General features: G+C 59.3%; 44 protein-coding genes, 1 pseudogene and 1 riboswitch. Of the genes and pseudogenes, 25 read left to right on the top strand and 20 right to left on the bottom strand.

The window, feature by feature from the left end; all coding sequences use genetic code 11:
* Nucleotides 1–118 precede the first annotated feature (118 nt).
* Nucleotides 119–220: riboswitch (TPP riboswitch) on the top strand.
* 5 nt (nucleotides 221–225) lie between these two features.
* Both thiC and NW858_RS05880 read left to right on the top strand, forming a co-directional pair.
* Complete coding sequence (thiC, locus tag NW858_RS05885; protein WP_414520103.1) at nucleotides 226–1,593, top strand: phosphomethylpyrimidine synthase ThiC; 1,368 nt, start codon at nucleotides 226–228, stop codon at nucleotides 1,591–1,593.
* Nucleotides 1,594–1,741: 148 nt separating this feature from the next.
* Complete coding sequence (locus NW858_RS05880) at nucleotides 1,742–2,128, top strand: VOC family protein (RefSeq protein WP_414520102.1); 387 nt, start codon at nucleotides 1,742–1,744, stop codon at nucleotides 2,126–2,128.
* A gap of 136 nt (nucleotides 2,129–2,264) precedes the next feature.
* On the opposite strand, the gene psbM is transcribed toward NW858_RS05880, so the two are convergent.
* Both psbM and NW858_RS05870 read right to left on the bottom strand, forming a co-directional pair.
* Nucleotides 2,265–2,372, bottom strand: a complete 108-nt coding sequence (gene psbM / locus NW858_RS05875) for a photosystem II reaction center protein PsbM (RefSeq protein WP_414335083.1) — start codon at nucleotides 2,370–2,372, stop codon at nucleotides 2,265–2,267.
* A gap of 78 nt (nucleotides 2,373–2,450) precedes the next feature.
* The gene (locus NW858_RS05870; RefSeq protein WP_414335084.1) at nucleotides 2,451–2,747 is read right to left on the bottom strand and encodes a 2Fe-2S iron-sulfur cluster-binding protein; all 297 of its coding nucleotides are present in this window, start codon (nucleotides 2,745–2,747) and stop codon (nucleotides 2,451–2,453) included.
* A 361-nt stretch (nucleotides 2,748–3,108) separates the two neighbouring features.
* Here NW858_RS05870 and psbB point away from each other — a divergent pair, with 361 nt between their 5' ends.
* From psbB to NW858_RS05855, 3 genes are all read left to right on the top strand, one after another.
* Nucleotides 3,109–4,641: a photosystem II chlorophyll-binding protein CP47 gene (gene psbB, locus NW858_RS05865; protein WP_414520101.1), complete on the top strand. Its 1,533-nt coding sequence runs from the start codon at nucleotides 3,109–3,111 to the stop codon at nucleotides 4,639–4,641.
* A gap of 113 nt (nucleotides 4,642–4,754) precedes the next feature.
* Nucleotides 4,755–4,853 carry a photosystem II reaction center protein T gene (locus NW858_RS05860; RefSeq protein ID WP_011429542.1) on the top strand — a complete coding sequence of 33 codons (99 nt, stop codon included), beginning with the start codon at nucleotides 4,755–4,757 and terminating at the stop codon, nucleotides 4,851–4,853.
* 379 nt (nucleotides 4,854–5,232) lie between these two features.
* The gene (locus NW858_RS05855) at nucleotides 5,233–5,640 is read left to right on the top strand and encodes a response regulator (RefSeq protein ID WP_414349025.1); all 408 of its coding nucleotides are present in this window, start codon (nucleotides 5,233–5,235) and stop codon (nucleotides 5,638–5,640) included.
* On the opposite strand, the gene purQ is transcribed toward NW858_RS05855, so the two are convergent.
* Complete coding sequence (gene purQ, locus NW858_RS05850) at nucleotides 5,641–6,318, bottom strand: phosphoribosylformylglycinamidine synthase subunit PurQ (RefSeq protein WP_414349026.1); 678 nt, start codon at nucleotides 6,316–6,318, stop codon at nucleotides 5,641–5,643.
* 98 nt (nucleotides 6,319–6,416) lie between these two features.
* On the opposite strand from purQ, the gene murD reads away from it, so the two are divergent.
* Both murD and NW858_RS05840 read left to right on the top strand, forming a co-directional pair.
* A complete protein-coding gene (gene murD, locus NW858_RS05845) occupies nucleotides 6,417–7,841 on the top strand; it encodes a UDP-N-acetylmuramoyl-L-alanine--D-glutamate ligase (RefSeq protein WP_414520100.1) in 1,425 nt (474 codons plus the stop codon).
* A complete protein-coding gene (locus NW858_RS05840) occupies nucleotides 7,786–8,910 on the top strand; it encodes an FtsW/RodA/SpoVE family cell cycle protein (protein ID WP_414335089.1) in 1,125 nt (374 codons plus the stop codon). The genes murD and NW858_RS05840 overlap by 56 nt, the downstream gene beginning before the upstream one ends.
* Before the next feature lie 128 nt (nucleotides 8,911–9,038).
* Here NW858_RS05840 and NW858_RS05835 read toward each other — a convergent pair whose 3' ends face one another.
* Complete coding sequence (locus NW858_RS05835; RefSeq protein WP_414335090.1) at nucleotides 9,039–9,278, bottom strand: hypothetical protein; 240 nt, start codon at nucleotides 9,276–9,278, stop codon at nucleotides 9,039–9,041.
* A 69-nt stretch (nucleotides 9,279–9,347) separates the two neighbouring features.
* On the bottom strand, nucleotides 9,348–9,971 hold the full coding sequence (locus tag NW858_RS05830) for a hypothetical protein (protein ID WP_414335091.1): 624 nt from the start codon (nucleotides 9,969–9,971) through the stop codon (nucleotides 9,348–9,350).
* Between the two features lie 342 nt (nucleotides 9,972–10,313).
* Between NW858_RS05830 and NW858_RS05825 the strand changes: the two genes are divergently transcribed.
* Nucleotides 10,314–10,493: a hypothetical protein gene (locus NW858_RS05825; RefSeq protein ID WP_414335092.1), complete on the top strand. Its 180-nt coding sequence runs from the start codon at nucleotides 10,314–10,316 to the stop codon at nucleotides 10,491–10,493.
* Between the two features lie 197 nt (nucleotides 10,494–10,690).
* On the opposite strand, the gene NW858_RS05820 is transcribed toward NW858_RS05825, so the two are convergent.
* Complete coding sequence (locus NW858_RS05820) at nucleotides 10,691–12,271, bottom strand: NAD(P)H-quinone oxidoreductase subunit 4 (protein ID WP_414335093.1); 1,581 nt, start codon at nucleotides 12,269–12,271, stop codon at nucleotides 10,691–10,693.
* Between the two features lie 295 nt (nucleotides 12,272–12,566).
* A complete protein-coding gene (gene pdhA / locus NW858_RS05815) occupies nucleotides 12,567–13,568 on the bottom strand; it encodes a pyruvate dehydrogenase (acetyl-transferring) E1 component subunit alpha (protein WP_414335094.1) in 1,002 nt (333 codons plus the stop codon).
* A gap of 349 nt (nucleotides 13,569–13,917) precedes the next feature.
* Between pdhA and NW858_RS05810 the strand changes: the two genes are divergently transcribed.
* Entirely contained in the window at nucleotides 13,918–14,739 is an 822-nt protein-coding gene (locus NW858_RS05810) for a phosphatidate cytidylyltransferase (protein ID WP_414337001.1), read from the top strand.
* A gap of 142 nt (nucleotides 14,740–14,881) precedes the next feature.
* On the opposite strand, the gene NW858_RS05805 is transcribed toward NW858_RS05810, so the two are convergent.
* Nucleotides 14,882–15,367: a putative iron-sulfur cluster-binding metallochaperone gene (locus NW858_RS05805; RefSeq protein ID WP_414520099.1), complete on the bottom strand. Its 486-nt coding sequence runs from the start codon at nucleotides 15,365–15,367 to the stop codon at nucleotides 14,882–14,884.
* 244 nt (nucleotides 15,368–15,611) lie between these two features.
* Nucleotides 15,612–15,866 (bottom strand): hypothetical protein, encoded by a 255-nt coding sequence (locus tag NW858_RS05800; protein ID WP_414335398.1) that lies wholly within the window; start codon nucleotides 15,864–15,866, stop codon nucleotides 15,612–15,614.
* A 466-nt stretch (nucleotides 15,867–16,332) separates the two neighbouring features.
* Between NW858_RS05800 and NW858_RS05795 the strand changes: the two genes are divergently transcribed.
* Nucleotides 16,333–19,071 (top strand): valine--tRNA ligase, encoded by a 2,739-nt coding sequence (locus NW858_RS05795; protein ID WP_414520098.1) that lies wholly within the window; start codon nucleotides 16,333–16,335, stop codon nucleotides 19,069–19,071.
* A 265-nt stretch (nucleotides 19,072–19,336) separates the two neighbouring features.
* On the top strand, nucleotides 19,337–19,657 hold the full coding sequence (locus NW858_RS05790) for an RNA recognition motif domain-containing protein (protein ID WP_414335402.1): 321 nt from the start codon (nucleotides 19,337–19,339) through the stop codon (nucleotides 19,655–19,657).
* Between the two features lie 148 nt (nucleotides 19,658–19,805).
* Here NW858_RS05790 and cobN read toward each other — a convergent pair whose 3' ends face one another.
* From cobN to NW858_RS05775, 3 genes are all read right to left on the bottom strand, one after another.
* Nucleotides 19,806–22,016: a cobaltochelatase subunit CobN gene (cobN, locus tag NW858_RS05785; protein WP_414520097.1), complete on the bottom strand. Its 2,211-nt coding sequence runs from the start codon at nucleotides 22,014–22,016 to the stop codon at nucleotides 19,806–19,808.
* 311 nt (nucleotides 22,017–22,327) lie between these two features.
* Complete coding sequence (locus NW858_RS05780; protein ID WP_414520096.1) at nucleotides 22,328–23,515, bottom strand: SBBP repeat-containing protein; 1,188 nt, start codon at nucleotides 23,513–23,515, stop codon at nucleotides 22,328–22,330.
* A 101-nt stretch (nucleotides 23,516–23,616) separates the two neighbouring features.
* Nucleotides 23,617–24,381, bottom strand: coding sequence for a gamma-glutamyl-gamma-aminobutyrate hydrolase family protein (locus NW858_RS05775; protein WP_414510032.1), 765 nt, complete (start codon nucleotides 24,379–24,381; stop codon nucleotides 23,617–23,619).
* Nucleotides 24,382–24,580: 199 nt separating this feature from the next.
* Between NW858_RS05775 and NW858_RS05770 the strand changes: the two genes are divergently transcribed.
* Nucleotides 24,581–26,041, top strand: a complete 1,461-nt coding sequence (locus NW858_RS05770; protein ID WP_414335409.1) for a circularly permuted type 2 ATP-grasp protein — start codon at nucleotides 24,581–24,583, stop codon at nucleotides 26,039–26,041.
* Nucleotides 26,042–26,050: 9 nt separating this feature from the next.
* On the opposite strand, the gene NW858_RS05765 is transcribed toward NW858_RS05770, so the two are convergent.
* The 5 genes from NW858_RS05765 to NW858_RS05745 all read right to left on the bottom strand — a co-directional run bounded on the left by NW858_RS05765 (nucleotide 26,051) and on the right by NW858_RS05745 (nucleotide 30,652).
* Entirely contained in the window at nucleotides 26,051–26,602 is a 552-nt protein-coding gene (locus NW858_RS05765) for a gamma carbonic anhydrase family protein (RefSeq protein WP_414368612.1), read from the bottom strand.
* 183 nt (nucleotides 26,603–26,785) lie between these two features.
* Nucleotides 26,786–27,781: an alpha-E domain-containing protein gene (locus NW858_RS05760; protein ID WP_414520095.1), complete on the bottom strand. Its 996-nt coding sequence runs from the start codon at nucleotides 27,779–27,781 to the stop codon at nucleotides 26,786–26,788.
* Nucleotides 27,775–29,613: a hypothetical protein gene (locus NW858_RS05755; protein ID WP_414520094.1), complete on the bottom strand. Its 1,839-nt coding sequence runs from the start codon at nucleotides 29,611–29,613 to the stop codon at nucleotides 27,775–27,777. The genes NW858_RS05760 and NW858_RS05755 overlap by 7 nt, the downstream gene beginning before the upstream one ends.
* A gap of 1 nt (nucleotide 29,614) precedes the next feature.
* A complete protein-coding gene (locus NW858_RS05750; RefSeq protein ID WP_414520093.1) occupies nucleotides 29,615–30,067 on the bottom strand; it encodes a cyclic pyranopterin monophosphate synthase in 453 nt (150 codons plus the stop codon).
* A 93-nt stretch (nucleotides 30,068–30,160) separates the two neighbouring features.
* Entirely contained in the window at nucleotides 30,161–30,652 is a 492-nt protein-coding gene (locus NW858_RS05745; protein WP_414335419.1) for a Tic20 family protein, read from the bottom strand.
* A gap of 304 nt (nucleotides 30,653–30,956) precedes the next feature.
* Between NW858_RS05745 and NW858_RS05740 the strand changes: the two genes are divergently transcribed.
* From NW858_RS05740 to NW858_RS05725, 4 genes and pseudogenes are all read left to right on the top strand, one after another.
* The gene (locus NW858_RS05740) at nucleotides 30,957–31,424 is read left to right on the top strand and encodes a hypothetical protein (protein ID WP_414520092.1); all 468 of its coding nucleotides are present in this window, start codon (nucleotides 30,957–30,959) and stop codon (nucleotides 31,422–31,424) included.
* A 234-nt stretch (nucleotides 31,425–31,658) separates the two neighbouring features.
* On the top strand, nucleotides 31,659–32,093 hold the full coding sequence (locus NW858_RS05735; protein ID WP_414520091.1) for a hypothetical protein: 435 nt from the start codon (nucleotides 31,659–31,661) through the stop codon (nucleotides 32,091–32,093).
* A 4-nt stretch (nucleotides 32,094–32,097) separates the two neighbouring features.
* A pseudogene (locus NW858_RS05730) lies at nucleotides 32,098–32,256 on the top strand (ABC transporter permease subunit); the annotation flags it as partial.
* 148 nt (nucleotides 32,257–32,404) lie between these two features.
* Nucleotides 32,405–32,869, top strand: a complete 465-nt coding sequence (locus NW858_RS05725) for an ABC transporter permease subunit (protein ID WP_414520090.1) — start codon at nucleotides 32,405–32,407, stop codon at nucleotides 32,867–32,869.
* Nucleotides 32,870–32,931: 62 nt separating this feature from the next.
* Here NW858_RS05725 and NW858_RS05720 read toward each other — a convergent pair whose 3' ends face one another.
* Nucleotides 32,932–33,450, bottom strand: a complete 519-nt coding sequence (locus NW858_RS05720) for a MarR family winged helix-turn-helix transcriptional regulator (protein WP_414335425.1) — start codon at nucleotides 33,448–33,450, stop codon at nucleotides 32,932–32,934.
* 556 nt (nucleotides 33,451–34,006) lie between these two features.
* Here NW858_RS05720 and NW858_RS05715 point away from each other — a divergent pair.
* The 7 genes from NW858_RS05715 to NW858_RS05685 are packed head-to-tail and all read left to right on the top strand — an operon-like array spanning nucleotide 34,007 to nucleotide 37,946.
* Entirely contained in the window at nucleotides 34,007–34,369 is a 363-nt protein-coding gene (locus NW858_RS05715) for a cation:proton antiporter subunit C (protein WP_414335437.1), read from the top strand.
* Nucleotides 34,362–35,819: a cation:proton antiporter gene (locus tag NW858_RS05710; RefSeq protein ID WP_414335427.1), complete on the top strand. Its 1,458-nt coding sequence runs from the start codon at nucleotides 34,362–34,364 to the stop codon at nucleotides 35,817–35,819. Before NW858_RS05715 ends, NW858_RS05710 begins: the two co-directional genes overlap by 8 nt.
* Entirely contained in the window at nucleotides 35,803–36,207 is a 405-nt protein-coding gene (locus tag NW858_RS05705) for a Na+/H+ antiporter subunit E (protein WP_414335429.1), read from the top strand. Before NW858_RS05710 ends, NW858_RS05705 begins: the two co-directional genes overlap by 17 nt.
* Complete coding sequence (locus NW858_RS05700) at nucleotides 36,204–36,455, top strand: hypothetical protein (RefSeq protein ID WP_011430584.1); 252 nt, start codon at nucleotides 36,204–36,206, stop codon at nucleotides 36,453–36,455. Before NW858_RS05705 ends, NW858_RS05700 begins: the two co-directional genes overlap by 4 nt.
* Before the next feature lie 22 nt (nucleotides 36,456–36,477).
* A complete protein-coding gene (locus tag NW858_RS05695; RefSeq protein WP_414335431.1) occupies nucleotides 36,478–36,759 on the top strand; it encodes a monovalent cation/H(+) antiporter subunit G in 282 nt (93 codons plus the stop codon).
* 9 nt (nucleotides 36,760–36,768) lie between these two features.
* Nucleotides 36,769–37,290, top strand: coding sequence for a DUF4040 domain-containing protein (locus NW858_RS05690; protein WP_414335433.1), 522 nt, complete (start codon nucleotides 36,769–36,771; stop codon nucleotides 37,288–37,290).
* Nucleotides 37,287–37,946, top strand: a complete 660-nt coding sequence (locus NW858_RS05685; protein WP_414336986.1) for a Na(+)/H(+) antiporter subunit B — start codon at nucleotides 37,287–37,289, stop codon at nucleotides 37,944–37,946. The genes NW858_RS05690 and NW858_RS05685 overlap by 4 nt, the downstream gene beginning before the upstream one ends.
* Nucleotides 37,947–38,892: 946 nt before the next feature.
* Here NW858_RS05685 and psaB read toward each other — a convergent pair.
* Together psaB and psaA are read right to left on the bottom strand one after the other, a co-directional pair.
* Nucleotides 38,893–41,127 carry a photosystem I core protein PsaB gene (gene psaB, locus NW858_RS05680; RefSeq protein WP_414520089.1) on the bottom strand — a complete coding sequence of 745 codons (2,235 nt, stop codon included), beginning with the start codon at nucleotides 41,125–41,127 and terminating at the stop codon, nucleotides 38,893–38,895.
* Nucleotides 41,128–41,148: 21 nt separating this feature from the next.
* Complete coding sequence (gene psaA / locus NW858_RS05675) at nucleotides 41,149–43,416, bottom strand: photosystem I core protein PsaA (RefSeq protein ID WP_414510041.1); 2,268 nt, start codon at nucleotides 43,414–43,416, stop codon at nucleotides 41,149–41,151.
* Nucleotides 43,417–43,747: 331 nt separating this feature from the next.
* On the opposite strand from psaA, the gene ureC reads away from it, so the two are divergent.
* Entirely contained in the window at nucleotides 43,748–45,466 is a 1,719-nt protein-coding gene (gene ureC / locus NW858_RS05670; protein ID WP_414335744.1) for an urease subunit alpha, read from the top strand.
* Nucleotides 45,467–45,549: 83 nt separating this feature from the next.
* Nucleotides 45,550–46,722 (top strand): ABC transporter ATP-binding protein (locus tag NW858_RS05665; protein WP_414520088.1); only part of this gene is annotated, 1,173 nt, incomplete at its 3' end.

Genomic DNA, 46,722 nt, shown 5'->3' with positions numbered 1-46,722 from the left:
GGTCGCTGTAAACCGGCCCAGAGGCCCGTGGTTGGCTTGCCAACTGCAGGGCTACGGAAAGCCCGCTCCGTACCGCTTAGCGGTCGGAGTCAGGTAGTTTACTTTCGGTGATAGAATCACAGCACGCTAGGAGTGTCTGGGGGTTTTGCCCCAGGCTGAGATTACATCCTCAGAACCTGATCTGGGTCATACCAGCGTAGGAAAGCGAGCACTGGAGTTGACAACATGCGCAGCGAATGGGTTGCCCGCCGGCGTGGGCAAGCAAATGTAACGCAAATGCACTTTGCCCGGCAGGGCGTGATTACAGAAGAGATGGACTACGTGGCTCGGCGGGAAAACCTGCCACCGGAGCTGATCCGCTCAGAGGTGGCGCGGGGCCGCATGATCATCCCTGCCAATATTCATCACACCAACCTAGAGCCGATGTGCATCGGGATCGCCTCCCGCTGCAAAGTCAATGCCAACATCGGCGCTTCCCCCACTTCCTCTGGGTTGGCCGAGGAGCTGGAAAAGCTGAAATTGGCCATCAAATACGGCGCCGATACCGTTATGGATCTGTCCACCGGCGGCGGCGACTTGGACGAAATTCGCACGGCCATTATCCAAGCTTCTCCGGTGCCCATTGGCACGGTGCCGATCTACCAGGCCCTGGAAAGTGTGCATGGCCATGTCGAAAAACTCTCGGCAGAGGATATCTTGCACATCATCGAAAAGCAGGCCCGGCAGGGGGTGGACTACATGACCATCCATGCCGGGATCCTGATCCAACACTTGCCGTTGGTGCGCAACCGTCTAACCGGAATTGTCTCTCGCGGAGGCGGGATCCTGGCCCGTTGGATGTTGGCCCACCACAAGCAAAACCCGCTCTACACCCACTTCCGCGACATCATCGAGATTTTCAAGAAATACGATGTCTCTTTTAGTCTGGGAGATTCCTTGCGGCCCGGATGTCTGCACGATGCTTCTGACGAGGCCCAGATGGCGGAGTTGAAAACCCTGGGCCAGTTGACCCGCCTGGCCTGGGAACACGATGTGCAGGTGATGGTGGAAGGGCCTGGGCACGTGCCGATGGATCAAATTGAGTTTAACGTGCGCAAGCAAATGGAGGAGTGCGACGAGGCTCCTTTCTACGTTTTGGGGCCGCTGGTAACCGATATTGCCGCCGGCTATGACCACATCAGCTCTGCCATTGGGGCGGCCTTGGCCGGCTGGTACGGGGCAGCGATGCTCTGCTACGTAACCCCCAAAGAACACCTGGGCTTGCCCAATGCCGAGGATGTGCGCAACGGCCTCATTGCCTACAAAATTGCCGCCCACGCTGCCGATATTGCCCGCCACCGTCCTGGGGCCAGGGATCGCGATGACGAAATGTCCAGAGCCCGCTACAACTTCGACTGGAACCGACAATTTGAGTTGTCTTTGGATCCAGAGCGGGCGCGCGAATATCACGACGAAACCTTGCCGGCAGATATCTACAAAACGGCGGAGTTTTGCTCGATGTGCGGGCCGAAGTTCTGCCCCATGCAAACCAAAATGGATGCAGAAGCTTTGAGCGAGCTAGAACGATTCCTGGCCACCCAGCCAACAGCCTAAGCGTTGGCCTGGCCTTGGCTTGACATGAGGTTGAAATTGATTAGATCCCATCTCTGCTCGCTGGGGAGTGGAGAGGGGCTCCTCCCCCAAGCTATGCTGGATTACAGGAGAACCCTTGCAGTTGGCTCCATTGAGCAGAGAGAGAACCATGGCACTTAGGCAACTCGGGCATGTCGCCATCCGGGTAGAAGACATCCCCAAGGCAGTGGAGTTCTACCAAAAGTTGGGCATGGTCAATGTCTGGCAGGATCCCGACTGGGCCTACATGAAGGCCGGCGAGGATGGGCTGGCGCTATTGGGGCCGGGCTACCGCGCAGCAGGGCCGCACTTTGGCTTTGTCTTCGATAACCTGGAGGAGCTCCAGCAAGAGCACCAGCGCCTGAAATCCCAAGGCATTCGGGTAGGAGAAATCCACAGCCATCGGGATGGCACTGCCTCTTTCTACGGTAAGGATCCCTACGGCAACCTGTTTGAATTTTTGTATGAGCCTGCAGGAACATTTGACCAAGCTAGGGCGGCTCAGGCAACAGGTTGACCGGGCCGGTTGAGGCCGTTAACCTGCGTACCTTTGGTTCGTCCGGCTTGCAAGAGCAAAGGGATCCTCCCTGTCGAGAGGATCTCCTTTTTGTCTGGCCTTGGGCACGCCATTTGCCCGATTTGAGCCAGTAGGGTCAACCGCCAGATCTGCTAGAGGTTTGCACGTACAAAATCACCAGGAAGATGGCGGGCACCAAAACGACCAAGAGAGTGGCCAAGATGCCCAGGTAATTCGTCTCCATAGCTCCAACTGCCACAAGCCTAACTGGCAGTCAGCATACCACTCTTTAGGTACGGCTTGCCCAAAGAGAAAATGGGCGTTAGGGCTTCGTTTTGACGGCAATATCCCCCAGCACTTTGGTCTGGCAGGCGAGGCGGTAGCTATCCGGTTTGCGCTTGAGCTTGCGGTTTTCTGCCTCGGTGCGAGGGGAGAGGTTCTCGGATCCCTCGACGATCTCCACCACGCAGGTGCCACATTGACCGTTGCCGCCGCAGTTGAGCAGCTTGGCCATCATCTTGTAGAGGTCGATCTGATTCTCCAGCGCCTTCAAGCGCAGGTTAGCGCCTTCCGCGACGACGACCTCTCGATTCTCGTTGACAAAGCGAATCGTTGCCATATCCTTGCCAGAAACCACGACACTTTCAGACTGAGCCAGGGAAGTACCGGCGTTTGCTAAGTATTGTTACATTTTAAGTCATATTTTTAATCTCCGGCGAGAGATCTGGGAAGATGATGCCAAATAAGACGGCATCCTGGCTGAAGCCGCTCAGGTCGGTAGCGTTTCGTTATACTGTTTGATGCCCGTGATAGAAATTCTGAGAGCGATATCCCCCTTGGGTGCGCTCGTTGGCTCAAGCGGGTGCGGCACTCCTCGACCCTGAAGAAACTGCTCAGGTCAGGATCCCAGGTGAAGATGTCGGCTTAATGGTTTGACTGGATATTGCGTAAGTGTTGGAGAACGTGGAGGACCGAGCTTTATGGGACTACCGTGGTATCGGGTCCATACGGTTGTACTGAATGACCCAGGTCGCCTGATTGCGGTGCATCTGATGCATACCGCTCTGGTAGCAGGTTGGGCCGGATCGATGGCGCTTTACGAGACGGCCATTTTTGATCCATCGGATCCTGTCCTGAATCCGATGTGGCGTCAGGGCATGTTTGTCATGCCATTCATGGTTCGCCTGGGGGTGGTCAACTCCTGGGGCGGCTGGAATATCTACGGCGAGAGCGTGGCCAATGCGGGCTTTTGGACGTTTGAAGGGGTAGCCACTGCCCACATCGTTTTGTCCGGATTGCTCTTCTTGGCTGCCTGTTGGCATTGGGTTTACTGGGATCTGGAGCTGTTCCGGGATCCCCGTACCGGCGAGCCGGCCTTGGACTTGCCGAAAATGTTTGGGATCCACCTGCTCTTGGCGGGGATCCTCTGCTTTGGGTTTGGCGCGTTTCACCTGACGGGGGTGTTTGGCCCAGGGATGTGGGTGAGCGATCCCTATGCGACGACAGGGCACGTCCAGCCAGTAGCACCCGAATGGGGGCCAGCCGGGTTTAACCCCTACAACGCTGGGGGTGTGGTGGCCCACCACATTGCTGCTGGCATTGTCGGCATTATTGCCGGCTTGTTTCACCTGACGGTACGCCCACCCCAGCGCCTCTATCGCGCTCTGCGGATGGGGAACATCGAGACGGTGCTGTCCAGCTCAATTGCCGCGGTGTTTTTTGCTGGTTTTGTGGTGGCCGGGACGATGTGGTATGGCAGTGCCACGACTCCTGTGGAGCTGTTTGGCCCTACTCGCTACCAATGGGATTCTGGCTATTTCAACCAGGAGATTAACCGGCGGGTGAATGCGGCTATGGAAGCCGGGATGACCCGCAGTGAGGCCTACGATTCTCTGCCCAAGTCGCTGCTCTTCTACGATTACGTGGGCAACAGCCCGGCCAAGGGGGGCCTGTTCCGGGCCGGCCCCATGAACAAGGGAGACGGCATTGCCATCGAGTGGCTGGGCTACCCGGTGTTCCGGGATCGCGAAGGGCGAGAGCTGACGGTGCAGCGCATGCCCAACTTCTTCGAGACCTTCCCGGTCATCTTGCGCGATGCCGATGGCGTGGTGCGGGCGGACATTCCCTTCCGCCGGGCCGAGTCGCGCTACAGCTTTGAGCAGGTGGGCGTGACCGTGGAGTTCTACGGCGGCAAACTGGACGGCCAGGTGTTTACCGACCCGGCAACCGTTAAGAAGTATGCCCGCCAAGCCCAATTGGGTCAGCTCTTCGAGTTCGACCGAGAAACCCCCAAAGCCGACGGCACCTTCCACACCAGTCCCCGCGGTTGGTTTACCTTTGCCCATGCGGTCTTTGCGCTGCTGTTCTTCTTCGGCCACATCTGGCACGGCGCCCGCACCCTCTTCCGGGATGTGTTTGCCGGTATTGACCCGAACATGAGCGAGGAAATGGTGGAATTCGGTGTCTTCCAAAAAGTGGGGGATCCCACCACGCGCAAGGTGCAAGAAGCGTAAGGCTTTCTCGCGGGATGACCGTCGGCACTCTGTTTCTCTTGGGAGATGGGGTGCTGGCGTCTCCAAGCTAATCTGGAATTAAGCCCCCTTAGAATTTTGATTTGGAGGTCGGTATGGAAGCCATCACCTACACCTTTATTCTGTTTTTGACCTTGGGCCTTCTGTTTTTTGCCGTCGCCTTTCGCGAAACTCCTAGGATTCAGAAGAAGTAATCTGCGCTAGGGGCTGCTGTTGTCGGCTTGCCGAGGGCGTTAGCGGATTGAGGCGGCCCAAAGAGACGGCAGTTGTACCCCGTACAAGGCCGGAAAAATCCCCGGCCTTGTTTTGTTTTCAGATGGCGCTCGGTTCCAGGCTGGTAGAGTATCCCCCAGGCAACCCAGCAAAGCTGTTTTCAAAACGGTAGCTGTCCTCTCCTGCTGGCAGAGGGGGTAGCTGCTGGTGCTGCTTTATTGAGATTGCTATCAGTATCTTAGAGGGGGAGCCCTTGGCCCACTGCTCAAATAGGATCGCTAGAATTGCTTCGGGATGGTTTCCAGAACTATGGGGATTGCCGGGGCTTGAGTTCGCAACTAAGTCAACTTTAGGTTAGCGATGGCAACAGTGCTGCTGGTGGAAGACGATCCAATTAACGCCCGCGTTTTCGACAAAGTGTTGCGGCGGCGAGGCGGGTTTGAGGTCTTTCACAGCCAGGATGTGGAGGAAATCCTACGGCTGGCGCAGGCGCGCGAGGTGGACGTGATTTTGCTGGATGTCTCCCTCTCTCAAAGCACCTTTCGCGGCGAGGCAGTAGACGGGATCCGCATTGCCCAACTGCTGAAGGGGGATCCCAAAAGCCGCTCCATTCCCATCATTTTGGTGACGGCCCACGCCATGCGGGGCGACCGCGAGGCCTTTTTGGCCCAGAGCGGGGCCGATGGCTACATCGCCAAGCCGGTGGTGGATCACGAGGAGATGGTGAACCAAGTGCGCCAGGTGTTGTTGCAGGCCCAGCAGTTCTAGTCAACTGGCAAGACTGGTTACGATGGACTGCCAGAAAGGGATCCCATCCTGCCCTGGCAAATCGGGATCTGCCGCCCGCTCCGGGTGGGGCATCAGGCCGAGGATGCGACCGCTGGGATCGCAAATGCCGGCAATGTTATCCACCGAGCCGTTGGGCGCGACCGGAGCATAGCGAAAGACGATCTGCCCCCTGTCTTGCAACTGCTTGAGGGTGTCGGCATCGCAGGTGTAGCGGCCTTCTCCATGGGCAATGGGCAGGGTCAGGGTGGCTCCGCCAGGGTAGGCCCTTGTCCACAGGAGATCCTGCCGTTCCACGCGGATCCCCACCCGGTCGCAGATAAAGTGCAGGTTGGCGTTGCGCACCAGCGCCCCCGGCAGCAGGCCGGCTTCTGTCAAGATCTGGAAGCCGTTGCAAATGCCCAAGACATAGCCCCCCCGCGCCACATGCTCGGCCAGGGATCCCATCACCGGCGCAAAGCGGGCGATGGCCCCGCAACGCAAATAATCCCCGTAGCTGAAGCCCCCCGGCAGCACCACCACATCCAGCCCTGACAAATCCGTCTCCCGGTGCCAGATCAACCGCGTTGGGCAGCCGCAAAGGCTGCGGGCCACCCAGGCTACGTCTCGGTCGCAATTAGACCCGGGAAAAACAACAATGCCAAACCTCACGCCGGCCATCGGGATCCCTTGAGAAAGCGTTATGTGAGAGAGAAGAAGAGGGTGGTGGATGTAGCCATTGTAAGATCCAGACCTAGGGGGATGATGGGGAAACCAACGTGGGCCATCAGGTTTTGGGGCTGGGTATTGCGGGGCTGGCGGCAGCGCGACTGTTGCGGGCCCAAGGGTATGAAGTGCTGGTTTGGGATGAGCAAGAGTCCCCTCTCCTGCGGCAGCGGCAGGCCGAGTTGAGCCAGGAAGGGATCCCCGTTCGGCTGGGGGAGCCTTTTCAACTGGCAACAGGAGTGGAGCAGGTGGTGGTCAGTCCGGGCATTGCCTGGGATCACCCGCTGCTGCAGGCGGCGCGTCAACAGGGGATCGAGGTGGTGGGGGAAGCGGAGCTGGCCTGGCGCTACCTTGAGCACCTGCCTTGGGTGGGGATCACCGGCACCAACGGCAAAAGCACCACCACGGCGCTGGTGGCGGAGATGTTCAAAGCCGCGGGGCTAGAAGGGATCCCCTGCGGCAATATCGGCCTTCCCCTCTCTCAGGTGGCTTTGGAAACGCTCCAGGGAAAGCTAGAGCCGGATTGGATCGTGGCGGAGCTGAGCAGCTATCAGTTGGAAGCCAGCAGCCGCCTCATGAGCAGTACGCCTGGGGGGCCGCCGCGCATTGGGGTGTGGACCACCTTCACTCCCGATCACTTGGAACGGCACGGGACGCTGGAGCGCTATGCCGGCTTCAAGGCTCGCCTCTTGGATCGGGCCCAGTGGCGGGTCGTGAATGGCGAGGATCCCTACCTGTGCCGCCGCCGACAGGACTGGGAAAACACCTATTGGATTTCCCTTGTTGCTGGACAACGGGATCCCACTGCATTCGTTGACCTGCGGGAAAGCCGCCTCTATATCCAGGGGGAAGCGGTGGCGGAGTTGGGAGACTTTGCAGAACGCTGCCCCGGCCAACACAATCTGCAAAACCTGCTCTTGGCGGCAGCAGCAGCGCGTCTGGCCGGGATCCCCAACGCCGCCATTCAAAAAGCCATCCGATCCTTTGCCGGCATGCCCCATCGGCTGGAGCGGGTGGCGCAAATCCAGATGGGATCCACCCTCATCCGCTTCGTCAACGACAGCAAGGCCACCAACTACGAGGCCGGCTGGGTGGCGCTCAACGCCCTCCCCCCACCCATTGTTTTGATTGCCGGGGGAAGGGCCAAGCAGGGGGATCCCGCCGCCTGGCTGCAGTTGATTCGGGCCAAGGTGGCGCGGGTGCTGCTGATTGGAGAGGCTGGCCCCACTCTGGCCGCGGCCCTCAAGGGGATCCACTATACTGACGTTGAGCTCGTGCCAACCCTAGATCTAGCTGTGGAAAGGGCCTTGGCAGCGGCCTGTTCCCTCTCGCGTCAGCGGGACGGAGCCCCTGCTCAACCCATCACCGTTTTGCTGTCTCCCGCCTGCGCCAGTTTCGACCAGTACTCCAGCTTTGAACACCGTGGCAACCATTTCCGAGCCTGCTGCCAAGCCCTCCAGGGATCCCTGGAATGCTGAAGCTCGCTGGCTGCGCTGGCTCACCCTGGTCTGGCTGGCTCTGGGGCTGATGATGCTGTTTTCTGCTTCCTACCCCGTGGCTCAGCGGATCAGTGGCGATGGCCTCTACTTTTTCAGGCGCCAATTGGTCTGGGCCGGGCTGGGGCTGAGTTGCTTTTCGGCTCTGGTGCGGATCCCCTTGCGGCGCTGGTTCCCCTGGGCCGGGATCCTCTGCTTGGTGGGAGTTGGCTTGGTGTGGGCCACCCAAGTGCCGGGGCTGGGGGTTTCCCGCCTGGAGGCCAGCCGCTGGCTGGACTTAAAGGTGATCCCGATTATCCAGCCTTCCGAATTGCTCAAGCCCCTGTTGGTGTTGCAGGGAGCCTGGGTCTTTGGCCGCTGGTTTCACCACCCGCTCTGGTTCCGCGTCTTGTGGGTGGGCATCTTCGCCTTTGCCCTCTTGGGGATCCTCGCCCAGCCCAACCTGGGCACCACGGCCATTTGTGGCCTTACCCTCTGGGTCATGGCTTGGGCTGCCGGGATCCCAGCTTTCTCCCTTCTGGCTACAGCGGGGCTGGGGATTCTGGCAACCGTGGCCAGCATTCTCAGCAAAGACTACCAACGGCGGCGCATCCTGGCTTTTTTGGATCCCTGGGGCAATGCCCAAGGGGATGGCTACCAGTTGGTGCAAAGCCTGTTGGCCATTGGCTCTGGCGGCCTGTGGGGCAAGGGGTATGGCCTTTCCCAGCAAAAGCTGTTTTATCTGCCCATCCAATACACCGACTTCATCTTCTCGGTGTACGCAGAGGAGTTCGGCTTGGCCGGATCCCTGTTCTTTCTGGGGCTGCTGACCTTCTATACCCTGCTGGGCTGGCGGGTGATGGGTCGCTGCCGAGAGTTGCCCATTCGCCTGGTAGCCTGCGGCTGCCTGATGTTTTTGGTGGGGCAGTCGCTAATGAATATCGGCGTGGTCACCGGGATCCTGCCCACCACAGGTGTGCCCCTGCCTTTGTTCAGCCATGGCGGCAGCTCTATTTTGGCAGGGCTGATCACAGCAGGATTGTTGGTGCGGGCAGCCCGCGAAGCAGGATGAAGGGATCCCTTCACCTAAGCCGCAAGCCCAGATGGGCAGGGAGCTCTATTTGAGATTTCCTAGTGGTTGATCTCTGCTTTAGTCCGGTTTCTCAATGCAGCACAACCCAAAGCCGATTGATACTGAGCCTAAATCCAGCCCATCTCATCCAAAACAAGGGTAAATACGGTCGCGCAACAGGCCACCCACAGCGACACATGAGCCGGCTGACCGTGGGCAATGCAAACACCGGCTGCCACTACAGCGCCCGCAGCAGCAGAAAAGGTGCGGCCTGCCCAATTGCCTTTAGAGGGCTTATCAGAAGAATTGAATTTGTTAAACATTTTTACAGCGGAAAGAGGATACAAAAGGAACACATCCCACAGCAAACTGCCTCAGATTATCACCCTCTAGCTCGACTCAAGAAGGATCCAAGGCCATTCTCAACATTTCTTCGCCTATACTTCAATCTTTCGTAAAATCGCGCTGAGATGCTCGTAATCGTCCCGCAACAGCGAGCTTAACTGCCGACCTGCCTGTAAAAGCCAGTTGCGATCCCAGTTCAGGATTCGGTAAGTCTGGCGAATCACGGCAGCCACCAGCTCATCGGTCGGGATCCCGTTGACCCGTAGCAGAGTACGCAAAAACTCGAAAGAGCGGCAAAACTCCCTGACCTCTGTATCGGAGCAGAGATAAACTGGCTGGTGAATCTGGGGAGGGCGTGGCGGCAGGTACTGGTAGACCCGCCCCCCACTGACAAAGCCGACAATGGCCGCGCGGAAATCGGTGCGCAACATGGCGAAAATTTGAGGCTGCTGCTCCCGCAACTCCTCAGGGGAAAGACCCAAAGCTCGGGTGCGGTGAATCGTGTCGATGGGCGCAATGGCGGCATAGCAAACCACTCCATAGATCGGGTTGCCGGTCTCCTCGTCTTGGGAGCGCGTCCAACTGCCGAGAGCAGGCATAGGCGGGAAGGTCAAGCGTTCCGGCTCGAAGCACTGGGCCACAAAGGTTGTGGTGTTGGCCTCCACCACTTCTGCAAAAGCAGCGGCGGGCTGGGGGGAGGTGGCCTTGGCTCTCATCGTTGTTTTGGACTTCTCAAGGGTTGCTGCTATAAAGGTTGGCAAACAGAAGTAGAACCCAGACCTTCAGGCCAGTAGAGAGATGGGATCTTTCCGGTTTTAAGACTTGTGAAGATAGAGGGGATCCACTCAGCCAATATTTTGCCCTTTTTACAAGGTTTTTCTCGTTCCCGGACGGCGAATCGGCAACCCAGCAGCTGATGAGATCCCTATTGCTAAGAAAGTTAGCCGACTTTGGAGATGCCTGTGTAATATATTTTTTCACACACTCCCGTGCAAATTGGCCATTCTGGGTATTAGCCATCCTAAGTATTGAGCAGTTGGCGAGCGGAGGGAGAAACCATGAATGCTCAGCAACGTGGCCAAATCATCGCTTCGGAGTGGATGATCGACAGCCAAAACCCGGTACACTCCATTTCTCGGCTCAAGCGGCGGGCGACCTATTCGGATGTAACCCTCTGGTGGTTGGTGGTGCAGCTAAACCTGATGGAGCAGAACTCCATTCGTACCGATCACCGCTAGGATTGGCAGCCCAAGAACAATCAACCATCGGAAAATCCCAGCCCAGGAGCATCCCCAATCCTAAATCCAACCTTAAAACTTAAAAGAAGCTTAAAAAAACAAAAAGAAGAGCTGAAGGTTGAGTCGAGTTGCTCCTCGAACACCAGCTCTTCTGGGCTAATTGAGGGATAGAGAACAACCGAGGTCTTGACCCCGTTTCAATCTTCCAGGGTCAGAGCCGCCACCTGGGCCGGTTGCACCGGCAAGAAAGGCCGCTGCACAATTTCAGTTGCCAACACACTGCGCAACTGAGCAGCTACCGCCACCGTCGTAACATCGTAGGTTTGGGTAGCCAGCCGCGGGTAGAGGCCAATGCCGAGAATCGGCAACAGCAGACAGAGAGCCACCGCCATTTCTCGCGGGCGCAGATCCCCCAGGTAGTCTTCCAACACCAAGCCGGGATCCTGAGCCCCGTAGAACACCTGCCGCAGCATAGAGAGCAAGTAAATGGGCGTCAGAATAATGCCCACTGCCGCCAGCAGAGCAATTCCTGCCTTGAAGGTCGGCGCATAGGCATCGCTGGTGATCAAGCCCAAGAACACCGTCAGCTCACCCACAAATCCGCTCATCCCGGGTAGCGCCAACGAGGCCAGGGATCCTGCTGTAAACAGGGCAAAAGCCTTTGGCATTTGCTTGGCCAACCCGCCCAACTTGTCGAGGGCAAGGGTATGGGTGCGCTCGTAGGTGATCCCTGTCAGGAAGAACAAAACTGCAGCGATCAGACCGTGGGAGATCATTTGCAAGAGGGCGCCGTTGATGCCCAACTCCGTGAAGGCAGAGATCCCGATCAACACAAAGCCCATATGGGCAATGGACGAATAGGCCAAGCGCCGCTTGAGGTGGTTTTGCCCAAAGGCGGCCAGCGCCCCGTAGATGATGTTCACCGTGCCCAACACCGCCAGCACCGGGGCAAAGTACACATGGGCCTCCGACAAGATGCCCACGTTCAGGCGGATGAGGCCGTAGCCCCCCATCTTGAGCAGCACCCCGGCCAGGATCATGGAAATGGGCGCCGAGGCTTCGCTATGAGCATCCGGCAGCCAGGTGTGAACTGGAAAAATCGGCAGCTTCACCCCAAAGGCAATCAGGAAAGCCGCATACACCAAGATCTGCAGTGCCAGCGGGTAGGATTTTGCGCTCAGCTCTGCCATCTCCAAGCTAAAGCCCTCGCCGTAGAAGGCCATCGCCAGGGATCCCACCAGAATAAAAATAGAGGCGGCAGCGGTGTAGAGGATGAACTTGGTGGCGGCGTACTGGCGCTGCGGCCCACCCCAAATGGCAATCAGCAGATAGACCGGCACCAGCTCGATCTCCCACATCAAGAAGAACAGGAGCAGATCCTGCGCCAGGAACACGCCCACCTGGGCGCCGTACATCAGCAGCAGCAGGAAGAAAAACAAACGCGGCTTGTGGGTGAGATTCCAAGCCGCCCCGATCGACAGGGTCGTAATCAAGCCCGAGAGCAACACCAGCGGAAAGGACAGGCCATCCACCGCCAGCGACCAGTGAAACCCGATCTGGGGCACCCAGGCGTAGCGCTCCGCCAGTTGCAGCGAAAAATCCTGCAGGTCGTAGTGCCGCGCAAAGACATAGACCATCAGACCCAAATCAAAAGCCCCCACAGCGAGGGCATACCAACGCGCCCAACGGCTCTGAGGGATCAAAGGGATCCCAAAGGCTGCCAGCAGCGGCAAGAGCACCAGGGCCGACAGCCAAGGAAACTCAAGAGGATTGCTCATGACCAGGAATAAATACTCATGCTCAATACCTCAATGATATGAAGCTATGTAAACAAATGGGAAGTGATATTTACAAAAAAGGCTGCTCTATTGCGCAGATCTCTGGAAGGGTTTCCCGATGTTAAGCATTGAGGATCCTCGAGGGTTGCTGGGCTCAGGTGGGTCGCTGATGCCTTCACACCCTTTTCGGGGTCGGCAGGATCCCTCAGCTCAAAAGAGCCAGCCCTGCCTGTAATCCGTCGGAACAGGCTGGAAACAGATCGGCGGCCTTTTGTAGCTGGGGTTTGCCCTGGATCTATTCGTCTTCGGCAAACACAAAGCGATGTAGCTCGTCCAGGGTGGGCTCTGGGCTTTCGAGGGCAAAGGTTACCGCATCTTCAATCGCAGCGCCAACCTCGGCGTGGATGGCCTGAAAGTCTGCCTCGGTCATCAAGTTGTGTTCCAATGCGTAGCGTTCCAGTCGTTGGATGGGATCCCGCTGCCGCCAGAACTCTTTTTCTTCCGGGCTGCGCAGCTCGTCAGGATCGGCGAGGGAATGGCCCCGGAAACGATAGGTGATGCACTCCAGCAGGGTGGGGCCTTCGCCGGCGCGGGCCCGGGCAATAGCTTGTTGGGCAGCCTCTCGCACCGCCAGCACGTCCATGCCGTCCACTTGGTAGCCGGGCATGCCAAAAGCAGGGCCCTTGAGGTAGATGTCGGTTACTGAAGTGGCCCGTTTGTGGGCCATGCCGATAGCCCAGAAGTTGTTTTCCACCACATAGAGGATGGGCAACTTCCAGAGGGCGGCCATGTTGAGACACTCGTAGAACTGGCCGTTGTTGCAGGCTCCATCCCCAAAGAAGCAGGCTGTCACCTGGTCGGTGCCGCGGTACTTGGCCGAAAAGGCCGCCCCTGTGGCCACCGGGATCCCCTCGGCCACAAAGGCATAGCCGCCCAAAAAGTTGTGCTCCGCCGAGAACAGGTGCATCGAGCCGCCGCGGCCCTTGCTGCAGCCGGTGGCCTTGCCGAACAGCTCCGCCATCACCGCCCGCGGGGGGATCCCGGCGCTGAGGGCATGCACGTGATCCCGGTAGGTGCTGCACACGTAGTCGGTGGGCTTGAGCGCCTTGATCACCCCCGTGGAAACAGCCTCTTGGCCGTTGTACAGGTGCACAAAGCCGAACATCTTGCCCTTGTAGTACATCTCGGCGCACTTGTCCTCAAACAGGCGGCCCAGCACCATGTCTTCATAGAGAAGGCGAGCCTCTTGGGCAGAAATGCGAGCAGTCGTAGAGCGAGAAGTAAGTTCTTGAACCATGCTGCAGTGCAACGAGTCAGGAATGTCCTAGGCGGTCAGCAGTGAGCTTTGCAGTTTGCCTATTATCTCATGCTCAAGGATCGCTTGTTGGGATTTGCCTGCCACCTTGCCCGTAAGTTCCACCCTGTAGGGCCAAGGGCAGTTGTTTGAGATCCAGGAGAGTTAAACTGAAGGGCTAGGGCAAGAGGCGTTTCCATTTTGCAGCAGCCGCATCAAGACTTCGTCGCGCAGACGCGAATCCCGAACACCAAGAGCGCAAGGATGAGGGCTTCTTCTGCCTTCGGATCGGACTTCGACCTGGAGCCGCGGGCAAGAGATATTTGGCCAACCAACGTGACGGGGTGCGCCTATGGGAGCCCGTTGGGTTAGCGGTTTTGCGGCGGTGCTGTTTGCCCTGACGGTCACCCTGCTAGGGGGCTGGTACTTCACGGCGGCCATGGGGCTAATCGTCTTTCTGGCCCAACTGGAGTTCTTTCGCTTGGTGCAGGCCAAGGGCAATGCACCGGCCATGCGCACCACCATGTTTTCCAGCCAAGTGCTGGTGATTTTGCAGCAGGTTAAGCCGGAGTGGACCAGCCCTGCTTTTATCGTGGCCGGTTCTGTGATCTGCTTTTATCTGCTTTTTAAGCCCAAGCTGGCCACCATCGCCGACATTGCCACCTCGATTTTGGGATTGTTTTACTGCGCGCTGTTGCCCAGCTTCTGGATTCGGGTCAGGGCTTTGTCTTTTTCCCAAGGACTGGGGGAAGGGCTGTGGATTACGCTGTTGGCTATTGGCTGTGTCATTGCTGCCGATGTAGCGGCCTACCTCTGTGGGCGGGCCTTTGGGCGCACCAAGCTCTCCCTCCTCAGCCCCAAGAAGACGGTGGAAGGGGCCGTGGCCGGGGTCGCAGCCAGCGTGGCCCTGGCCATGGCCGGAGCCTACTATCTGAACTGGCCCTGGCGCTGGTGGAGCGGCAGCGTGCTGGGGTTTTTGATTGGGCTAACGAGCCTGTTGGGCGACCTAACGGAATCGCTGATGAAGCGGGATGCCGGTGTCAAAGACTCCGGGGATCTCATCCCCGGCCACGGCGGCATTTTGGATCGGGGCGATAGCTACGTCTTTACCGGACCTCTAGTGTTTTACTTTATGGAATGCCTGGAATGGCTCAACGCCTATTTCAGCCGATAATTGCGATAATTCCCACCCCAGCCAAGAAGGTTCTAGACACAAGTTTTCGTTTAGAAGGTTGGACAATCTGTGCGCAATCCTCGTAGGAATGGTACGACCAAAGCTACCCTTGAAACGGAGAAATCTCTGGTCTTTTGGCTCTTCAGCTATCTCGTTCCCCAACTTTCTCTTGCTGCACTTCTAAGATGACCTGCCTGACATTTTCCAGACAGCAAAACCCCTGGGGGTTGTTGACCTGGCAGCCGCAGCGCCTGGCTTTGATGTGGGCGGCAATCTCGGCAAGAATGGCCTGGGGTGTTTTGGATCCCTGCAGCTCTTGCCGAATGCGCCTGCGGGTCCATGCAAAACAGTAGCAGACGGGCACGTCCTCGCCACTTTCTTTTTGAAAGACTGGCACCTTGAGGTCGTCAACCCCAAAGCTTTGACCTTGCTCAGAAAAATAAACAACAGGACAAACGGGATCCCGACAAAACGCGTAGCTGCTGTCCGCATCCAGTTGTGCCAAAGCTCGAGGGAACAGCAGGCTCTTCAGGGTAATCAGTTGAACCGGGATCCCTTGCTCCCCACTTTTTGGGCATAAGGGCTGCCAAGCATTAGCAAAAAATGGTGCAAGGGGTTCTCTTGTCATGAGTTATCGAGCTGTTGTTGAAAGATAGTGCAAGAAGAACTTTTCTCTTGCTCAGAAAACTTTTGTTGACACTTTTCAATGAGTGTCGACAACTCCCCTTTGAGTTCCTGCAGATGGGCAAGCGATTCATCAGTTTGTCTTTGCTTTTCGCTTGGCTCTATGGGCATCTGCCAACAGGGAAGGACCTGCCCACTGTCCTGAAGCAGTAGCGATTCTTTGAACTCGCCCGGTATGTGTAAGGCCCTCAATTTAAAATTGCCTGGCATTCGGGCCGCTCCAAAAACACTTCTGGCAAAATGGAATCCCCAAAGTACCCTGGCGGCGCAATCACTATGGCAAACCCCTTCAGATTCAACTCGGTTTCGTCGTAAACCACCAGTTGGCTGAAACCGGCGGCAGGATCCCCCTCCATATCGAGAATGCGGGCTTTTCGCTGGATAATCCAAGGGGTCTCCCCTTCTAGTTCAGAAGGGGCCAGAGGGCGATCTAGGCCAAACACGAACTCTCCACTTCGACCCACAAGAGTCCACTCTAAGCTATTGAGCTTCTCTGTACCTGCGAAGCAAAAGGCGTAATCGCTGTACGGAACAAAATACAGTCCTACCAGCCGGGATTGTTCATCAGGGTGGCTGCGGGCACTCAAGCAAGCCTCAAAACCCAGTAGAGAGGCTGGATCGACGGGCTGCCCATAACAAAGCAGGATGTCGTCTTTTGAGTGTTTCCACCACTCTTGTTGCGCGAAGGCAGGGATCCTACCGGATAAAGCCATTAGAACCATCAGGGCCGTTGCCGCCAATGATCTGTACATAGAGCCGCATCTGAACGCTGAGGATAGCAGTACCTTAGCCCAAAGCGCCTTTCTGCTGGGTGATCGGGATCAGCCTTACCCATCCCCAAAGGGCAAGGGGTTAGACTGCTACTCTATAAAGTGATTCATCCTTCTCAACCGTTGGCCTATTCTCCCCATGACTGCTGCACCTGCCCTCGCCCATCTGCCCAGCCAGTACAACCCCTTTGAGACCGAGCCGAAGTGGCAGCGCTTTTGGGAGGAAAAGGGGTTCTACGTAGCGGATCCCAAGGCGCCGGGAGAAGCCTTCAGCATGGTGCTGCCCCCGCCCAACGTCACCGGCAGCCTACACATGGGCCATGCCTTTGCCTTTACCCTGCCGGATGTGGTGGTGCGCTACAAGCGCATGCGCGGCTACAACGTCCTCTGGCTGCCCGGTACGGATCATGCCAGCATTGCCGTGCACACCATCCTGGAAAACCAACTGCGCCAGGAGGGCAAGAGCCGCTTTGACCTGGGCCGCGAGGCTTTTCTGGAGCGGGCCTGGGCCTGGAAGGAGCAATCCCAGGGCACCATCAAAAGCCAACTGCGGCGCCTGGGCCTGTCGCTGGACTGGACGCGGGATCGCTTTACCCTCGATGAGGGGCTGAGCCGGGCAGTTACGGAAGCCTTTGTCCGCCTCCACGAAGCAGGGCTAATCTATCGGGGCGAGTATTTGGTCAACTGGTGTCCGGCCACCCAGTCGGCAGTCTCCGACATCGAGGTGGACAACAAAGAGGTCAAGGGCCACCTCTGGCACTTCCGCTACCCCTTGGCCGCCGATCCCGGCCAGTACCTGGTGGTGGCCACCACCCGCCCCGAGACGATGCTGGGGGATACAGCCGTGGCGGTCCACCCGCAAGACGAGCGCTACCGCCATCTCATTGGCCAGTTTGTGCGGCTGCCCATCAAGGATCGCCTTATCCCCATCATCGCCGACGAGTACGTGGATCCCTCCTTTGGCTCCGGCTGTGTCAAAGTTACCCCAGCCCACGATCCCAACGACTTTGAGATGGGCCGGCGCCACCAGTTGCCCTTGATCAACATCCTCAACAAAGACGGCACCCTCAACGAGAACGGGGATCCCTTCACCGGCCTGGATCGCTTTGTTGCCCGCGAGAAGGTGGTGCAGTGGTTTGCCGAGCACGGCCTGCTGGAGAGGGTAGAAGAGTACACCCACAGCGTGCCCTACAGCGACCGTGGGGGTGTGCCCATCGAGCCGCTGCTCTCCATTCAGTGGTTTTGCGATGTTTCCAACATGGCGGCCCGCTGCTTGCAGGAGGAGCGAGAGCACCACAACCCCCGCTTTATCCCAGAGCGCTGGACCAAGGTTTACACCGGCTGGCTGGAGAAGCTGCGCCCCTGGTGCATCTCGCGACAACTGTGGTGGGGGCACCAGATCCCGGCCTGGTATCCGGTCATCGACGGCCAGATCCCTGCAGATCCCCAGGCCTTTGTGGTGGCCCGCAATGCCGAAGAGGCCTGGGCTAAGGCGCGGGAGAAGTTCGGCCCCGACGTGGAGCAGGTACAACAGGATTCCGACGTCCTGGACACCTGGTTCAGCTCCGCCCTCTGGCCTTTTTCTACGCTGGGCTGGCCGGAAGAGACGGAGGACTTCAAGCGCTACTACCCCAATTCCCTCATGTCCACGGGCTTCGACATTATCTTCTTCTGGGTGGCCCGCATGGCCATGATGGGAGTGCAGTTTACCGGCCAGATCCCCTTCAAGGATGTCTACATCAACGGCCTGGTGCGGGACGAGCAGGGGGCGAAAATGTCCAAGTCCAAGGGCAACGGCATCGATCCCATCGAGCTTTTGGACAAATACGGCACCGACGCCCTGCGCTACGCTCTGGTTAAAGAAGTGGTGGGGGCAGGGCAGGATATCCGCCTGGCCTACGACCGCAAGACCGGCGAGAGCGCCAGCGTGGAAGCAGCCCGCAACTTCGCCAACAAGATCTGGAACGCCTCCCGCTTTGTGCTCCTGAACCTGGAGGGGCAGACCCCCGCCCAACTGGGATCCCCGGCTCCGGAGGCGCTGGAGCTGGCCGATCGCTGGATCCTGTCGCGGCTGCACTCCACGGCCACCCAGGTTATCGAAGAGCTGGAAGCCTACGGCCTGGGCGAGGGGGCGCGGCTCTTGTATTCCCTGATTTGGGATGACTTCTGCGACTGGTACATCGAGCTGGCCAAGCCGCGGCTGCGGGGAGAAGACCCGACCTCCAAGCGCACGGCACAGCAGGTGTTGGCCACTGTGCTGGAGACCATCCTCCGGCTGCTGCACCCCTGGATGCCCCATATCACCGAAGAAGTCTGGCAGCTCCTCACCCAGGCCAACCAAACCACCTCCATCTCCGTCCAGCCCTATCCCGCCCCTGACCCTAACTGGGTTGACCCTCAACTGGAGCGGGAGTTCGGCCTGGTGATCCAGACCATCAGCAGCTTGCGCAACCTGCGGGCAGAGGCTGGCCTTAAGCCCCATCAAACCATCACGGCTCTGCTGGTTACCGAGGATCCCGACGAGCAGCGGATCCTCACCGCCGCTCAAGCCTACATCCGCGATCTGGCCAAGGCCGAGTCCCTAGAAATTACGGGATCCCTGGCCACGGAGCCCAAGCAGGTGGCGGCTGCCGTAGTGGGCACGGTGCAGGTGCTGGTGCCCTTGGCGGGGCTGGTGGATGTGGAGGCGCTGCGGGCTAAAGTGCAAAAAGATCTGGCCAAGCTGGAAAAAGAGGCTCAAGGGATCCGCGCCCGCCTGGAGAACCCCAGTTTCCTCAGTCGGGCCAACCCGGAAGTGGTGCAGGCTAGCCGCGAGCAACTGGCGGAGCTGGAGGCCCAGATGCAGCTCTTGCAAGCCCGCCTGGAAAAGTTGGGCTAGGGCAACGGGGAGCGCTCTCCTTTGGGGCTCTTGACCTGGGCAGCCGACTTGCGTAGCCTCGAGCTCAATAGCACCGGCTATTTTGCTATTTTTGTGCAAGGGGAGTGACCATCCCCCATCTCTGTGTTATGATGAAAATTAACTCGAGATAAATGTCGGTTGTAGCGTTCGGTTCTTCTGGTCTTGACGGGTTTTCACGTTTTGTATTGGCAGACGGCTCTCCGAATATCTCGCCCTTTGTTCCTCTCTCTTTCGGAGATCGTCGATGTCGATTTATGTAGGCAACCTTTCCTTTAAGGTGACAGAAGCGGATTTGACCGCTGTTTTTGCCGAGTACGGTTCTGTGAAGCGGGTGCAGATCCCCACCGACCGGGAGACAGGTCGCATCCGCGGTTTTGGGTTTGTGGAAATGAGTTCTGAGGCCGAAGAGCAGGCTGCTATTGCCGCTCTGGATGGCGCAGAATGGATGGGCCGCGACCTCAAGGTCAACAAGGCTCGCCCGCGAGAAGAACGCCCCACCTCAGGCTTCCGCTCTGGTAACGCCAACGGCGGCGAGCGGCGGCGCAATTTCCAATCTCGCTATTAAAACGCCTGCTGAGGCTTCTCGGTTTGAGTTTGCCCCTCACCCCCGGCCCCTCTCCCTGAGCGTCCCTCACCCCCGGCCCCTCTCCCAGAGGGAGAGGGGGGCTAGGGATTGAGGCGGCGAGCTTTCCCTTGCAATTCGGTAGCGACTTTTAGGCCGGCGGTTTGTCCGGCCAGGGATCCGTGAGGTCGGCGGCCAGGGGATCCCAGTCCCAGCCCCAGTCGCGGGCGATGGCCTGCGTAAGGCCCAACTGGCCAGAGCCCGGGTAGCGGGCCAGGGCCGACAGGAGATCCACCAGTTGCTCGCCAGTGGGGGTGCGGCCAAAGATGTGCAGTCCATCTCGGATCTGGGATTCCTTGAGCTCGCAGAGGTAGCCATCGAGGCGGCCCCAGTCTTCTTCCTTATCCAGGTTGAACTGCAAGTCGATGTGCTCTCGGCAGGCAAGCTCCTGGATCTGGGCGCGGATCAGTGGGCAGCGCCCAGGATCCATCTGCTGGGCCTCGTAGTACTCGTCCATCAGCCGCTCCAGTTCCGCCAAGGGCCCGTAGAGCTCGGCACGGGTTAAGGGAGGGGTGAGGTGGTCGAGGATGACAGCCTGAGCCCGCCGCTTGGCCTGGGATCCCTCGCCAGGATCGTTGACGATGAAGGGGTAGAAGTGGGGCAGAGGCCCCAAGGCTATTTCTGGGTAGCAGGTGGCCGAAAGGGCGGATCCCTTGCCAGGCAGCCACTCTAGGTTGCCGTGCTTGCCCACATGCACCACTGCCTGCACGCCAAACACTTGCCGCAGCCACAGGTAAAAGGCGAGGTACTCATGGGGCGGCGCCAGATCCGGGGCATGGTAGTTCAAAGAGGGATCCTGGTCATAGCCCCGCGGCGGCTGGATGCCGACAAAAACATGCTCCAACTGCAGGCCGACAATGGGGATGTCGTGGACGGGCGGATCCCCCCACTGCCGCACTAGATCCTCTTGGACAGCGGCAGGCAACTGGGCAAACCACTCCCGGTAGAGGGCAGCCGGCAGCACCTGCCGCGCCGGGCGTAGGGATCCCAGCGGATCATAGGTTTGGCCCTGGGTTAGCCAGCGGATGAGCTCATCTCCGCTCTGGGGCAGTGGACAGGCGCGGTAGTCGGCTTCCGCCAGGGCCTTGAGGATCTCGACACAGCTTGCCGGTGTATCCAACCCTACCCCATTGGCCAGCCGTCCATCCCGGCTGGGGTAGTTGGCCAAAATCAAGGCTAGACGGCGCTGATTGGCAGGAGTGCGCCGCAGCTTTACCCAGTTGGCCGCCAGCTCGGCCACAAACGCCACCCGATCCGGCACCGCCTCATAGGCCATGATCTCCGTCTGCAGGCGGGGATCCCACTGTTGAACCGTCTTGAACGAGATGGCGCGGCTGAGGATGCGGCCGTCCACCTCCGGCAACACCACGTTCATGGCCAGATCCCGCGCCCCCAAGCCCCGAGTGGAGTTCTCCCAGCGCTCCCGCGACCCACTGCTCAAGACCACCTGCACAACCGGCACATCCAGCTCCTGCCAGAGGCGGACATCGGGCTGCTCGCTCTCCAGGCGGGCCAGGGAAAAGCTGGTGGTGTTCAACAGAAGTTCAATTTGGCCGCCGAAGTGCTCCCGGATGGCCTGCGGCAAGTCCGGCTCCTGCAGGCCATAGGTGTACAGACACAGCGGCTGCAACCCCCGCTCCTGCAGGGCTTTGGCCAGGGCATCTATTGGCTGCGTATTCCCCGCCAAAACATGGGCGCGGTAGAGCAGGATCCCTACCTTGGGGGCCTGGGGATCCCTGAGGGGGGATAGGGGGGGATGGTAGATCCCCAGCCGGGGCAGCACCTGCGGCTCTGGCAGGGCGTACTCCTGTCCCAGAAACTCCCTGGCCAAGAATTTCAAGCAAGCCGCCACATTGGCTGCCCCTCCTTCCAGCCAGTACTGCCACACCCGGTCTGCCACTGTCAGGGGCACGGTGGAGTGGCTAACCAAATCCCAATCGGGGCGGTCATCCCCAGGGATCACAATCAGGGTGGCTCCCGCTGCTGCCGCTACCTCTTTGGCCACCTCCAGACCATAGCTCCAGTAGGCCCTTCCCCCCAACAGGCGCAGGAGCACCACCTGAGCTTGCCGCAACACCTTCTCGGCGTAGTCGTCGATGCTGAGAGGCTGTTGCAACTGCAAGAGGTTAGCCGCCCGCACCGCCGGGAAATCAGCCGGCAGCAGGCGCATGGCTGCGCTCAAGGCCGTCAGATCCGTGTCGGCTGCCGACAGGACAACGATGGGCGCAGGATCCTGCTCCAGGAAAATGACCCCACCTTGGGAAGGATCCCATCCCCCCGGCAAAGCAGCTATCCGATGCATAGAGCCAGCGCCAGGCGCCCCGCCATCTCCTTGAGACTACCCAGAAGGATAGCTTGGTAGCCCCGCACTTGCGTGGGGAGCGGAAAAGCTCGTAATTGCCAAGGGTATACTTGCCGAAAAGGCGTACCGTTCCCAGGCCAGCACCTAATCACGGTGAAAAACCCGACTGGTGCAGGCGTCCGAGACGCGAGAGGACGCCGTCCTGCTGACGCGAGCAGGGCTTTGCCTCAGGGGACTGTCTAGAGGCGTCTTGACAGCGCCTGTTTGAACTACGTGAGAACCCTACGCCTTGAGGCGGTGGGGGTGTCAATCTAACGGCCGTACTTGAGCACAAAGACATCTTTCAGACCAGCATGGGGCTCTCCGGCGAGGGATCCCCAGGTTACGCCTGCCACCCCGAGGGTGCCCTCTTGGTCTAGCGCCATGGCCTGGATCCAGTCGAAGTCAGCGCTGCCGAACTGGTGGCGCCAGAGCTCGCCGCCGTTGGTATCGTAGAGGCGGACAAAGGCATCGCTGCGACTTGCAGGGATCCCCTGGGTGGATCCTGCCACCCAGACCCTTCCGAGCCTATCCACGGCAATGGCCAGAGGGCGCTCCCCTTGCGCGCCGTCCCATTGGCGGCTCCAGAGCTCGTTGCCGTAGGGATCATACTGCCGCACAAAGACACTGTACCCCTGGAGCAAGGCCTGGCCAGCAGGAGCCTCTTGGGTATAGCCCGCCACCCAAACATTTCCCTCCTCTCCCACAGCGATGGCAAGAGTGCCGTCGCCCCCTTTGTTGGAAAACTGGCGCAGCCAAACCTGGTTGCCGCTGGGATCATACTGGCCGACAAAGCCGCCAGCCCTTGTGCGGTCGCGGACGAATCCGGTTATCCAGAGATTTCCTGCCCCATCGGCGGCCAGGGCAGTGACCTGGGCCCCTAGCTCGCGGACCCAGAGCGGTTTACCGTCAGCGTTGTATTGGCGCACAAAGCTCTTGCCTCCGCTATTCCCGGTTACCCAGACATTGCCCTTGCCATCCACGGCAATGGCAGTGACCTGGTCAGGCTCAGCACCGCCCAACTGCTGCATCCAGAGCTCCCGACCCTGGGGATCGTGCTTACGCAGGAAGATGTCTTTTGCGCCGGCATTGCTGTAGCCAGGGAAAGCGCCGTAGGTCACTCCTGCCACCCAGGTGTTCCCTCTCCTGTCCACTGCCACCGCCACAACTTCGTCTAAAGCAGGGGTGCCCAACTGCCGTGTCCAGAGCTCTCGGCCCCAGGCATCGTACTTGCGCAAGAAACCATCGCCACCCCCTGCCGAGCTTTGGCCCAAAAAGCTTCCCTCCGTTACCCCCGCCACCCAAATATTTCCCTTTCCATCAATTGCGATGGCGCGAGCCTCGTCAGAGGAAGGGGTGCCAAACTGACGCAGCCAAGGGCTGGGACTACAGCCAAAACCTAAACCGAAAAAAGCTAAGACACCCAGAACTGCTCTAGCCAGTGCCTGTCTCCTGCTCATAGGCCCTCTTTTGGGGGCACTGGGCAAAGCATAGCAAGGGCTCTCCCCGGCTATCGCGAGGGATAAGCCCCCGCCTCTTCTCCAGCAGCAGCACAGGATCCCTAGGCAACCTGAGGCATTGCTTCAGAGCTGGCCAGGCGCGGCGAAAACTGCAGCGCTGCCTGCACAAAGGCCTGAAACAGGCGAAAATGCTCAGCCTCTTCAAAGGTGAACTCGGGGTGCCACTGCACGGCAATAGCCCAGGGATGGGTTTCGTGCTCGATGGCCTCGATGAGCTCGTCGGGAGAACAGGCAGCCAAACGCCAGCCCGCCGGCACCCCCCAAACAGCCTGGTGGTGCCAAGAGACTACGGAGATTGCGTCGACGCCGACAATTTGCTGCAGGCGGGTGGAGCGGATGAGGCTGACGCTGTGGCGAACGGGCTTGCGATCGGCGGGGTTGAAATGATCCAGCTCGTCGTACACGTCGGGCACATGGGGGATCAGCTTGCCGCCGCTGACCACGTTCAGCAACTGCATCCCTCGACAAATGCCCAAGACCGGGATCCCTTGCGCCAGCGCGGCTGCCGCCAAGGCCATCTCAAAGCGATCCCGCTCGGCGCTGACGTGACGCACCTGGGGATGTTGGGGATCCTCTCCGTAGGTGCTGGGGCAAAGGTCGCCGCCTCCTGTCAACACCAGCCCATCTACCGCAGCCAGCAGCGCTTGTGGCTCACTTTCGCCTGGGGGAAAAAGAACGGGGATCCCGCCAGCAGCGCGAAGGGCATCCACATAGCGGCCCGGCGCCACAAAATCTCCCTGGCCGTTGCGGCTGGGGGTAGTAACGCCGATGAGGGGCCGATTTACAAAAGAGGGTGTCCGGTTCATTCCTCTACATTACATTGACAACAAAGCTGAGAAAGTACCGCCCGCCACCATAAACCTTGACAACTCTGGCTGACTGGGGGCAACCGGTATACCCCCTGTCCTAACTTCCACCACGATAACCGTAAAAGTAGCCGGAAGCACACTAGGCAAATCCAGAGCCGCCCACAGTAAAACAGGGTAGGGTTCGAGGGATCCCGACGTGCGTTTTGATACTTATGACCCAGGTGAAGGTTTTTACGATGAGCTGTTTGTGGGGCGCGGTCGGCCTCGCCCTGAGGCGATCCCGCTGATTGAGCGCCTGCATTCGCTGGGAGAAGGAGAGCTGCAGCAGCGGCAAGCGGCGGCCCAGGCAGCCCTCTTTCAGATGGGGGTAACCTTCAACGTCTATGGCGACAGCCAGGGCACGGAGCGGATTTTCCCCTTCGACATCATTCCCCGCATCGTCTCAGCTTCTGAGTGGCAGCGGCTGGAGCAGGGTCTGAAGCAGCGCATCCATGCCTTGAACCTGTTTATCGACGACGTCTATCACGACCAGAAGATCCTCAAGGATGGGGTGATCCCTGCTGAGCTGGTCGAGACGGCCAAAGGATTCCTGCGGCCTTGTATTGGGCTCAACCCGCCGGGGAGAATTTGGTGCCACGTCACCGGCACCGACCTGGTGCGGGATCGGGACGGGACTTGGTACGTGCTGGAAGACAACCTGCGCTGCCCCTCGGGCATTTCCTATGTGCTGGAAAACCGGCGGGTGATGAAAAGCACCTTTCCCTCGCTGTTTAACACGATGGGGATCCGCCCGGTGGACGACTACCCCAGCCACTTGTTGGATACCCTCCTCAATCTGACGCCGCCGCACCTGGCCAACCCGACAGTGGTGGTGCTCACCCCCGGCATCTACAACTCCGCCTACTTCGAGCATTCTTTTCTGGCCCAGCAGATGGGGGTGGAGCTGGTGGAAGGACGGGATTTGGTGGTGGCCGATGGCTATTTGCAGATGCGCACCACCAAGGGCCTGCAACGGGTGGATGTAATCTACCGCCGCATCGACGATGACTTCATCGATCCGCTGGTCTTTCGCCCCGATTCCCTCTTGGGGGTACCCGGCCTGTTTGAGGTCTATCGCTCGGGTCGGCTGGCAATTGCCAATGCCTTGGGGACAGGAGTGGCAGACGATAAGGTCATCTACGCCTATGTGCCCCAGATGATCCGCTACTACCTGGGAGAAGAAGCGATTTTGCCCAATGTGCCCACCTACTTGTGTTGGGATCCCAAGGATCAAGCTTATGTGCTGGAGAACCTGGACAAGTTGGTGGTGAAGGCGGCCAATGAGTCGGGCGGCTACGGCATGCTGATGGGACCGCGGGCCACACCGGAGGAGCGGGCCGCTTTTGCCGAGAAAATCCGCGCCCAGCCCCGCAACTACATCGCCCAGCCCGTTGTGTGTCTTTCCCGCGTGCCCACCCTCGTGGATTGGGGAGAGGGGCTGAGGCTGGAGCCCTGCCATGTGGATCTGCGGCCCTACATTCTCTACGGCAAAGAGATCTACGTTCATCCCGGCGGCCTAACCCGCGTGGCCCTCAAAAAGGGATCCCTAGTGGTCAACTCCTCCCAAGGGGGCGGCAGCAAAGATACCTGGGTGCTCTGCGGGGATCCCCGCTGCTGAGGGGTAGGCTTAGGCCCGAGCAGCAGGGCCCGGCCATCTGGCGAAACGACGGGCGTGTTGCAGCGCCAAATCCACATAGTGCTCGGCGTGGCGGCGCAACTGCTCCACCTCTTGGTCTGTCAGGGTGCGGATGACCTTGGCCGGGATCCCGACTGCCAAAGAGCGGGGCGGCAGCGAGCGGGTGACCACCGCTCCAGCCCCGACCATGCTGCCCGCCCCGATGGTGACTCTGTTGAGGATGACGGCCCCAATCCCCACCAGGGATCCCGCCTCGATGTGGGCGCTGTGGATGACGGCCCGATGGCCGACAGTGACCTCCTCGCCGATGCAGGTCGGCTGCTCCGGATCCCCGTGCAGGATCGCCCCGTCTTGAATGTTGCTGCGGCGGCCAATCACAATCGGTGACAGATCCCCTCGCAAAATGGCCCCGTACCAGATGCTCACCCCTTCCGAGAGCTGCACATCACCAATCAGCGTGGCATTGGCGGCCACAAAGGCTGCCTGGTCGATCCCTCGCGGCTGCTGCTCCAACCCCACTCTCCAACCAGCAACAACTTCCATCAATCCTACCGCCAGTAACGGTGCGGCAATTCCCGGCTTCCCCAGTGCTCTGCACCGCCTTTGCCCCGGCAGCTGACCAGATGCAAGCATACAACAGCCGTGAAAGAGATTAACCCCCCTCTCCCTTTGGGAGAGGGGCTGGGGGTGAGGGCTGGGAGAGGGGCCGGGAGTGAGGGGTTTCGGCTAAGCTTGGCGCTGCAGGAGCAGAGGGGGGTCAGCCGTCTGCAAAGGGCGAATGGCAAAGAAACTTTCGTAGATGCAATCGCCAACGTGATTCATTTGCAATTGCAACTTGTCGAGAAATTCGTGTAAGCCCTGCTCCATAATCTCATCAATAGTGAGGTAGTCCAGCTCAGAGCGCAGCCGTCCCAAAGCCCGCTCACTGGGATCCCGCCAAGTATCAGCAGGGGTTCCAGTAATCTGGTGTAGGGAGCGATCGGCGTGAATGAGACAAAACTGAATGGAGCGGGGAAATTGCCGATCCAAAATCAGGAAAGAGGCCACCTCTCTAGGGTTAATGCGGTGTTGGCGGCTGTATTTTCGATACATTTCATAAGCGCTGGCCGACTTTAGGAGAGCAATCCACTGCAATTCATCCAGGGGCGTGCCCACATCCTGTACAGAAGGCAGCAAAATAAAATACTTAACATCCAGAATGCGAGCCGTTTTGTCAGCCCGTTCCAAAAGGCGGCCGATTTGTCCAAAGTGCCACCCTTCCCCGTGGGTCATAGTGGCATCCATCACCCCAGCAAAGAGATGGCTGGCCAGCTTGACTTCCGTGAAGAAATCGTGGAGCTGGCTCAGATGCGGCCACTGTTGAGCAGCTTCCGTCACCATTAAGTAGAAGCGATTCACCCGCTCCCACATTTCCGAAGAAATGATCTCCCGCACAGAGCGGGCATTTTCCCGTGCCAGCCGCAAGCAGGAAAAAATCGAGTTGGGATAATCCCTATCAAAAGCCAGAAACTGGATCACCGTTTCCTGGGTCGCCTGGCCGTAGCGCTGGTAAAACAGCTCCTGATCCCCAGTGGTGGAGATGATGGGATCCCATTGCTGAGCTGTGCCACTAGGTGAGTCGAGGATGAGGTTTAGGTTGACATCGATAAAACGGGCAATGTTCTCGGCCCGCTCCACGTAGCGGTTGAGCCAGTAGATGGAATCGGCCACGCGACTCAACATGGTGTTGCCTCCTCTGTTGTCCTCAACCCCAACAGACGGAGCAGCCGCCGCAGCTCCACCAGCAGCACTCCTGCCACGCCGGTCAGGATCCAGCCCAGCCAGTCCGCCGCCGTGCCCAAGTAGCGCACCTCCACGCGGTGCTCCCCCGGCGGGATCCGCACTTGCAACAGCCCTGGCCCGTTGTATTCAGCAGCTCTGAACCGTCCATCAATTTGTACCCGCCAGGCGGGGTAGTAAAACGTGCGCAAGACTACAGCTTGCTCCTGACCGGTGGGGTTAAGCGCCCGAAAGCGACGGTAGCCGTAGCGCCACTCTTCCACCTGGAGCCGCGCCGCCGGATCCTCTACCTCGCCTTGCCACTGCAGCAGCGGATCCACCTGTGGGGGCGGCATGGGCAGCGTCGCCTGGCGGGGCCGGTATTCCAGCCCATCCACCAGCGCCAGCCCATCGGGAAAGCGCCAGTGCATGTGCAAGAAAGCAATGCCCGGCCGCTCTTGGGGCTCGTTGGGGAACTGCTTGGCTGCAGCGAGTTCTTGAAAAGTTTGGACAAGCGGTGGATCAAAGCCGGCTTTGGACACCAGTTGCAAGCCCTGCCAGGTTTGGACTGCCATGGCCAGGCCGAGCCCCACCAGCAAAGGGAGCCGCCAGCGCTTGTGCCCCCATCCCCACCCAGCTAGAGATCCCACTAGCCAAGGCACGGTTACCGCCGTCACCGCCATCCAGCGCCAGGAGAACTGAATCCGCCGCAGGGGCAAAACCCACTCGTAGAGCCAAGCCAGCAGATCCGTCATCATCAGCAGCGCCACCAGGCTGGCTCCCAGGCTGTAGAGCAGGGTGGCTCTGGCAAGAGATTCGGCAGCACCACTTTCCTGGCAGGAGAAACTCCTCCCCGACCGGCGGGCCAGCCATTCTAGAAAAATCAGGATCCCAACCCCTCCCAGAACCGCCGCCATCCAAACCCAGTACCCCACCAGGTTGCTCTCAAACCAGTGCTCTGTCCAGCGCGGCTGCAGCTGCATGAGCCCGCTCACCATCAGGCGATGGTGGGGTGTATACTCGTCGGCAAAGTTGACAAAATCCACCTGGACATGCCGCTGATCCCAAAAGGCTGGCAGCAGATAAAACGCCGTCCACCCTAGCCCCAGCCCAAACCCCAGGTAGCAGCGCCCCACCCTGGGCCAGAAGGGATCCCTTCCCCCCACCACCCAAGGCAGAGGCAGCCAAATCAGGGTAAACACCAGCAAGGTGGGCAGGTGGGACAGCGCCAGCAGGCCATAGCTCAGGGCCAAAGCCGCAACCGGCCAGATGGACTGGGGCCGGCAGATCGTCTGCAGCGAGGCCCAGAAAATCCAGGGGGAGACGGCAATGGCCCACACTTCCCCTATGGCTCCCCTTTGGTAGATATCCACCAGCCAGTAGGGGCCGGCCATGCTCAGCAGGGCCAAGACCAGCGCCAAAGCCCAAGGAAGCACCTGCCGCAGCAGAAGGTACAGCCCCAGCCCCAAGACCGCCATCGCTAGGCCCATGCTGGCCACCAAAGAGCCGAGCATGTCCAGCCCCAGGGCTCGAAAGGGCAGGGTGGCCACCATACCCAGGGGCGGATAGAAGGCAAAGGTGGGGTTGCCATAGCCAAAGTTGGAATACTCCAGCCAGCGGGGGTAAAACTGCCCGCCGAAAAACTGGCGCTGATACTGGAAGGCCCAACTGAGATTGAAGTGAGTGGAATGGGTGATGGGGTAGCCCCGCTGCAGCATTGGCCAGAGCAGTGCCAGCACCCCGGCCAGCAGCGCGATCCCGATAAGCCCTCCCGGTTGGTGCAACCTCTTCAACATCTCACTGGGACGGGCTATTCTGATCGAACCCAGAAGGCCCGGAACTTCCCCCATACTTGCACAACAGGCGGATATTCTCGATCACCATCGCCTTTTCCAAGGCCTTGGCCATGTCGTACAGGGTGAGGGCAGCCACTGCAACCGCCGTCAAAGCCTCCATCTCCACTCCGGTGGTGATGCTGGTCAAGGGGAAAGGATGACACAGCGGGATCAGCTCGGCAGTGCGCTTGGCGGCCATGATCCCGGCCAGCCGAGCCGCTTCCACCACGTTCCCTTTGGGCCCTTGACCGGCCAAAATGGCCTCTAAAGTCCTTTCTGACATGCGTACCTGCCCTTGGGCAGTGGCCAAACGGGCAGCCAGGGGCTTGTGTCCCACTTTCACCCTCTGTATCCGACCGGAAGCGTCCAGGTGGGTGAGGGTTGGGCCAACATCAGAGGTCAAATCCGACGGCACCCCAGCCTCCTGCAATCCTTGAAAGCTGCAACAGCCGGCTCAGGCTCCAGTGAAGTCGTCAAATCAGCAACCAAGCCCTCAACTTGAGAACTGTTAGTAGCGAATCCAAGCATAGGCGGCATCGGAGAGCACCGGCACCTCGGCATAGTGACCGCGCACGTTCTGCACCCAAGCATAAAGGGTGACAGCGATTACCCCAAGCAGGGCAGTGGTGGCCAAAATGCTAACAAGCGCTGCCAAACCAAGGCTGCCAAAGAGCATAGCGAACACCTGCATCAACACTTGCACCAAAAACAGGGCAATGTTGAGCAGCAGCGCCTGCATCGTGTTGAAGCGAACAAAATGGGCGACGCGGCCGTTGCGGATTACGAAAAAGAGTAGGGCAAAAAACAGCCCCATGCCCAGCCAGCCCGTGGCCAGAGGCAGCAAACGCAGCAGCGGACTAAAAATGGGGATCAAACCTGGCAGAGATTGAAACAAACCAGAGGGCACAAAGCCGAAGGGCAGAGCCGATACCAACGGCAAAAGGTAGGGAAGGGATCCCCAGAGCCGATCGATGGGAGTGATGTTGCCGCGCCAGGTCATAATCCGTCGATCCCCTTAGTGCAGTGGCCATTGAAGCAAGTTTGCCGGTCGGTGCGCTCTCGGAATCCCTAGATGGGAAGAAGAAAGCGACACCCGAGCTTTGGGCCTATTGTAGTCGATGGATTTTGGCGACTCAACACGCTCGACCGCAAGCCGGCCTCAGCTTTCGAGTGAGCAGAACAAATATGAGTGGGCAAGTGTTCACGGTGAGCATCCTCCTTCATCCGGGCTGGTATAATCGCTGGCAATTCCTTTCTCCATCACCGGTCTTTTGGGTTCTTTAAGTCTTTTTTCGGCTTCGACCATGAAGATTTCCTCCTTTCCTGTTGCCCGCCTTGTGGGAGCTTTCCTCTGGCAAGCTTGGTCTGGTCTCATCGGCTTTTTCAACGACCGCCTGTTGCCGGAGCGCTACCATGTTCGGCCCGAAGCTTTGCCGGAGGGGCTGGCCCAGCTTTGGGCCCGTTATCTGCGCTACCGGCAAGCATCTCGTCCAGGGGCAATCCAGTTTCGCGGCCTGACGGTGGAGCCTGGACGGGATCTGCGCTCGGCTCGTCTTGAAGCTCGTCCGCTCCGCTACCGCGGCTGCCCTGTGGAGACGGTTGCCCGCTGCGGGGATCCCTCTCCTGCCGGCCAACTTCTCACTGAAAAAGCTTTTGTGCCTCCCTACTGGAGACTGCTCAATACATTGCGCTTGAAGTTGAGCCTGGCCGATATCGATCGCTATTCGGTCACCCCGGCTCTGCAGCGGGTTTACCGTGGCCAAGTGTTCTAGCGGTTTATCTCCCTACGGGTGGCTGACCCCACGGTTGAGGCGCTGCCGCTGGTAGATGTTGGGCTGACCAGCTTGTTTCTCCTGAGCAGCGGGGGGAGGAGCTCCAGATACCCGCCACCTTTAGCTAAAAGCCGCAGGAGCCCCGCTCCCTACCGCCTAGCGGTCGGAGTTGGGTAGTTTACAAGTCCTTGAGCTGCAAACAAAAAGGCTCTGAAAGACCAAGAAAAAGCTAAGGTGGTGCGGCAACGCGCCCGCATCGCGAACAGCCGGGGAGATTTTCTGCACCACCTTAGGACTCGATGGTTGCGTGAAAGCCGAGCCATCGAGGTGGAAGAGCAGGCGGTCGGCAATGGGCAGGCATCCCAAGCGGGCTCAATCCATGTTTTTCGGTCGATGCTCGAGCCAATTTTAATCGGGTTGAGCGCTGTGCTCTGGGGCGGTCTCTGGGGCTACGCCACGCTGCTGATCGTGTTGGTGAACTTCAAGGAGCAGGGATCGGTTTACGCCTACCCCATGCAAGTGGTGTTGGATCGCTTTGTGGAATCTTTGGGGCTGGACTGGCTCAAAGCTTTGCATGCCATGCAACTGAAGCCGCTGCGCCAGATCAGCTATGCCCTGTTTGGCGCTGTCACCTTAGGGGTGGTCTGGATGCTTTGGGTGTTGGGGTGAGGCAATGAACGCTGCTCAACTGGTCGCCACTCTCTCTACTGCCATTGCCACCGCCACACCGTTGGTCTTCGCCAGTGTAGGAGAAACCATCACCGAGCGAGCAGGGGTGATCAATCTCTCCGCAGAGGGGACGATCATGCTGGCTGCCATGGTTGGGTTCGCCGTGGCCAAGCTGACGGGAAGCCTGGTGTTGGGCTTTTGGGCTGCCGCTGCTGGGGCCACTTCTGTTCCGAAGGGATCTGCTGCTGTATGCCAGCTATGCGCTGATTGGGGGAACTTGGTTCTTTTCTTATCGCACCCGGCCTGGCCTGATGCTGCGGGCCATGGGAGAACAGCCGGCAGCAGCCTTTGCCCGTGGCACCGATGTCATTTTCTGGCGCTATGTCTACACCCTCGTGGGAGGGCCCCTGCTGGGCTTGGCAGGAGCCGCTTTTTCGCTGGATTTCAAGGCCGGCTGGAGCCACCGACACACAGCAGGTTACGGCTGGATTGCTTTGGCCATCGTCATCTTCGGCGGCTGGAACCCCTTGGGGGCCTACCTGTTCGGCATTTTGCAGTCCTTTGCCGGGGTTGCCCAGACCACCATCCGCGCCGTGCCCGCCCAAGTTTTTACGGTGGCTCCCTTTGTGTTGATGATTTTGGTGTTGGTGTTCACCTCCGGGGAATGGTGGGAGTACGGTCTGCGCGGGATCCCACCTCGGCTGCGGCGCTGGATTCAGCAGGCGGCGCGAGCCACTCCGCCGGCAGCCCTGGGACAGCCATTTGAACAAGGCTAGAGACCCGGCTCGGGGAGTCTCTGGTCAACCGGCTCAATTAAGAGAAAATCTAAGGGTGCATCCTAGAAAATAGCGTGCAGCTTTTTGAGACAGGCCTGGATCTCCGCCAGCTCGGAGGGATCCAACTTTTGGAAGCGCTCTTTCAAGTAGGCGATGTGGGCCGGAAAAATTTCCTCAAACAGTTTCTCCCCCGCCTCTGTCAGCACGACCCTGAAGCAGCGGCGGTTCTCTGGCGGCACTTGCCGGCGCACCAGCCCCTTCTGTTCCAGACGATCCACAATGCCGGTCAGTGTCCCTTTGGTAACCAGGGTTTTTTGGGCCAAGACATTCATGGTCATGCCGGGAGTGTTGCCGAGGGTCACCAACACATCAAATTGGGGGGCGGTCAGCCCCATTTGCCGAATGTGAACCCCGGCATAATTTTCAAAGGCTTGGTAGGCCCGCACCAGATCCCGCACCACCCCCAAAAAAGGCTCACGGGCCGCCAGAATTGTTCGCGTCGACGGGACGGAGGAGTCTTCAGGCTTGCGAACCTCGCTTTCCGGAACGTCAGGCAGGGCAGGGTCGACAGGAGTGGGCATAGTTGAAGATCGCTGAAGGGGACTCACCCCCAGAGGAAAGTCTCGGCTCCATGATAGCCGACTGTAGTATAGTTCTAACGCAAATTAACGATGCTTCCGGCAGCAGCTCCAACCGTATCCGCATCCAGGGGCAGGACTGAGCCAGGGTGGAGGCTTTTCCGGCGGGGAGGGTCTCGACGACCTGTCGCTCACAAGGGAGCTGCTGCTGCAGAACCCAGAACTTCGTCCCACTAGCATAAGTAAAAACAGCCTAAACTGCGAGCAGCCCCCATTGATTCTGACTTTGCTATGAGAGGTGTATGACCAGGATCCCACCAAGCCCCAGAGCTGACCGGCAGTTGGCTCAAGCTGCCTACCTGGATCTGCAACTCTTTCGACTTCGGGATCCGGCCTTGTTGGGGAGATTGAGATCCCGGCAGGGTTGCAACCTGCCACAGACTGTCTGGCACCGGCCCTCTAGCTGCTGCGACCGCGGAAGCTGGATACTGATCGCGTAAGCGGGACGAAATGAACGACTTAGCAACCGGATGGCTCGAGCGCAGCAAGCGAGGTGCCCATGTTAAATGCCGCCATCACCCTCACGATCTTCCTTGGCTTTTGGGGAGTCGTGGTCAAGCGCAATCTCATTATGAAGATCCTGGCCATGGATGTCATGAGCACCGGGGTCATCGCCTTCTTCGTGATCTGGGCCGCCCGCAGCGGTGTGTTCACCCCTATCTACAAGCCCTGGCGCGAGCTGGACTATGCCGACCCCGTACCTCAGGGGATCATCCTCACGGCCATCGTCATCGGTCTGTCGGTACAAGCCCTGATGTTGGTGGGGGTGATGAAGTTGTCCCGCAACCATCCCACCCTCGAAGTGGAGAGCATCGAACAGGCGGTCGCGTCAGCGGGGCGGAGCACTTTTACCGATGACTGAGCTGACGCTGGTCTGGGTGGCGCTACCCTTTTTGTTTGCCTTTGCCACCTACTTGATGCCCGCCTTGACCCGTCCCAGCTTGGTGGGGATGGCCGCGCTGACGGTGGCCTATGCAGTGTACCAGGGGGGGTTGCCGGGAACAACTGCGGCGCCGTTAGAGCTTCAGTTGCTGGATCACTTCGGGGTGACGCTGCGGATCGACGCCAACGCAGCAGCCATGCTCTTGGCCCATGGACTGATAACGCTGGGGGTGGCGCTGTATCTGGATCGGCGCTTTGTGGGCAGCCGCTTTCTGGCCATGCAGTTGCTGATCGTCCACGGCAGCGCCAACGCCGTCGTCATCAGCGCCGACCTGATCAGTGTCTATGTTGCCCTAGAGGTGCTCAGCATTGGTGTGTTTTTGCTGCTCACCTACGGGCGCCGGGCTGAGTCCCAGCCGACGGCAGGGGATCATCGCGACCGCCAGCTTTGGGTGGGGCTGCGCTACCTGTTCATGAGCAATGTGGCCATGCTCTTCTACTTGATGGGCGCAATCCTGGTCTACGTGCGCACCGGATCCCTGGCGATGAGCAGCCTGGCCATGGCTACCCCCACGGCTTTGGCGCTGATTGCCGTGGGTCTTTTGGCCAAGGGGGCGGTCTTCGTCGCCGGCCTGTGGCTGCCCCTCACCTACATCACCGCGGATCCCGTTATCGCGGCGGTGCTCAGCGGCTTTACGACCAAAGCAGGTGCCATGGCCTTGGTGCACTGCAGCGAGGCTTCGCCGGCCTTGGCCCAGGGGTTGTCCTACTTGAGCGCCGGCTCAGCCGTTTTTGGGATCCTCCTGGCTTTGATGGCCAGCACGCCCCAGCGCCTTTTGGCCTGGAGCTCGGTCTCGCAGATGGGATTTGTAATTGCCGCCCCTCAGTGGGCAGGTTTGTACGGCCTGGCCCATGGGTTGGCAAAGCCTCTGTTGTTTGTGGGGACGGCGATAACGAGTCGCTGGCGCTGGCCGATGTTGATCTTGGGGGCGGCCTCTCTGGCAGGGGTGCCCGGCAGTTTGGGGTATGCAGCCAAGGCCCTCACCTTGTCGGCTCTGGATCCCTGGCACGAGTGGCTGCTGGTTGGGGTTACCATCGGCACCACCTGTGTGGCTGTGCGAGTGCTGCGGTCATCTCCTTCTCAAATCAGCGGGAACATCCCCTCCAGTTGGCAAGACCAGGCGGCCTTGGCCCTTTGGGGCGGCGGCTTGCTCTGGGGCTGGCTGCCGGCGGCCTACGACGTCGATAATCTCCTTAAGGCACTGCTCAGCTTGGGTGCCGGGATCCCCCTGGGCTGGTTTTGGGAGCGGATCCCTTGGCAGAGAAGGTCGGTGAATGAGGGGCTGGAGGCTGTGGTGGGCGGCTTGAGTGTGGTGTTGGTGTTGGTTTGGGTTTTGTTAGCTGGGTGGAATTATGGGACGCTACCCTGAGTTGGGCTTACTGGAAATTGGCCTGCGGCTTTTGATTTGGTTCCTGCTGACGGGCAATCTGAGCTGGGACAATGTGGCCATCGGGGTGGCGGCGACGCTGCTGCTGCCTCGTCAGGCCTCTGCGCCGGTGCGGTGGCGGGATTGGGGACGGGTGCTCAAGGAGATTGTTTTCGCCGTTCCGAAAGCTTACTGGGAGGCCTTTGAGATGATCCTCAGGCCCCACACCGTAGAGGAGGTTGTATACAAACAAACTCTCCCCAATCGTTCGGCGGGGCTGGTGTTTCTCGATATCTTTTTGATTACTTTTACGCCCAAAACCATTGTGCTCAATTGCGATGCCCAAGGCACCTACGAGGTGCATCTGCTCAAACCACGGGAGGAGGCGTGAACCTACTGCTGTTTCTGCTGACTTTGACCCTATGCCTGCCGCTGTATGCCGCCTGGCTGAAGGAGGATATTTGGCAGACGATGCTGGCTTTTGCCAGCTTATCCACCAAGACGGCCATCCTGGTTTTGGTGGTATCCGTGGTGCGGGATGACTGGATGATTGGGATCGTGGGGGTCTTGATTTTGTCGGTGGGTAACGCGGCCCTGATGCTGCTGGCCCACGTGCTCAAGCGCTTGGAAATGCTCTAAAGATATTCTTAGTCTGGGGAATATGGAAATCTTAATGGAAGCTCTCAGCTATCTTCTGTTTGGGATCGGGGTGCTGTTTTGGCTGTGGGGAACGGCGCCGCTCCTTGGGGATCGCTCGATTTTGTTTAAGCTGCACGGCCTTTCGGTGTCCGACACCCTGGGATCCATGAGCATCATACTGGGGCTGTTGCTGCGGATCCCAAGGGAGTGGCCTCTGCTGGTGTTGGCGCTGATTTCCTTGGCCATTTGGAACACCATCTTGGGCTATGTGCTGGCGTTTTGCTCGCAGCGCAAGTCCCTATAGGAGGACAGGATGGAAGAGACCTTGTTGCTGGTGATCGCCCTGCTGCTGCCCTTGACGGCAGGCTTGGTGGTGACCCAGACCAATCCCTATCATGCCTTGGTGATGCGCGGCATTCTGGGATCCATCGCTGCTCTGATCTATGCCTTGTTTGGGGCGGCGGATGTGGCGCTCACCGAGGCGCTGGTGGGCACCATGCTTTCCATTACGCTCTATGCCATCGCGGTGCGTTCCTCGTTGAGTATGCGCTTGGGCGTTCTCGAAGGCAGTCCTGTGTTGGAGGCCGGTACCTCAGCAGCACAGCAGTTGTTACAGCAGATGCGCCAAGCACTACAGCGGTACCACATGCGTTTGGAGTTGGCCGTCTATGGGAGTTCAGAGGCCTTGTTGGCTGCCCTTCACAGCCGAGAGGTGCACACCATTGCCCTTGAGCCCGATGAGGAGGTGGCAGAGTATCGCTTGGTAACGCGCGTGCCCCGCCTGCAGGCCATCTTGGCGCAACAAGCCCTGCTTTCTGAGGTCTTCTTGCCATGAGGTGGTTGTATGGGGTGGCGGTGCTGCTGGCAGCATTGCAGCTCGTGGTCGCCGATGCAGGAGCTGTTTTGCCTGCTGTTGAACCTGTATCGACTCTAGCCGGAGAAAGCGGCGTGCCCAATACGGTGACAGGTTTGATCTTGCGCAACCGCCTTTACGACACGGTTTTCGAAGTAGTTGTATTTTCCGCGGCAATTCTGGGCGCGCAATACCTGCTGGCGGATGAGCGACCGACGGCCAATGTAGCTCAATTTACCGACATTCCCTCGATCGTGCTGGCGCGGGTGGGGGCCACCATTTCTGCCCTGATTGGGGTGGAGCTGGCCATTCGGGGTCACCTGACGCCGGGTGGGGGGTTTGCCGCCGGCGTGGCGGGAGGAACGGCAATTGGCTTGGTGGCGATCACCGCCTCTTCGACCTGGATGGAGGCCATCTACAAGCGGTGGCAAGCCGCGATGTGGGAGAAGCTGTCGGTGGTGACGTTTATCGGCGTGGCTGTCATCGCCCTGGCCGGTTGGGAGCTGCCCAAGGGCGAGCTGGGATCCCTTTTCAGCGGTGGCTGGATCCCGATTCTCAATATTTTGGTGGCGATCAAGGTGGCGCTGGGATCCTGGGCGGCAATCTTAATTTTTATTCGCTACCGCGGCCTGTTATGAGGGTCTAGATGGGTTGATGGGAAGCACCTCTGTCCCGGCAAAAAATTACCGACATTGCAGATAAGGACTCAACTGCGCTGCCCCACTGGACGCAAAAAAAGGGATCCCGTTTAAGTTTAGTGCAATGGATTAGATCAACGGCTTTCACCTTTACACTGTTTTGCTGCTTTCAGATCTCAAGATCTCCCAGACAATACGGAACACTTTATAGGCAGGATACAGTAGAAGGAGTGCTAATATCCGCCAATGGCCGTCACTCAAAATAACATTGATTGGACAACGGCAAAATACTGCCCAGAAGGCCACTATGGAAATGAGGGGAGTTGAAGCATATACAATTGATTTTGAGTGTCGATAGTTCCAGTATTGTGAGAGCTTATCCAATCCCCAAGATATCAGGTCAAGTAAAAGAAACGCAAAAAGAAAACGTAGCAGAAAAGTAGGAGGCTGAGGAAATCCTAATACCCAAACGAAAAAGCCTGCGACTGCTACAGACCCTGATGTGATTAAGATTTTTTCAATGACTCTGATCAAGAGGCTGGCTAGAGTACTTTTCTGGCTTTTATTGTCCTCTGACAAGATGCCTGCCATTTTTCACCTTCCTTGTCTATCGCAAGAGCAATCCGGAAATTCTCACTTACTCGGCTTTCTGCGTTTCATGAATAGTTGATGGTTAGTTGTTGAACAGATCCCAAACATACCTGCATCCAGCAGTAACTGCCCCCACTAAATACCTCTCTACTGGTGCAAGCAGTAAGCATAGCAACCTTCAACTCGCGATATTTTTGACAACTTTTCTCAACTAGAGGCAGCCTAGGATTAGCGCGAGCAAAAAGTCAATGCAACTTTGTGAAACTTAACTTTCTAGTCGTCTAAGCCAACCCAATAAAAATCCCCCGCCAATGGGCGAGGGATCCAAGCCATCTATTGACATCTGGGTTATTAGTTACCCAGACTGGGAGGCTGTCGAGGCGATAACAAAGGCCGCGTAGGTCAGGACATACCCCACTGTGAAGTGGGCCAGACCCACCAACCGACCCTGCACAATCGACATAGCCACCGGCTTATCTTTCCAGCGGATCAGCTTGGCCAAGGGGGTGCGCTCGTGCGCCCAGACCAGGGTCTCGATCAGCTCTTGCCAGTAGCCGCGCCAGGAGATCAAGAACATGAACCCAGTCGCCCAGACCAAGTGGCCGAACAGGAACATCCAGGCCCAAACCGCCAGGTTATTCATTCCGTAGGGGTTGTAGCCGTTGATCAACTGAGCCGAGTTGGCCCAGAGATAATCCCGCAGCCAGCCCATCAGGTAGGTGGAGTTCTCGTTGAACTGGGCGGTGTTGCCGCTCCAGATCCCCAGGTGCTTCCAGTGCCAGTAGAAGGTCACCCAGCCAATGGTGTTCAGCATCCAGAACATGGCCAGGTAGAAAGCGTCCCAGGCGGAGATGTCGCAGGTGCCACCCCGACCCGGCCCGTCGCAGGGGAAGCTGTAGCCAAAGTCTTTTTTGTCCGGCATCAGCTTAGAGCCGCGGGCATCCAGCGCCCCTTTGACCAGGATCAACGTCGTGGTGTGCAGGCCGAGAGCAATGGCGTGGTGCACCAGGAAGTCGCCAGGGCCAATGGGCAGGAAGAGGAACCCGTTGGGGTCGTTAATGGCTTGCAGCCAGCCGGGCAGCCACACGTTGCCGTAGTTGGGCCAAGCCGTAGAGGCGATGCTATCCGGGTTGGACAACAGCACGTCCATGCCGTAGATCATCTTGCCGTGGGAAGCTTGAATGAACTGAGCAAACACCGGCTCGATCAGGATCTGCTTCTCCGGCGTGCCAAAGGCTTGCATGACATCGTTGTGGACGTACAGCCCCAGCGTGTGGAAGCCCAAGAACAGCGATACCCAGCTCAGGTGGGAGATGATCGCCTCCTTGTGATCCAGCACCCGCGCCAGCACGTTGTTCTTGTTGGCTTCGGGATCGTAGTCCCGCACCAGGAAGATGGCCCCATGGGCAAAAGCCCCCACCATCAAGAACCCAGCAATGTACTGGTGATGGGTGTAGAGAGCCGCCTCCGTGGTGTGATCCATGGACATGAACACGTAGGGGTTGAGGGCGTACATGTGCTGCGCCACCAGCGAGGTCACCACCCCCAAGCAGGCCAGCGCCAACGCCAACTGGAAGTGCAGGGAGTTGTTGACCGTGTCGTAGAGGCCCTTGTGCCCTTCGCCCAACAGGCCCCCGAAGGGAGTGCCCTTGGGCGGGTTGTGGGCGCCCAGGATCTCGCGGATGCTGTGGCCGATACCCCAGTTGGTGCGGTACATGTGGCCGGCGACGATGAAGATGACCGCAATGGCCAGGTGGTGGTGGGCCATGTCTGTCAGCCACAGGGACTGCGTGTTGGGGTTAAAGCCGCCCAAGAAGGTGAGGATGGCCGTGCCCGCCCCTTCTGCCGTGCCCCAGACGTGGTTGGCCGTATCTGGGTTCTGGGCATACACCCCCCAGTTGAGGGTGAAGAAGGGCTTCAGTCCCGCCGGGTGGGGCAGCGTGGTGAGGAAGTTGTCCCAGCCCACGTGCTGACCGCGCGACTCGGGGATGGCCACGTGCACCAGGTGGCCCGTCCAGGCCAGCGAGCTGACGCCGAACAAGCCGGCCAGGTGGTGGTTGAGGCGGGCTTCAGCGTTCTTGAACCAGCTCAGGCTGGGCCGGAAGCGGGGCTGCAGGTGCAGCCAGCCGGCAAACAGGAACACCGCCGCCAACAACAGCAGGCCGATGGCACCGGTGTAGAGATCGCCGTTGGTGCGCAGGCCGATGGTGTTGAACCAGTAGTAGAGGCCGGAGTAGGCCGCGTTGACAGGGCCACCGCCCCCAGGTTGGGTGAAGGCTTCCACCGCCGCCTTGCCGAACTGGGGATCCCAGATAGCGTGGGCGATGGGGGTGACGCCGGTGGGGTTGGCCACCCATTGCTCGTAGTTGCCTTGCCAGGCGATGTGGAAGACGTTGCCCGAGGCCCACAGGAAGATGATCGCCAGATGGCCGAAGTGGGTGGCAAACAGCTTTTGGTAAAGCCGCTCCTCAGTCATGCCATCGTGGGTCTCGAAGTCATGGGCGGTGGCAATGCCATACCACAGACGTCGAGTGGTGGGATCACTGGCCAGGTCTTGGCTGAATTGCGGAAAACGAGTTGCAGTTGTCATGATTCTCTCTTCCTCCTTGCCTTAGCCGAGTGCGGCAAACCGTGCCAGGAAGAACGCCCACGTGGTGACGATCCCACCCAGCAGGTAGTGGGCCACACCGACCGCCCGACCCTGGATGATGCTCAGGGCGCGGGGTTGAATGGCCGGAGCGACTTTCAGTTTGTTATGCGCCCAGACAATCGACTCAATCAGCTCCTGCCAGTAGCCACGGCCGCTGAACAGGAACATCAAGCTGAAGGCCCAGACGAAGTGGGCGCCCAAGAAGAGCAGCCCATAGGCCGATAGCGCCGAGCCGTAGGAGTTGATCACCTGCACCGATTGCGCCCACAGGAAGTCCCGCAACCAGCCGTTGATGTTGACGGCGCTGGCTGCAAAGTTGCCGCCCGTGATGTGCTCAATCGTGCCGTCCGGGTTGACGGTGCCCCAGATGTCGCTCTGCATCTTCCAACTGAAGTGGAAGATCACAATCGAGATGGCGTTGTACATCCAGAACAGCCCCAGGAAGACGTGATCCCAGCCGGAGACCTGGCAGGTGCCGCCGCGGCCTGGCCCGTCGCAGGGGAAGCGGAAGCCCAGCTTGGCCTTATCGGGGATCAGTCGGGAAGAGCGGGCAAAGAGCACTCCCTTGAGCAGGATCAACACCGTGATGTGGATGGTCATGGCGTGGATGTGGTGCACCATGAAGTCCGCCGTGCCCAGCACCATCGGCATCATGGACACCTTGCCGCCCACGGCCACCACGTCGCCGCCGAAGATGGGGCTCACCGAAGCGCCCACGTAGGGAGCGGTGCTGGCGATGGCGTTGGTGTGCAGGGATTGAATCCACTGGGCAAAAATGGGCTGCAGTTGGATGCCGGTGTCCGAGAACATGTCCTGCGGACGGCCCAGCGCCTGCATGGTGTCGTTGTGGACGTAGAAGCCGAAGGCGTGGAAGCCCAGGAACAGACACACCCAGTTCAGGTGGCTGATGATGGCGTCGCGGTGGCGGATTACCCGATCCAGCACGTTGTTGCGGTTTACCGCCGGGTCATAGTCCCGCACCATGTAGATGGCCCCGTGGGCAGCGCCGCCAACAATGAACAGTCCCCCTATCCACATGTGGTGGGTAAAGAGGGAGATCTGCGTGGCGTAGTCGATGCCCATGTAGGGGTAGGGGTTCATGGCGTACATGTGCTGGGCCACGATGATGCTCAGGGATCCCACCATGGCCAGGTTGATGGCCAGTTGGGCATGCCAGGAGCTGGTCAGCACTTCGTAGAGACCCTTGTGGCCTTCGCCGGTGAAGGGGCCCTTGTGGGCTTCCAGGATCTCTTTAATGGAGTGGCCGATGCCCCAGTTGGTGCGGTACATGTGGCCCGCCACGATAAACAGCACGGCAATGGCCAGGTGGTGGTGGGCCTGATCCGTCAGCCAGAGGGCGCCGGTTTGCGGATCCAAGCCCCCCTTGAAGGTGAGGAACTCCGCGTACTTGCCCCAGTCCAACGTAAAGAAAGGCACCACCCCGCTGAAGAAGCCCCAATCCACACTGGGGAACATCTCCTTCATCAGGGCCGGCTTGAGGATGAACTCGTGGGGCAGAGGGATCTGAGCCGCCGGCACGCCCGCATCCAACATCTTGTTGATGGGGATGGCCACATGAATTTGGTGACCGGCCCAGGCCAGAGAGCCCAGCCCCAGCAGGCCCGCCAGGTGGTGGTTGAGCATCGACTCCACGTTCTGGAACCACTCCAGCTTGGGAGCCCGCTTGTGGTAGTGGAACCAGCCGGCAAACAGGCAGAGGCCAGCCATCACCAAGCCACCAATAGCGGTGCAGAGGAGTTGAAACTCATTGGTGATGCCGGCAGCCCGCCAGAGGTGAAATAGGCCCGACGTGATGCGGATCCCTTCAAAACCGCCGCCCACATCGCCGTTGAGGATCTCCTGGCCAAAAATGGGCCAGACCACTTGGGCGCTGGGCTTGATATTGATCGGATCCGCCAGCCAAGCGGAGTAGTTGGAGAACTGAGCGCCGTGGTAGTACATGCCGCTCAGCCAGACAAAGACCACCGCCAGGTGGCCGAAGTGCGCAGAAAAGATCTTGCGAGAGACGTCTTCTAGGTCGCTGGTGTGACTATCGAAGTCATGAGCAAGAGCGTGGAGGTTCCAGATCCAGGTCGTGGTCTTGGGGCCACGCGCCAGGCTGCGATCGAAGTGTCCCGGCTTGGCCCATTTCTCAAATGAGGTGGGAACCGGATCGATATCAACCGTCACCTTAACCTTTGGCTCTCGCTCCTTGGGTGTAGTTGTCATCAAGAACTCCTCTCTTGCGACAAGGAACGAAGCATTCCCGCCCATCGTCAGGAAACCCCCCAGGGCGGGACTTACCAGGCATTATAGGTCAGGGTTTGTAAACCCCCCGTCGCTTCACAATAATTAAACGAGGGATCCCTTGTCTGATCGGGGTCGGCGTCGATTGGCAATCGTTTTTCCAATTGTAGATGTAAATATATGTAACGAATTTTCACCAACCCAATCTGCTCTGGTGAAATGAACGCTGGGAACTGGGCAACGGGCAGCAAGGGATCCTCTGGGCGGGGATATGTGGTAGAAAGCTGACAGCTTCCTGCGCAGATGTCCTTCTATGACTCTGGAAATTCCCCGTCGCCAGTACGTCAGCAACTACGGCCCCACAGTAGGGGATCGAGTGCGTCTGGCGGATACCGAGCTGATCATCGAGGTGGAGCAGGATTTCACCACCTACGGCGAGGAGATTAAGTTCGGCGGCGGCAAGACCATCCGCGACGGCATGGGGCAATCGCCGACGGCCACCCGCGCCAACGGGGCTCTGGATCTGGTGATCACCAACGCCCTGATCTTGGACTGGTGGGGCATCGTCAAAGCCGATGTGGGCATTCGCGACGGCTACATTGTCGGCATCGGCAAGGCCGGCAACCCCAACATCCAGACGGGGGTGACACCAGGCATGGTGGTTGGCCCCAGCACCGAGGTGATTGCCGGCGAAAACTTGATCCTGACGGCAGGCGGGATCGACGCCCATGTGCATTTCATTTGTCCTCAACTGTGCGAGTTTGCCATCGCTTCGGGAGTGACTACCCTTTTGGGTGGCGGAACCGGGCCGGCCACAGGCAGCAACGCCACCACCTGCACACCGGGGGCCTGGAACTTGGGGAAGATGTTGCAGGCGGCGGAAGGGTTTCCGGTCAACTTGGGCTTTTTTGGCAAGGGGAACGCGGCGTTTCCTGAAGCTCTGCGGGAGCAGGTGGAAGCGGGGGCCTGCGGGCTGAAGATCCACGAAGACTGGGGATCGACGCCGGCGGTGATCGATAGCTGTCTGCAGGTTTCGGATGAATACGACATCCAGACCCTGATCCACACCGATACCTTAAATGAGTCGGCCTTTGTGGAAGATACCATCGCCGCCATCAATGGCCGCACCATTCACACCTTTCATACTGAAGGGGCCGGAGGTGGGCACGCCCCCGACATCATCCGCATTGCTTCCGAGCCCAACGTGCTGCCCAGCTCCACCAATCCCACCCGTCCCTTTACCCGCAACACCATCGAAGAGCACCTGGACATGCTGATGGTGTGCCATCACCTGAGCAAAGAGGTGCCAGAGGACATTGCTTTTGCCGAAAGCCGCATTCGCCCCCAAACCATTGCCGCCGAAGACATCTTGCACGACATGGGGGCCCTCAGCATCATCTCTTCCGACTCCCAGGCCATGGGCCGGGTGGGAGAAGTGATCATTCGCACCTGGCAAACCGCCCACAAAATGAAAGTGCAACGGGGGCCTCTGCCGCAGGATAGCAGCCGCAACGACAACTTTCGGGCCAAGCGTTACGTAGCCAAGTACACCATCTGCCCTGCCATTGCCCAGGGCCTCAGCCACATCATCGGCTCGGTAGAGGTGGGCAAGCTGGCGGATCTGTGCCTGTGGAAGCCGGCTTTCTTTGGGGTTAAGCCGGAGATCGTCCTGAAGGGGGGCTTGATTGCCTATGCCCAAATGGGGGATCCCAACGCCTCGATTCCAACTCCGCAGCCGGTGTACCCTCGGCCTATGTTCGGCAGCTTTGGCCGCGCCCTGAGCGAGACCAGCCTGCTCTTTGTCTCCCAGGCTGCCCTAGACCTGGGGATCCCAGAAAAACTGGGGATCCAACGCCGGGCCGTAGCGGTCAAGAATTGCCGCGAGATCGGCAAGGCGGATTTGAAACTCAACAGCAGCACACCTCACATCGAGGTCAACCCGGAGACCTATGAAGTACGGGCCGATGGAGAATTGCTCACCTGTGAGCCGGCAGAAGTCCTGCCGATGGCGCAACGATACTTTTTGTTCTAGGCTTTTCTCAGCTTGAGGGTCGAGCATCTGGGATACGACTGACAGCGGAACGGATTGGCTAACCCTAGCCGCGTAACCTGAGCATGGGCCACCTTGTTCTTCGCCATCTCAGCAAACGCTTCCACAAGCAAGGGATCCCTGCCCTGAGGGACTTGTCTTTGACAGTGGAGCCAGGGGAGATCTTCGCCCTGCTGGGCCCATCGGGCTGTGGTAAGTCCACCACTCTCAATCTCATCGCCGGCCTGCTGGAGCCGGATCCCTGGCCCCATCCGGGAGAAATTTGGCTGGACGGGATCCTGCTCAACCCTCGGCCACCAGAGCGGCGCGGCGTGACTTTGCTCTCCCAGCACAGCCGTCTGTTTCCCCACCTGAGCGTGGGGGAAAACGTGGCTTTTGGCCTGAAGATGCGGGGTGTTCCCCGGGCAGAGCGAGAGGCAGCGGCCTTGCGCATGTTGGAGCGGGTACAATTGGCCGGGTTTGCTCAGCGCCGGCCCAGTCAGCTTTCGGGCGGACAGGCGCAGCGGGTGGCCCTGGCGCGGGCCTTGGTGATCCGGCCCAAGCTGCTGCTGTTGGATGAGCCTTTATCGGCTTTGGATGCCAACCTGCGCCAAGAGATGCAGGCCTTGATCCGGGAGCTGCAGGCGGAAACGGGTGTGACGACGGTGCTGGTTACCCACGACCAAGTGGAAGCCACGGCCATGGCCCACCGCATTGGCCTGATGTTTGCGGGGCAGTTGCACCAGGTGGGATCCCCGGCGGAGTTTTATCAGCGGCCGCGCTCCGAGCGGGTTGCCCGCTTTTTTGGCGGGGTCAATTTTCTCGATGCTCAGGGGGAAGGTCACCAACTTCGCCTCAGCACCGGGATCCTCTTAAAAAGCGCTGTGCCCCTCCAAGGTCAGGTGCGGCTGACGGTGCGCCCGGAGCAGGTGCAGGTGTTTCCCCAGCCGCCGGGGTTGGCCGAGAATGTTTTCCCGGCCCAGGTGGTGGCGGAGCGCTTTGCGGGCCCTCAGCGCCGGCTGCAGCTCCGAACCGGCTGGGGCAACCTAGAGGCGTGGGTGAACCCCCACCAGATGTTTGCGCCCGGGCAGGCGGTGTGGATCCATTTGCCGCCAGAGGCTTTGTGGCCTGTGGAGGGGGAGCCCTCACCCCCGGCCCCTCTCCCAGCCCAAGCGCTCCGCGCCGCTCACGCGACCACCCCCAGCCCCTCTCCCAGCCCTCACCCCCGGCCCCTCTCCCAGGGGGAGTCTTCCCTCACC

This window comes from Synechococcus sp. H55.10 (assembly GCF_047502715.1).
GTDB lineage: Bacteria > Cyanobacteriota > Cyanobacteriia > Thermostichales > Thermostichaceae > Thermostichus.
Note: the sequence above shows the minus strand (reverse complement) of the source record. Positions and strands in the feature narration are given on the sequence as shown.

What these genes read in the sequence shown, in the direction of transcription:
- thiC (WP_414520103.1), top strand. Translation starts at nt 226, where the DNA reads ATGCGCAGCGAATGGGTTGCCCGCCGGCGTGGGCAAGCAAATGTAACG.
- NW858_RS05880 (WP_414520102.1), top strand. Translation starts at nt 1,742, where the DNA reads ATGGCACTTAGGCAACTCGGGCATGTCGCCATCCGGGTAGAAGACATC.
- psbM (WP_414335083.1), bottom strand. Translation starts at nt 2,372, where the DNA reads ATGGAGACGAATTACCTGGGCATCTTGGCCACTCTCTTGGTCGTTTTG.
- NW858_RS05870 (WP_414335084.1), bottom strand. Translation starts at nt 2,747, where the DNA reads ATGGCAACGATTCGCTTTGTCAACGAGAATCGAGAGGTCGTCGTCGCG.
- psbB (WP_414520101.1), top strand. Translation starts at nt 3,109, where the DNA reads ATGGGACTACCGTGGTATCGGGTCCATACGGTTGTACTGAATGACCCA.
- NW858_RS05860 (WP_011429542.1), top strand. Translation starts at nt 4,755, where the DNA reads ATGGAAGCCATCACCTACACCTTTATTCTGTTTTTGACCTTGGGCCTT.
- NW858_RS05855 (WP_414349025.1), top strand. Translation starts at nt 5,233, where the DNA reads ATGGCAACAGTGCTGCTGGTGGAAGACGATCCAATTAACGCCCGCGTT.
- purQ (WP_414349026.1), bottom strand. Translation starts at nt 6,318, where the DNA reads ATGGCCGGCGTGAGGTTTGGCATTGTTGTTTTTCCCGGGTCTAATTGC.
- NW858_RS05830 (WP_414335091.1), bottom strand. Translation starts at nt 9,971, where the DNA reads ATGAGAGCCAAGGCCACCTCCCCCCAGCCCGCCGCTGCTTTTGCAGAA.
- NW858_RS05825 (WP_414335092.1), top strand. Translation starts at nt 10,314, where the DNA reads ATGAATGCTCAGCAACGTGGCCAAATCATCGCTTCGGAGTGGATGATC.
- NW858_RS05820 (WP_414335093.1), bottom strand. Translation starts at nt 12,271, where the DNA reads ATGAGCAATCCTCTTGAGTTTCCTTGGCTGTCGGCCCTGGTGCTCTTG.
- pdhA (WP_414335094.1), bottom strand. Translation starts at nt 13,568, where the DNA reads ATGGTTCAAGAACTTACTTCTCGCTCTACGACTGCTCGCATTTCTGCC.
- NW858_RS05810 (WP_414337001.1), top strand. Translation starts at nt 13,918, where the DNA reads ATGGGAGCCCGTTGGGTTAGCGGTTTTGCGGCGGTGCTGTTTGCCCTG.
- NW858_RS05805 (WP_414520099.1), bottom strand. Translation starts at nt 15,367, where the DNA reads ATGACAAGAGAACCCCTTGCACCATTTTTTGCTAATGCTTGGCAGCCC.
- NW858_RS05795 (WP_414520098.1), top strand. Translation starts at nt 16,333, where the DNA reads ATGACTGCTGCACCTGCCCTCGCCCATCTGCCCAGCCAGTACAACCCC.
- NW858_RS05790 (WP_414335402.1), top strand. Translation starts at nt 19,337, where the DNA reads ATGTCGATTTATGTAGGCAACCTTTCCTTTAAGGTGACAGAAGCGGAT.
- cobN (WP_414520097.1), bottom strand. Translation starts at nt 22,016, where the DNA reads ATGCATCGGATAGCTGCTTTGCCGGGGGGATGGGATCCTTCCCAAGGT.
- NW858_RS05780 (WP_414520096.1), bottom strand. Translation starts at nt 23,515, where the DNA reads ATGAGCAGGAGACAGGCACTGGCTAGAGCAGTTCTGGGTGTCTTAGCT.
- NW858_RS05775 (WP_414510032.1), bottom strand. Translation starts at nt 24,381, where the DNA reads ATGAACCGGACACCCTCTTTTGTAAATCGGCCCCTCATCGGCGTTACT.
- NW858_RS05765 (WP_414368612.1), bottom strand. Translation starts at nt 26,602, where the DNA reads ATGGAAGTTGTTGCTGGTTGGAGAGTGGGGTTGGAGCAGCAGCCGCGA.
- NW858_RS05760 (WP_414520095.1), bottom strand. Translation starts at nt 27,781, where the DNA reads ATGTTGAGTCGCGTGGCCGATTCCATCTACTGGCTCAACCGCTACGTG.
- NW858_RS05755 (WP_414520094.1), bottom strand. Translation starts at nt 29,613, where the DNA reads ATGTTGAAGAGGTTGCACCAACCGGGAGGGCTTATCGGGATCGCGCTG.
- NW858_RS05745 (WP_414335419.1), bottom strand. Translation starts at nt 30,652, where the DNA reads ATGACCTGGCGCGGCAACATCACTCCCATCGATCGGCTCTGGGGATCC.
- NW858_RS05740 (WP_414520092.1), top strand. Translation starts at nt 30,957, where the DNA reads ATGAAGATTTCCTCCTTTCCTGTTGCCCGCCTTGTGGGAGCTTTCCTC.
- NW858_RS05725 (WP_414520090.1), top strand. Translation starts at nt 32,405, where the DNA reads ATGCTGCGGGCCATGGGAGAACAGCCGGCAGCAGCCTTTGCCCGTGGC.
- NW858_RS05720 (WP_414335425.1), bottom strand. Translation starts at nt 33,450, where the DNA reads ATGCCCACTCCTGTCGACCCTGCCCTGCCTGACGTTCCGGAAAGCGAG.
- NW858_RS05715 (WP_414335437.1), top strand. Translation starts at nt 34,007, where the DNA reads ATGTTAAATGCCGCCATCACCCTCACGATCTTCCTTGGCTTTTGGGGA.
- NW858_RS05710 (WP_414335427.1), top strand. Translation starts at nt 34,362, where the DNA reads ATGACTGAGCTGACGCTGGTCTGGGTGGCGCTACCCTTTTTGTTTGCC.
- NW858_RS05705 (WP_414335429.1), top strand. Translation starts at nt 35,803, where the DNA reads ATGGGACGCTACCCTGAGTTGGGCTTACTGGAAATTGGCCTGCGGCTT.
- NW858_RS05695 (WP_414335431.1), top strand. Translation starts at nt 36,478, where the DNA reads ATGGAAATCTTAATGGAAGCTCTCAGCTATCTTCTGTTTGGGATCGGG.
- NW858_RS05690 (WP_414335433.1), top strand. Translation starts at nt 36,769, where the DNA reads ATGGAAGAGACCTTGTTGCTGGTGATCGCCCTGCTGCTGCCCTTGACG.
- NW858_RS05685 (WP_414336986.1), top strand. Translation starts at nt 37,287, where the DNA reads ATGAGGTGGTTGTATGGGGTGGCGGTGCTGCTGGCAGCATTGCAGCTC.
- psaB (WP_414520089.1), bottom strand. Translation starts at nt 41,127, where the DNA reads ATGACAACTGCAACTCGTTTTCCGCAATTCAGCCAAGACCTGGCCAGT.
- psaA (WP_414510041.1), bottom strand. Translation starts at nt 43,416, where the DNA reads ATGACAACTACACCCAAGGAGCGAGAGCCAAAGGTTAAGGTGACGGTT.
- ureC (WP_414335744.1), top strand. Translation starts at nt 43,748, where the DNA reads ATGACTCTGGAAATTCCCCGTCGCCAGTACGTCAGCAACTACGGCCCC.